At 44.5% G+C, this 57,671-nt stretch carries 45 protein-coding genes (2 of these 45 running past the window's edge); 19 read left to right on the top strand and 26 right to left on the bottom strand.

The window, feature by feature from the left end; all coding sequences use genetic code 11:
* The 6 genes from FR741_RS09370 to fabV form a co-directional block, all read left to right on the top strand.
* Positions 1–519, top strand: the end of a protein-coding gene (locus tag FR741_RS09370; RefSeq protein WP_167426692.1) for an ABC transporter permease. It extends 1,935 nt beyond the left edge of the window; 519 of the gene's 2,454 nt are visible here — the last part of the coding sequence; its start codon lies beyond the left edge, outside the window; its stop codon occupies positions 517–519.
* A complete protein-coding gene (locus FR741_RS09365) occupies positions 519–1,643 on the top strand; it encodes a lipocalin-like domain-containing protein (RefSeq protein ID WP_167426691.1) in 1,125 nt (374 codons plus the stop codon). Before FR741_RS09370 ends, FR741_RS09365 begins: the two co-directional genes overlap by 1 nt.
* A gap of 329 nt (positions 1,644–1,972) precedes the next feature.
* Positions 1,973–3,124: a Na+/H+ antiporter NhaA gene (gene nhaA / locus FR741_RS09360; RefSeq protein ID WP_006742626.1), complete on the top strand. Its 1,152-nt coding sequence runs from the start codon at positions 1,973–1,975 to the stop codon at positions 3,122–3,124.
* 723 nt (positions 3,125–3,847) lie between these two features.
* Complete coding sequence (locus tag FR741_RS09355; RefSeq protein WP_005393225.1) at positions 3,848–4,492, top strand: TetR/AcrR family transcriptional regulator; 645 nt, start codon at positions 3,848–3,850, stop codon at positions 4,490–4,492.
* 62 nt (positions 4,493–4,554) lie between these two features.
* The gene (locus tag FR741_RS09350) at positions 4,555–6,837 is read left to right on the top strand and encodes an acyl-CoA dehydrogenase (protein WP_167426690.1); all 2,283 of its coding nucleotides are present in this window, start codon (positions 4,555–4,557) and stop codon (positions 6,835–6,837) included.
* A gap of 174 nt (positions 6,838–7,011) precedes the next feature.
* Positions 7,012–8,214, top strand: a complete 1,203-nt coding sequence (fabV, locus tag FR741_RS09345; RefSeq protein ID WP_006742624.1) for an enoyl-ACP reductase FabV — start codon at positions 7,012–7,014, stop codon at positions 8,212–8,214.
* 76 nt (positions 8,215–8,290) lie between these two features.
* On the opposite strand, the gene FR741_RS09340 is transcribed toward fabV, so the two are convergent.
* Together FR741_RS09340 and FR741_RS09335 are read right to left on the bottom strand one after the other, a co-directional pair.
* Positions 8,291–9,973, bottom strand: a complete 1,683-nt coding sequence (locus tag FR741_RS09340) for an aspartate:alanine antiporter (RefSeq protein WP_006742623.1) — start codon at positions 9,971–9,973, stop codon at positions 8,291–8,293.
* 174 nt (positions 9,974–10,147) lie between these two features.
* Positions 10,148–10,414 (bottom strand): GrxA family glutaredoxin, encoded by a 267-nt coding sequence (locus FR741_RS09335; protein WP_005378026.1) that lies wholly within the window; start codon positions 10,412–10,414, stop codon positions 10,148–10,150.
* 377 nt (positions 10,415–10,791) lie between these two features.
* Here FR741_RS09335 and FR741_RS09330 point away from each other — a divergent pair, with 377 nt between their 5' ends.
* The gene (locus FR741_RS09330) at positions 10,792–12,036 is read left to right on the top strand and encodes an iron-containing alcohol dehydrogenase (RefSeq protein ID WP_005393219.1); all 1,245 of its coding nucleotides are present in this window, start codon (positions 10,792–10,794) and stop codon (positions 12,034–12,036) included.
* A gap of 77 nt (positions 12,037–12,113) precedes the next feature.
* Here FR741_RS09330 and FR741_RS09325 read toward each other — a convergent pair whose 3' ends face one another.
* From FR741_RS09325 to FR741_RS09305, 5 genes are all read right to left on the bottom strand, one after another.
* Complete coding sequence (locus FR741_RS09325; RefSeq protein WP_005378021.1) at positions 12,114–12,968, bottom strand: MurR/RpiR family transcriptional regulator; 855 nt, start codon at positions 12,966–12,968, stop codon at positions 12,114–12,116.
* Between the two features lie 311 nt (positions 12,969–13,279).
* Entirely contained in the window at positions 13,280–14,926 is a 1,647-nt protein-coding gene (panP, locus tag FR741_RS09320; RefSeq protein ID WP_006742621.1) for a pyridoxal-dependent aspartate 1-decarboxylase PanP, read from the bottom strand.
* 199 nt (positions 14,927–15,125) lie between these two features.
* The gene (locus FR741_RS09315; RefSeq protein ID WP_012841922.1) at positions 15,126–15,638 is read right to left on the bottom strand and encodes a hypothetical protein; all 513 of its coding nucleotides are present in this window, start codon (positions 15,636–15,638) and stop codon (positions 15,126–15,128) included.
* 206 nt (positions 15,639–15,844) lie between these two features.
* The gene (locus FR741_RS09310; protein WP_006742620.1) at positions 15,845–16,750 is read right to left on the bottom strand and encodes a lysine exporter LysO family protein; all 906 of its coding nucleotides are present in this window, start codon (positions 16,748–16,750) and stop codon (positions 15,845–15,847) included.
* Between the two features lie 152 nt (positions 16,751–16,902).
* On the bottom strand, positions 16,903–17,823 hold the full coding sequence (locus FR741_RS09305) for an HDOD domain-containing protein (protein ID WP_005393212.1): 921 nt from the start codon (positions 17,821–17,823) through the stop codon (positions 16,903–16,905).
* 369 nt (positions 17,824–18,192) lie between these two features.
* On the opposite strand from FR741_RS09305, the gene FR741_RS09300 reads away from it, so the two are divergent.
* Positions 18,193–18,780 carry a TfoX/Sxy family DNA transformation protein gene (locus FR741_RS09300; protein WP_005393210.1) on the top strand — a complete coding sequence of 196 codons (588 nt, stop codon included), beginning with the start codon at positions 18,193–18,195 and terminating at the stop codon, positions 18,778–18,780.
* Between the two features lie 190 nt (positions 18,781–18,970).
* Here FR741_RS09300 and FR741_RS09295 read toward each other — a convergent pair whose 3' ends face one another.
* The 3 genes from FR741_RS09295 to FR741_RS09285 form a co-directional block, all read right to left on the bottom strand.
* The gene (locus tag FR741_RS09295; RefSeq protein WP_005393208.1) at positions 18,971–19,519 is read right to left on the bottom strand and encodes a hypothetical protein; all 549 of its coding nucleotides are present in this window, start codon (positions 19,517–19,519) and stop codon (positions 18,971–18,973) included.
* Positions 19,520–19,808: 289 nt separating this feature from the next.
* Complete coding sequence (locus FR741_RS09290) at positions 19,809–20,306, bottom strand: response regulator (RefSeq protein ID WP_012841921.1); 498 nt, start codon at positions 20,304–20,306, stop codon at positions 19,809–19,811.
* Positions 20,303–22,243 (bottom strand): ATP-binding protein, encoded by a 1,941-nt coding sequence (locus FR741_RS09285; protein WP_167426689.1) that lies wholly within the window; start codon positions 22,241–22,243, stop codon positions 20,303–20,305. The genes FR741_RS09290 and FR741_RS09285 overlap by 4 nt, the downstream gene beginning before the upstream one ends.
* 186 nt (positions 22,244–22,429) lie before the next feature.
* Between FR741_RS09285 and FR741_RS09280 the strand changes: the two genes are divergently transcribed.
* The 3 genes from FR741_RS09280 to FR741_RS09270 all read left to right on the top strand — a co-directional run bounded on the left by FR741_RS09280 (position 22,430) and on the right by FR741_RS09270 (position 26,346).
* The gene (locus FR741_RS09280; protein ID WP_167426688.1) at positions 22,430–23,698 is read left to right on the top strand and encodes a DUF945 family protein; all 1,269 of its coding nucleotides are present in this window, start codon (positions 22,430–22,432) and stop codon (positions 23,696–23,698) included.
* A gap of 138 nt (positions 23,699–23,836) precedes the next feature.
* The gene (gene serC / locus FR741_RS09275; RefSeq protein ID WP_167426687.1) at positions 23,837–24,931 is read left to right on the top strand and encodes a 3-phosphoserine/phosphohydroxythreonine transaminase; all 1,095 of its coding nucleotides are present in this window, start codon (positions 23,837–23,839) and stop codon (positions 24,929–24,931) included.
* An 83-nt stretch (positions 24,932–25,014) separates the two neighbouring features.
* Positions 25,015–26,346 carry a D-serine ammonia-lyase gene (locus tag FR741_RS09270; RefSeq protein ID WP_167426686.1) on the top strand — a complete coding sequence of 444 codons (1,332 nt, stop codon included), beginning with the start codon at positions 25,015–25,017 and terminating at the stop codon, positions 26,344–26,346.
* A gap of 97 nt (positions 26,347–26,443) precedes the next feature.
* On the opposite strand, the gene cydC is transcribed toward FR741_RS09270, so the two are convergent.
* The 3 genes from cydC to trxB all read right to left on the bottom strand — a co-directional run bounded on the left by cydC (position 26,444) and on the right by trxB (position 31,008).
* Positions 26,444–28,165 (bottom strand): heme ABC transporter ATP-binding protein/permease CydC, encoded by a 1,722-nt coding sequence (gene cydC / locus FR741_RS09265; protein ID WP_167426685.1) that lies wholly within the window; start codon positions 28,163–28,165, stop codon positions 26,444–26,446.
* Entirely contained in the window at positions 28,158–29,945 is a 1,788-nt protein-coding gene (gene cydD, locus FR741_RS09260) for a heme ABC transporter permease/ATP-binding protein CydD (RefSeq protein ID WP_167426684.1), read from the bottom strand. Before cydD ends, cydC begins: the two co-directional genes overlap by 8 nt.
* Before the next feature lie 103 nt (positions 29,946–30,048).
* Positions 30,049–31,008, bottom strand: a complete 960-nt coding sequence (gene trxB / locus FR741_RS09255; RefSeq protein ID WP_005393195.1) for a thioredoxin-disulfide reductase — start codon at positions 31,006–31,008, stop codon at positions 30,049–30,051.
* Positions 31,009–31,367: 359 nt separating this feature from the next.
* Between trxB and FR741_RS09250 the strand changes: the two genes are divergently transcribed.
* Together FR741_RS09250 and FR741_RS09245 are read left to right on the top strand one after the other, a co-directional pair.
* Entirely contained in the window at positions 31,368–32,024 is a 657-nt protein-coding gene (locus tag FR741_RS09250) for a 2OG-Fe dioxygenase family protein (RefSeq protein ID WP_005393193.1), read from the top strand.
* Complete coding sequence (locus FR741_RS09245; RefSeq protein ID WP_167426683.1) at positions 32,008–33,243, top strand: cysteine desulfurase-like protein; 1,236 nt, start codon at positions 32,008–32,010, stop codon at positions 33,241–33,243. The genes FR741_RS09250 and FR741_RS09245 overlap by 17 nt, the downstream gene beginning before the upstream one ends.
* Before the next feature lie 95 nt (positions 33,244–33,338).
* On the opposite strand, the gene FR741_RS09240 is transcribed toward FR741_RS09245, so the two are convergent.
* Positions 33,339–34,163, bottom strand: a complete 825-nt coding sequence (locus FR741_RS09240; protein ID WP_005393189.1) for a DUF2797 domain-containing protein — start codon at positions 34,161–34,163, stop codon at positions 33,339–33,341.
* A gap of 336 nt (positions 34,164–34,499) precedes the next feature.
* Between FR741_RS09240 and FR741_RS09235 the strand changes: the two genes are divergently transcribed.
* Complete coding sequence (locus tag FR741_RS09235) at positions 34,500–35,837, top strand: GGDEF domain-containing protein (protein ID WP_167426682.1); 1,338 nt, start codon at positions 34,500–34,502, stop codon at positions 35,835–35,837.
* Between the two features lie 142 nt (positions 35,838–35,979).
* Here FR741_RS09235 and FR741_RS09230 read toward each other — a convergent pair whose 3' ends face one another.
* From FR741_RS09230 to FR741_RS09220, 3 genes are all read right to left on the bottom strand, one after another.
* Positions 35,980–37,350, bottom strand: coding sequence for an SLC13 family permease (locus tag FR741_RS09230; RefSeq protein ID WP_005395853.1), 1,371 nt, complete (start codon positions 37,348–37,350; stop codon positions 35,980–35,982).
* 219 nt (positions 37,351–37,569) lie between these two features.
* On the bottom strand, positions 37,570–38,304 hold the full coding sequence (locus tag FR741_RS09225) for a SanA/YdcF family protein (protein ID WP_167426681.1): 735 nt from the start codon (positions 38,302–38,304) through the stop codon (positions 37,570–37,572).
* Positions 38,305–38,458: 154 nt separating this feature from the next.
* Positions 38,459–40,147, bottom strand: coding sequence for an NAD-dependent malic enzyme (locus tag FR741_RS09220; RefSeq protein WP_005395857.1), 1,689 nt, complete (start codon positions 40,145–40,147; stop codon positions 38,459–38,461).
* Between the two features lie 213 nt (positions 40,148–40,360).
* Here FR741_RS09220 and FR741_RS09215 point away from each other — a divergent pair, with 213 nt between their 5' ends.
* From FR741_RS09215 to FR741_RS09205, 3 genes are all read left to right on the top strand, one after another.
* Complete coding sequence (locus tag FR741_RS09215) at positions 40,361–42,715, top strand: helicase-related protein (protein WP_109168639.1); 2,355 nt, start codon at positions 40,361–40,363, stop codon at positions 42,713–42,715.
* A gap of 288 nt (positions 42,716–43,003) precedes the next feature.
* Positions 43,004–43,381: a hypothetical protein gene (locus FR741_RS09210; protein WP_005377965.1), complete on the top strand. Its 378-nt coding sequence runs from the start codon at positions 43,004–43,006 to the stop codon at positions 43,379–43,381.
* Positions 43,382–43,710: 329 nt separating this feature from the next.
* Entirely contained in the window at positions 43,711–45,384 is a 1,674-nt protein-coding gene (locus tag FR741_RS09205; protein WP_109168454.1) for an alkaline phosphatase D family protein, read from the top strand.
* A 78-nt stretch (positions 45,385–45,462) separates the two neighbouring features.
* On the opposite strand, the gene FR741_RS09200 is transcribed toward FR741_RS09205, so the two are convergent.
* The 7 genes from FR741_RS09200 to FR741_RS09170 form a co-directional block, all read right to left on the bottom strand.
* Positions 45,463–46,566, bottom strand: a complete 1,104-nt coding sequence (locus tag FR741_RS09200; RefSeq protein ID WP_085569567.1) for a phosphoribosylaminoimidazolesuccinocarboxamide synthase — start codon at positions 46,564–46,566, stop codon at positions 45,463–45,465.
* 204 nt (positions 46,567–46,770) lie between these two features.
* A complete protein-coding gene (locus FR741_RS09195) occupies positions 46,771–47,163 on the bottom strand; it encodes a SulA-like leucine-rich domain-containing protein (RefSeq protein WP_048626264.1) in 393 nt (130 codons plus the stop codon).
* 413 nt (positions 47,164–47,576) lie between these two features.
* A complete protein-coding gene (locus tag FR741_RS09190) occupies positions 47,577–47,759 on the bottom strand; it encodes a hypothetical protein (RefSeq protein WP_005377960.1) in 183 nt (60 codons plus the stop codon).
* A gap of 177 nt (positions 47,760–47,936) precedes the next feature.
* A complete protein-coding gene (locus FR741_RS09185; protein WP_167426680.1) occupies positions 47,937–48,914 on the bottom strand; it encodes a J domain-containing protein in 978 nt (325 codons plus the stop codon).
* A gap of 76 nt (positions 48,915–48,990) precedes the next feature.
* Positions 48,991–49,650: an OmpA family protein gene (locus FR741_RS09180; RefSeq protein ID WP_005377956.1), complete on the bottom strand. Its 660-nt coding sequence runs from the start codon at positions 49,648–49,650 to the stop codon at positions 48,991–48,993.
* 217 nt (positions 49,651–49,867) lie between these two features.
* A complete protein-coding gene (locus tag FR741_RS09175; protein ID WP_005395879.1) occupies positions 49,868–50,563 on the bottom strand; it encodes a DUF2786 domain-containing protein in 696 nt (231 codons plus the stop codon).
* Positions 50,564–50,772: 209 nt separating this feature from the next.
* A complete protein-coding gene (locus FR741_RS09170) occupies positions 50,773–51,453 on the bottom strand; it encodes a DUF3334 family protein (protein WP_006742601.1) in 681 nt (226 codons plus the stop codon).
* A 264-nt stretch (positions 51,454–51,717) separates the two neighbouring features.
* Here FR741_RS09170 and ydiJ point away from each other — a divergent pair, with 264 nt between their 5' ends.
* Positions 51,718–54,753: a D-2-hydroxyglutarate dehydrogenase YdiJ gene (gene ydiJ / locus FR741_RS09165; protein ID WP_167426679.1), complete on the top strand. Its 3,036-nt coding sequence runs from the start codon at positions 51,718–51,720 to the stop codon at positions 54,751–54,753.
* A gap of 73 nt (positions 54,754–54,826) precedes the next feature.
* On the top strand, positions 54,827–55,288 hold the full coding sequence (locus FR741_RS09160) for a methyltransferase family protein (RefSeq protein ID WP_005395882.1): 462 nt from the start codon (positions 54,827–54,829) through the stop codon (positions 55,286–55,288).
* A 109-nt stretch (positions 55,289–55,397) separates the two neighbouring features.
* Here the strand turns inward: FR741_RS09160 and FR741_RS09155 are convergent, their stop codons facing one another.
* Together FR741_RS09155 and hutH are read right to left on the bottom strand one after the other, a co-directional pair.
* Positions 55,398–56,123 (bottom strand): DUF3581 domain-containing protein, encoded by a 726-nt coding sequence (locus FR741_RS09155; protein WP_114322444.1) that lies wholly within the window; start codon positions 56,121–56,123, stop codon positions 55,398–55,400.
* Between the two features lie 337 nt (positions 56,124–56,460).
* Positions 56,461–57,671, bottom strand: partial view of a histidine ammonia-lyase gene (gene hutH, locus FR741_RS09150; protein ID WP_005395884.1) — the 3' portion only. It continues 325 nt past the right edge of the window; only the last 1,211 of its 1,536 coding nucleotides appear in the window; its start codon lies beyond the right edge, outside the window — the gene reads right to left on this strand; its stop codon occupies positions 56,461–56,463.

Below are 57,671 nucleotides of genomic sequence, written 5' to 3'. Positions count from 1 at the left end.
GTTAATGGGGAGGGGCTGAAAAATCGCTTAGAAAATGTATTCCGCCTCCCGCAAGACCGTGTGTTTGATAATGGTAATATCTATAGTCAGGCAATGAGGGTATTTGATCATACCTTCGCTATTGCAGGAACCTTGGGCAACATCACGCTGATTATTGCTGTGTTTGGTTTATTCTTCGCGACATTGGCGGGCGAACTGTCGCGGCAGCGGCACTTCTCTTTGCTGAGATGTATGGGTGTATCCGGAAAGGAACTTGTCGCATTGGGTGGTTTGCAGTTGTTTGTCTTCGGGGCCATTTCCGCGATTATTGCGGTGCCACTTGGTCTGGCACTTGCACACTTGATCGTTGATATTATCATTAAGCAATCATTCGGTTGGTCTCTGGAGCTTCAAACGATCCCTTGGGAATACGCTCAAACTATTGCTTGGGCGATGCTTGCCATCATGATTGCCGGCGCATTGCCAGTTATTAGAATGATTAAGAGTACGCCAATGAAGTCATTAAGGGACGCGTTGTAATGAAAAAAGTGGGCTCTAAAAAACGCTTGTTAGTTTCAACGATCATTGTTATTACGTTTGCCTTTTTGACTGGGGCTGCTTTTTACTCAACTTTTTGGTTGGAAGCGACAGCAACACAAGAAAGCGAGCTTAATTCTATTCTAACGCGTGAAAATCAAACGATTTTCGAACCTGTATTACCTGACGAACATGTCTCTTTACCGTCAGACTTTCGCTTTCATCCCGAGTACCAACATGAATGGTGGCACTACTTTGCGAAACTGAAAGATGAACAAGGGAAAATATACAACGTTCAATGGAGCTACTTCAGGGTCGCGACGGATGAGCGAGAAACCAGCGGATGGCAAAACCCTCAACTGTATATTTCACATGTTGTCGTTAGCCATGGTTCGCACGTCTGGAAAGAGCAACGTGTAGCGAGAGGCGGGATAGGCCAAGCTGGCATGACTAATCGTCCTTTCAGGTTATGGATTGATAATTGGACGTGGCGTTCACTTGGTGCAACGCCTTTCCCTGGTAACTTGAATGTGACTACCGATACGTTTGGACTTGAGCTCAATACCATGACAAACGGCCCCTTTGTCGTGAATGGAGACAAAGGTTTTCAGGTTAAACATGCGTTGCAATCTGTTGCCTCTTTCAGTTTTAGTGCGCCATTTTTAAAGGTGAAAGGGAGTTTGAACATTAATGGCAAACGCTTCTCTGTTGCTGGCTCTGCTTGGGCTCAGAAAGAGTGGGGCAGTGGCTTAATTGGTGAAGGGCAACAGGGTTGGGATTGGTTTGTACTCAATTTAGATGATGGTCGAGCACTGACTGTCAGCCGCTATCGCCACCATGGACAAACACCGCACGTGTTTGGCACCTTGTCCACACGCTCAGGTAAAGTCATCAATCTCTCAGATGATGATATCAGTATTAAACCAATGCAAGTGACCAGTTTATCAAATGGAAGAAGGCTGCCTTTGCAGTGGATTATTAATATTCCAAAGCATCAAATTAACTTGACCACTCGTATTATCAAATCAGATATGTGGCTTCCTTTTGTTATACCGTATTGGGAAGGTCCTACCTTAGCTTCTGGCTCCAACGAGGCTTGGGGCTTTATGCAGCTCACCGGTTATTAAATTCTGATAAAAACCACCCCAATGGGTGGTTTTTTAGTGGATGAAACTTCCTGAATTTTTCTCAAAAGTATGGGGTTATCATGACAGTACATGCCATGTTATGCTGATTTTCTCATAATCTTGATAAACATTTAGCGCGATAACAACAAGTACGCGCTGTGATCAAAATTGAGTGTTATGTTGGAAAATACGATGTATAGTAAACTTAATATCGGAAAAATCGAAGTTTATACTCTGAAGAAGCGATTATTCTAAAGTTTTCGACCGCTATACACTCTTATCATTCTTTGTTAATCGTTTATTAAGATAATAAATATAAGGACGAAACCATGAACGATGTCATTCGTGACTTTTTCAAAATGGAATCAGCTGGTGGTATTCTTCTCGTGATTGCCGCGGCAATTGCGATGACCATTGCTAACTCACCGCTGGGCGAAACTTATCAATCTGTACTGCATACTTATGTATTTGGTATGTCAGTTTCTCACTGGATTAATGACGGCCTAATGGCTGTTTTCTTCTTACTCATTGGCCTTGAAGTTAAGCGAGAGCTACTTGAAGGTGCGTTAAAATCAAAAGAAACCGCAATTTTCCCTGCGATTGCAGCGGTTGGCGGTATGTTAGCTCCTGCTCTTATTTACGTAGCCTTTAATGCCAACGATCCTGAGGCGATTTCTGGTTGGGCAATTCCAGCGGCGACAGATATCGCTTTTGCTTTAGGTATCATGGCGTTATTAGGTAAGCGTGTACCAGTAAGCCTAAAAGTGTTCTTGCTGGCGCTTGCTATCATCGATGATTTAGGAGTGGTTGTTATTATCGCGCTATTTTACACCGGTGACCTGTCGACCATGGCGTTGCTTGTTGGCTTCATCATGACTGGTGTCCTATTCATGTTGAATGCGAAGGAAGTAACAAAACTTACGCCATACATGATCGTCGGTGCGATCTTATGGTTCGCGGTGCTTAAATCCGGTGTTCACGCAACATTGGCAGGTGTAGTGATTGGCTTTGCTATCCCACTAAAGGGAAAGCAGGGCGAACATTCTCCACTTAAACATATGGAGCACGCGCTTCACCCATACGTGGCATTTGGTATTCTGCCTCTATTCGCATTTGCCAATGCGGGGATTTCGTTAGAAGGTGTATCGATGTCAGGTCTGACTTCAATGCTGCCACTCGGTATTGCTTTGGGTCTACTGGTTGGTAAGCCTCTAGGTATCTTTACCTTTAGCTGGGCAGCGGTAAAAATGGGCGTTGCTAAGTTACCTGAAGGCGTTAACTTCAAGCATATCTTTGCGGTATCTGTGTTGTGTGGTATTGGCTTTACAATGTCTATCTTCATTTCCTCTTTAGCGTTCGGAAATGTAAGTCCTGAATTTGATACGTATGCTCGACTCGGTATCTTAATGGGTTCGACGACAGCAGCATTACTTGGCTATGCCTTACTGCACTTTTCTTTGCCTAAGAAAGCACAAGCGTAAGATAAAAATGCGCTATTTTGTAAAGCCTCCCAATCGGGAGGCTTTTTTATACCCATAGTTCAGTACATCAGCGACTTAATAGCGACACTTTCGTATTGAGCGGATGTCTAGACCATGGAGATGAACGGAATCATCGAAACGTTAGGTGGTAGATCTGCGGGCGAAAAAAAGCCCAGCCGAAAATTTGACTGGGCGGATACAAACATAGGAGTTAATAAGAAAAAAGCAGCAACGTAACAATTAGATGGAAACAAGTTTGACGGCCAGTGAAACTTAAAATGCCCTAGTTGTTACATTTATTCAGACCGAGCCTTTTCCAAACAGTTCCATTTTTTTTCAAAAAAAATTCGATTTAATTCTTTCTGCCCGCTTGTATCGTAAAGAAGTAAGAGAAGAGGCGAACAGCGTAACCAACTTAATGGCGGTTTGAAACTCGATAGCCCTCTTTTCTATAGTAGCTATAAACTTAAATTGCATTTCAAACCCGCACCTCCTGCTCCGACCGCCTAACGACATTGCTAGCGTTTCAAATACGATGGTTTGCGAAACTTGGTCATTTTCTTCAGGCGAGCATCATTTGCTTATTAGACTTAAATTCAAAAGATTAGATCACACCTTATAAGTTCTGGTCAGACCAATTGGTGAAAGTGTGATGTTAATCGTTTGTTAATCTAAAGTTTCGGGAGTATATTTTCAAACAGTTGTTTAATACGAGTGATTAAAATGGCCCCGAGAACATCAACAAAAGAAAAAATACTCGATGTCGCAGAAGGACTCTTTGCTGAACATGGTTTTAATGATACTTCGCTAAGAACGATAACAGGTAAAGCGAACGTCAACTTAGCATCGGTAAATTATCACTTTGGCGATAAAAAAACGCTAGTTAGAGCGGTTTTAGATAGATACCTAGAAGCGCTCATGCCGAGCATTAAAACCTCACTAATCGAGTTAAACACGCGTGATAGCTACGACATGGACGACGTCTTTGAGTCATTGCGTTTACCTTTGCGTACATTAAATGATGTGCGCCCCAATGGTACAGCATTATTCATGTTGTTAATTGGCCGTGGTTACACAGACGTACAAGGTCATCTGCGTTGGTTCATCACCACTCGATATGAAGAGGTACTTAACCTCTTCACCTTCTCGATAATGAAGGCAAACCCGGAACTATGTGAGGAGCAGCTGTTTTGGCGACTGCACTTCACGCTAGGTACCTGCGTATTTACGATGGCTTCAAGCCAGGCTCTTTCGGAGCTTGCTGAAAGTAAATTTGAAAAGGAAGTCGATGTGAAATCTGTCGTCGATTTGCTGATTCCTTATTTGTCAGCAGGAATGTCAGCGAAGCAGTTGGCACAAGACAAATAAGAAAGTTAAACCAATAATAAAATTATGCCCAGAGCGGTTACGTGAACAAAAGGATCTGAACTATGAGCTCTCTACGAAGAAAATGGATTAGTGACCCAGCTTTTAAAGTGTTCAAAAAAGTATTGCCACCTCTCTCTAGCACCGAGAAAGAGGCGATGGAAGCGGGTAGTGTGTGGTGGGATGCCGAACTATTTTCAGGCAAGCCTAACTTCACTACATTGCACCATTATCCAACGCCGACACTGACAGCAGAAGAGCAGTCATTTATGGATAATGAGCTTGAAACCCTGCTAGAAATGCTTGATGACCAGAAGATTGTCAAAGAAGACAGGGATTTACCGCCTGAAGTATGGGAGTACTTACGTAAAGAGCGATTTTTCTCACTGATCATTTCAAAAGCGTATGGTGGTCGTGAATTTTCCGCTTTAGCGAACTCAACCATTGTTTCTCGTATTGCGACTCGTAGCATCAGCACCGCTGTATCGGTAATGGTACCGAACTCTCTTGGTCCAGGTGAGCTTTTATCGCACTATGGCACGCAAGAGCAAAAAGATTACTGGTTGCCTCGTTTAGCTGATGGTACCGACATTCCTTGTTTTGCATTAACAGGGCCCGAAGCGGGATCTGACGCCGGTGGTATACCAGATCAAGGCGTAGTTTGTTATGGCACTCACGAAGGCAAAGAAGTGCTTGGCGTGCGAGTTAGCTGGAATAAACGCTACATCACACTTGCGCCAGTGGCGACAGTGCTCGGATTAGCATTTAAGCTACAGGATCCAGAAGGGCTACTTGGTGATAAGAAAGAGGTTGGAATCACATGTGCGCTGATCCCCGCTGACCATGAAGGTGTCGAGATAGGCGAGCGCCATGATCCTCTGGGTTCTGCATTCATGAATGGTCCGACTCGTGGTGAAGATGTCTTCATTCCTATGGACTGGTTGATCGGTGGCGCTGATTACGCAGGTAAAGGTTGGCGTATGCTGGTTGAGTGTCTTTCTGCTGGTCGTGGTATCTCTCTCCCAGCGCTTGGCACAGCGATTGGCCACCTTACTACACGTACAACCGGTGCTTATGCTTACGTACGTAAACAGTTTGGTATGTCGATCGGTAAGTTTGAGGGTGTTGCAGAAGCAATGGGGCGCATTGGTGGCCTTACTTATCTACTAGAAGCAACACGTACGCTGACGACGACTTCTCTCGATATGAAAGAAAAACCTGGGATTGTAACCGCGATTGCCAAGTACCACATGACGGAAATCGCGCGTACTATTCTAAATGATTCGTTTGATATCCATGCGGGTCGTGCGATTCAAGATGGCCCAATGAACTATCTTGCTAAACATTATCTCGGTATTCCAGTTGCTATCACTGTTGAAGGCGCGAATATTCTGACTCGTAACCTGATGATTTTTGGTCAAGGTGCGACTCGTTGTCACCCATATGTACTAAAAGAAATGGAAGCTGCTGCGAATCCAGATTCTGAACAAGGGGCGAAAGAATTTGACAACTTGCTCTTTAAACACATCAAACATGCGGTAGGCAATACATTTGGTGCATTTGGCGCGGCGCTAACTGGTTCTCGGTTTGTAAAAGCGCACATGAGTGGCCCAACACAGCAGTACTATAAAGAAATCACAAGATTAAGCCGAGCGCTTGCCGTTAGTGCTGACTTCGCGATGTTAACACTAGGCGGTGATTTGAAGCGTAAAGAAATGATTTCCGCACGTCTGGGTGATGGCTTAAGCTATCTATATATGGCGTCTGCCGCACTGAAAAAGTATGAAGATGAAGGACGTCAACAAGGCGATCTAGATTTTGTCCACTACGCCGTTCAACATTGTTTGTATAACGCATCTAAGTCATTAAATGAGGCTTATACCAACTTCCCTGTGAAATACGTTGGCGGTGTGCTGAAAGGGTTATTGTTCCCACTTGGCAATCATTTCAATAAGCCAAGCGATGAACTGTGTGTGAATCTGGCGGAAGCGATGATGACGCCAGGAGCTCAACGTGATCGACTCACGCATCTTTGCTACATCGGAAAATCCGACGACGACAGCGTAGGCTTAATGGAGAAAGCCTTCCTCGCAATGTACGAAATCAAACCTTTAGAGCGTAAGCTTATGAAGGCGGCGAAGGATGGGAAAGTGGCTCGTAAAGGTCTGCTACACGACCGTCTGCAGCAAGCATTTGAAGCAGGCGTGTTAACTGAGCAAGAAATTGACCAAATCATGGCGGCAGACAAATTGCGTTACAAGGCGATTCAAGTTGACCACTTTAGTCATGACTTTTCTGAAGTACGAACCGATTGCCCAAAAAAGTCGCATTTGAACCCGGCGGCATAGTAAACCGTTAATACTACGAAAAGCACCTCAATGAGGTGCTTTTTTGTGTTCTTGCTGAGTGGATGTTGGGATAGTGCTCCAACCACTTGCCTTTTCAGAGCATTTTTACAGAAATTAGATGCGAAATCCCGACGAAACTTTTATCCTAACAAGGTTTTTTAAAGGAAGTTGAATATGATCATCAAACCTAGAATTCGTGGATTTATCTGTACTACAACGCACCCTGTTGGTTGTGAAGCTAACGTAAAAGAACAAATTGCGTACACTAAAGCGCAAGGCCCAATCAAAAACGCACCTAAGCGCGTTCTTGTTGTCGGTGCATCAAGTGGCTACGGTCTATCTTCTCGTATCGCTGCGGCATTTGGTGGCGGTGCATCAACTATCGGTGTTTTCTTCGAAAAAGAAGGCACTGAGAAGAAACCAGGTACGGCAGGCTTCTACAATGCGGCTGCTTTTGAAAAGCTAGCGCGTGAAGAAGGCCTGTACGCAAAAAGCCTAAACGGCGACGCTTTCTCAAATGAAGCGAAACAGAAAACTATCGAACTGATCAAAGAAGATTTAGGTCAGATCGATATGGTGGTTTACTCACTGGCTTCCCCAGTACGTAAAATGCCAGAAACTGGCGAGCTAGTTCGTTCAGCGCTTAAGCCTATCGGTGAAACTTATACATCAACTGCTGTTGATACCAACAAAGATGTGATCATCGAAGCAAGTGTTGAGCCTGCAACAGAAGAAGAAATCAAAGACACAGTAACCGTTATGGGCGGTGAAGACTGGGAACTTTGGATCAATGCACTGTCTGATGCTGGTGTTCTTGCTGAAGGCTGTAAGACAGTCGCGTACAGCTACATTGGTACTGAGCTAACTTGGCCAATCTACTGGGATGGCGCACTAGGTAAAGCGAAAATGGACCTAGATCGTGCGGCGAAAGCGCTAAACGACAAGTTAGCAGCGACAGGCGGCAGTGCAAATGTTGCTGTACTTAAATCTGTTGTAACTCAGGCAAGTTCCGCAATTCCTGTTATGCCACTGTACATTGCAATGGTATTCAAGAAAATGCGCGAAGAAGGCGTACACGAAGGCTGTATGGAACAAATCTACCGTATGTTCAGCCAACGTCTGTACAAAGAAGATGGTAGCGCAGCAGAAGTGGATGAGATGAACCGTCTACGTCTGGATGATTGGGAACTTCGTGACGACATTCAGCAGCACTGTCGTGAACTATGGCCTCAAATTACGACTGAGAACCTAAAAGAACTGACTGACTACGTAGAGTACAAAGAAGAGTTCTTGAAACTATTTGGTTTCGGTGTTGAAGGCGTAGATTACGAAGCGGATGTAAATCCAGCGGTTGAAGCTGATTTTATCCAAATCTAATCGAATGACTGATTAGACAACCGATATACAAAAGGCGCTCATTGAGCGCCTTTTTTGCTTTCATCAGTCAAAGTTATTAACTTAATATTATCAGGATCGTACCTGCCAACGTCATCAGAATATTGGCAATCGCATAGGTACCCGCATAGCCAAGAGCTGGGATGGTGGATTTAGCGTAGTCGTTGACGACATCCATAGCTGGGGCACAAGTTCGGGCACCAATAATGGCACCGAAGAGCAGGGCACGGTTCATCTTGAGTATGTGTGCGCCCACTAAATAGGCCAGTACTACAGGCACAACACTAACAATGAATGCTAAACCAATCACCTTTGGACCAACTTGGGTCAAGTGCTCGAACATCTTTCCGCCTGCACTTAGACCTATTCCCACCATAAAGAACATCAAACCCAAATCTTTGACCATGTTCAGCGCCCCCTGCGGGACATAGCCGAAAGTAGGGTGATTTGCTCGTAAGAAACCAAGTGTAATACCAGATAACAAAAGACCTACCGCGTTACCCAAGCTGAACGAAACCTGGCCGAATGTCATCGTGATGAGGCCAAACAGAATACCCAAAATAAAGAAGCTGCAAAAAGCGAGTAAATCGGCCATTTGACTGTGGATCGAGATGAAACCGATTTTTTCCGCGAGTCCATGTACTCGGCTTTTCTCGCCGCTTACCTGAAGGACGTCACCTTTAGCGAGAACAATGTCTAAATCCATCGGCATTTCTATTTGCGCACGTACCACGCGGTTTAAGAAACAGCCAAACTCAGATAAGTTTAAATCAGATAAACGCTTGCCTGCGATAGCGTCACTTTTTACGACAATTTCTTCTTCAACGATGCGCAAATCAAGCAAGTTACGATCAAATACTTCTTTACCGTTGCGGAAGCTAGGATCCAAGCGAGCATGGCTATCAGGGAAGCCAACCAGTGCAATTTCATCACCTTCTTGCAAAATAGCATCACCATCTGGATGGGCGAGAATACCGTTACGGCGGATTCGCTCAATGTAACAGCCAGTTTGACGATAAATTCCTAGTTCACGCAAGTTCTTGCCGTCAGTCCAGTCAATCAATTCTGGACCGACTCGGTAAGCACGAATAATCGGTAAGTACACTTTTCTTTGGCTTGAATTTCCAAGGCCACGTTCTTGAGCAATTTGCTGCGCAGAATCAGACAGGTTCTGCTTCTGTAGTTTTGGCAATAGCTTCGCGAACATGATCATGCTAATTAAGCCGACCAGATAAGCCATCGCGTAACCCACGGATAGATTTTCTAATACCAAAGAAAAATCCATATTGCGCGGTATAGTCGCAAGGCCAGAGTTAAGAGCGTCTTGTGCACCAACCAGTACAGGTGTTGCTGTCAACGCGCCAGCCATCATACCGGCTGACAAGCCAAAGTCGAGGCCGAAATAGTGGCTCAAGCCATACGTTAAGCTGACTGCGGACACGAGAACGGTCATACTTAAGATAAAGTAATGCTTACCATCTCTGAAGAATATGCCAAAAAAGTTTGGTCCAGCTTCAATGCCAACGCAATAAATAAACAGCATAAAGCCAATGGTTAATGCTTCTGCATTGAATGAGAAGCCAAGGTGACCCATTACCAACGAGGTAATTAGAACGCCTATGGAGTTGCCTAGTTGTAATTTGCCAAATCGGATTTTTCCGATGGCAAGGCCAATGGCTAATACGACGAAGATTAGAAGGATAGGGTTTTGCTCAAGAAGGTATACGACGTCTATGTTCACTGTGTGGCTCGGTAAAGTGTGTGCCAAAAAGATTAAGAATTGCGAATTGTAACTAAATATAGCAAAAAGATAAGTGAATTTTTTTAGGTTTTACCATTAGTTGACGTAAGGTAATAACCAACTGAAAAATAATAAAAAAGCCGCATGAAGCGGCTTTCTTAAAAACTGTCTTGATTACTCGTCAAATAGACCTAGGTGCTCTTTCGCGTATGCTTCGAACTCGTCGCAGCCACCGATGTGCTCTTGGTCGATAAAGATTTGAGGAACAGTTTCAACTGGTTTACCAACTGTTTTCTCAAGATCTGCTTTAGAAATACCTTCAGCATGGATATCAACGTAACGGTAGTTGAAGTCGTCACGCTTCGCTTTTAGCGTTTCTGCGTGTTCTTTTGCACGAACACAGAAAGGACATGCAGGGCGACCAAAGATAACAACGAACATAATCTTATTTCTCCTAAATCTATTCTTTTTTGAAAGCGTACAAAACATAGCGGCTGAGTGCGCTCTCTTTTGTTGCAGTAACTATGCCCGATCCAGATACGGAAATAAAGCGGCAATTACCTCTTGGTTCTATAGGTGAAATCTATCGAATAAAAACTAAACGCGCTTCCTTATTCTATGGCTCTAAAGTATGTGAAGTGACGCATAAAAAACATACATTTTAAGGGGTTAATGATGGCAAGGTGGAATTGGTCAATTTTTTTTATTCAAAAACATAGCAATCTAATCTGGCTATACGCAAATGACTTCAACTCTTACATAAGTGTTAAATCAGAGGGCAAGAGGTTATTTGGGTATATTATTTTGGGAGGACGTGTATGTTTCAGTTTATGACTGCAACAAGGATTATATTTGGTGAAGGTGCACTTCAGTCTTCATTATCCGTTATCAACCAATTTGGCTACAGTGTTTTGCTGGTAACCGGGAAGGATACCCAACGAGCCACGCCCATCATTAACTACCTTAAAGCTCAAAATATGCGTTACCAACACGTAGCAATCAATGGCGAACCTTATATCACAATGGTAGAAGAGACCGCGGTACTCGGTAGAAAATTCCAGCCTGATATGGTGATTGCTATTGGCGGTGGCAGTGTCATCGATATGGGTAAAGCTCTAGCCGCTATTATTCCTAATCAAGGCAATGTTTACGACTACGTCGAGGTGGTAGGAAGAAACGTACCATTAAAGGCAAAACCTCTTCATTTTATTGCAATTCCTACGACAGCAAGCACGGGTTCAGAGGTGACTCGAAATGCGGTGTTGAAGTCTGGACAAGATAAAGTGAAAGTGAGTCTTCGAAGCCCAGATATGCTGGCAGACGTTGCCATTGTGGATCCGACGCTTACTTATGGAACCGATCAATACACATCCGGGCGTGGCGCGATGGATGCGTTCACTCATTTGATGGAAGCGTATGTGTGTGGTGAGCCAAACCCTCTTACAGATATGGTGTGCGAAGAGGGACTTCGTCGTTTAAGCCGTTCAGTGATTGCTGCTTGTAAGCAAGATAATCATAAGGCTCGGTCGGATTTATCGTTCGCTGCGTTGCTCGGTGGCATGGCCATTACTAATGCCAAATTAGGTGCTGCGCATGGGCTTGCGTCGGCGTTAGGAGGTAAGTTAGATGCGCCCCACAGCGTGATCACGGCGCGTCTTGCACCGCACGTGATGCAGGAAAATATTAACGCCGCGAAGCTCGCTGGCAGGAATGATGTGATAAGTCGTTATCGTAAACTTGCCCAACTGGTTACCGATCGTGCGAACGCGAATGAGCATGATGGGGTTCTTTGGGTAAATATGGTTTTAGATAAGTTAGCGTTGCCGTTACTTGGCCAATTCGGAGTATGCCAAACTTCTTTTGAACAAGTGGCGAACGATGCGCTTAAGTCGATGGCGATCAAAGGCAACCCGCTACCCCTTAATCAGGAACGTTTGATATACATATTGCAGCAAGTCTGTGATTGCAGTGGAGAGTGTGTGGCAGAGAGCACACAACACGTGAGCTCTGTAGAAGTGCTTGAATCAAGAACGGACTTATCGAGTGTGAACGACTTGGGTTGATGTATTGATCTAAAGCACATTGAAAAAAGGGGAGCGTTGAGCTCCCCTTTATTAAATCTTTCACTAAACAGCAGGACTTAGTACTGACTTAGTTTGTCATAGCGACTGTCTTTCAACGCATCTTTTACGCGTTTTAGGTTCTCACGGAAACCTGTACCACGGCGGAGTGTGAAGCCAGTTGCCAGTACATCAATCACCGTCATCTGTACAACTCGACTCGCCATTGGCATATAAACGTCGGTATCTTCAGGAATATCAAGCGTAATAGCGAGTGAACTTGCCTTTTCTAGCGGTGAGTCCTTTGCTGTAATCGCAATGACCGTCGCGCCGTTTTCACGAGCAAGGTTTGCTATTTCGACCTGACTCTTCGTTCGACCTGTGTGAGAAATAAGAACCACAACATCATTATCACTGCAGTTAATACAACTCATGCGCTGCATGACAATGTCTTCAAAACAAGTAATTGGAATGTTAAAGCGAATAAACTTGTTTTGTGCGTCTCGGGCTACAGAAGATGATGCACCAAGGCCAAAGAATGAAATGCGCTTCGCTTGCGTTAGCAAATCGACCGCACGGTTCACTTGCATTGGATCTAGGCTGTTTTTCGCGACATCTAAACACGCCATGGTCGATTCGAAAATCTTATGGGTGTACGCGTCTGGGCCATCGTCTTCTTCCACGTTACGGTTAACGTAAGGGGTACCGTTGGCTAGGCTCTGTGCCAAGTGAAGCTTAAAATCTGGAAAGCCCTTGGTGTCCAGACGACGACAGAAGCGGTTTACAGTGGGCTCACTAACATCAGCCATTTTAGCCAACGTTGCAATGCTTGAATGAATTGCAGTTTGTGGAGACGCCATAATTACTTCCGCAACTTTGCGCTCTGACTTACTGAAATTCTCCAGGTTTTTTTGAATTTTTTCTAATGTATTCATAGTGTTCACGAGGGTATAGAGAACAACTCGCTGGCTCTGTTAACGAAAGGAAACACGAAGATTCCAGAGTAGAGTGGGGCGTTAACGAAAACAACCAGCGCCATAGAATCAGTATAAACCTGATCTTCAATCAGTCTAAACCAATAACGGATACTATTTAGTGAGAATTTGACAGGCCTCAAACAAAATGTTGTAAAAACTACAGAATTGGATGTGTAATCGATGTTTTGTTGCGCCAGTCGCACGAGAATGATGTTTGAGTTACATCAAAACGAAAAAAAATTTCAAATTGATGTAACTCTTTCGGGCCATTAAGACGATTGGATATCAGTGACCACCTGCTGAATTCTTTCCATCAAATTTGGTGCTTGCTTGGCGATTTCACGCTGTTCATCAAGCACCGAACTCAAAATCTCTTTGGTCGTCAGCGGATTTGCCAAAACCACTCGGAACACAATCGTGTTCATGCGCTGCCATTGGTCTGGGTTCAGTCTTGTACGTGAAACAAACGATTTGCCCGTTTCACGCTGACGCTTTTGAATAAACTGTGTTAATTCATTAATCAGTTCATTCAGTTGTTCTTTTTGTGAACCTTCCGCTTTTGCTAATGCCTCACGGATGAATGGCGGCAAGTAGCGGTATGTGAGGAGACAAAGCTCTGGTTCAGAAACCAATTCGAAATCATCTTGCTGCTTGATTAAATCTGCAAAGTAGCGAGCTTTTTCAATGCTTTGGTCTATCAGCAGCTCATAGCCAGGGCGGCTGATGATGTGCATTGCGGCATAGACTAACATTGCCATGCCCGAACGAGAGCCTTCTAATGTATGGCTGCCTAGGTCTTTTGAGCCTTTACGCAAGATATATTGAGCGTGATGCTCTATGGATTTCATTGCGTCAGGATCTTTGAACAGAACCATACCAGCGCCCATCGGGATGTAGAGTTGCTTGTGCGCATCAATGGTTACTGAGTCTGCCATTTCCACACCGTTAAGAAGGTGACGGTGGTGATTAGACATAAGTGTTGCGCCACCCCATGCGGCATCCACATGGAAATGACAACCGTGAGCTTGGCAGACTTCTGCGATTTCAGGTAGCGGGTCGACATTACCTGTCTCTGTTGTACCAGCTACACCAATAACAGCAATAGGCTTGATGTTTTGTTTCTCTAGTTCAACAATTTTCGCTTTAAGGTCGTCGACAATAATACGGTTGTTGGCATCCGTTTTAACCGCAACCAAGCCTTCTTGACCTAAACCTAGTACATCGGCTGCTTTCTTAAGGGAGTAGTGACCACGTTCAGACACCAATACCGCTAAGCCATCGTAGCCATAATGCTTCATGGCTTTAAATAGTCCTTCTTTCTCAACGCCTTTAAATGAACCATTGGCTCTTAACGCCTTGTTACGTGCTACCCAAAGTGCAGTGATATTGGCAATGGTACCGCCGGAGCAAAATGCGCCCAATGAGTGGTTTGCGCTATGCATCCACTGATCGTAAAACGTATCGCTCTGACCATAGATCAAGCGATGTAGCATGCCCAAAACTTGACGTTCAAGCGGGGTAAAGGCTTTAGAAGTCTCTATCTTTACCAGGTTTTGGTTTAAGGCGATCATGATCTTTGACAGTGGCATCAAGAAATAAGGCAGTGCTGATGTCATATGACCAATGAAGCTTGGTGAAGAAGTGTGAACGGAGTGCGACACCAAAGTGTCGAGTAAGTGTTCTGTATGATCTGACACGAACTCTGGCTGCTCAGGAATCTGAGCAGAAGAAAAGTCTTTTTCGATTTCGCGTAAAGGCTTTTCTTCTGCCACGATGTGTTCACGAAGAAATTGATTTAGATTTCGCGAGAGGCTCTCGTCAATTTTGGTTAACGTTGAGTCAGGACCTTCTGGGACAGTGAAGATCTTTAGCAAGCTCTCAAAGCTAACGTCAGCGGTTTTTTGTTCCTTAACCATAGCAAAGAATCTTTGTAGTTATTTTGGTAATGCGAGCGGCACAATCTAAACTAAAACGGGCGCAAAGTCCCGTTTTAATTGTTGAAACCCATGTTGCTGAAATGAAAATTTTAGGTGAGGGTTACAATCTTCACATTAAAAAATCGTTGATTTTAATGTGTTAAAACACTCGGTGTTTTCGAGCATCCCCAACGATTAATTAATCACACTTCTGCTTTTCAATCTTCTCTATTGACTGATTGTACTTATTAAGCGCGGTATCAATTTGTTGTGGATGGCTAAGCAGGTCGGCGAATGCTGAACGAAGCTCGTAGTTTTTGGGGTGGTTAGTCGATTGACGGTCACTAAACGTTTGTTTTGCGACTTCACCTAACTTATCACTTCGGCTTGCTAGCTGCTTAACGTCGTGTTGTTCTAATTTTAGCCATGCTTCGATTGGCTGTTCTGTTGCAACACGGCTAGGATCGTTCTCTAGAAAATAGTGAACTGCTTCACGGTTTAATTCAAAGTGATGTTTACGGCCGTCCAAGAACCACTGGCTAACTTCTTTTAGATCTGGATACTGGGTAACCGTCAAATCGACAAGATCTTGATACCACTGTAGTGAGGCATCAACATAGCCGTCGTATTTGCTTGCAAGACATTGTTGATCTGCGGCAAACGTAAAAGTTGAGCTTGTAGCGAGGAGCGCTGCAACGACAAAGCGTTTCATTCTTCTTCCTTCTGGTTGTTATCCCTTTATTAACGCAAGGCACATAAGTTGATGTTTCACCCTTCTTTCTCTCTAGTCGTGATAAATCATTGGGCTAATTGACAAAAGGAAAGCGGATTATTGCCAAAATCTTGATCACTTTGACGTTAACTGGGTATTTGAATTTTTGCCGTATTGTAATGGATGTTAAAGCGAAAACCTGAGATCTAGCTAGCAAGTGATACAAAGAAAAGCATCATAACTGGTACCAGTAAACTCAAAATAAACCCACTAACGATGGCGACTGGGACACAACGCACACCACCTGTAGTCTGAATAACAGGTAGGGTAAAGTCCATTGCTGTTGCACCTGCATAACCAATTGCTGTACACGGATAGCTGCGAATAAAGAGAGGAATGGCTACCAGCGCGACCAGCTCTCTCATCAATTCGATCAGGAAAGATGCTCCCCCAAACACGGGGCCAAAAGCGTCTCCCATCAAAATTCCTGCGAGTGAATACCAGCCAAAGCCTGAAGCCATCGCGAGGGCTTGATAGAGAGGAAGGTCCAAAAGTATCGCTGCAATAACGCCACCAAGCATACATGTTGCGATCACAACTGCCGCAATGGCCATACCCTGTTTATTTAATAGAATTTGGCGAAGAGTAAGACCACTATTGCGAAGCTGAATACCAATAAAAAATAGGAGCAGGAAGAGTATCCATTCGCTCGCTGTATCCACCCAACTTAAATCGATGGGTAACAGCAGACCAACTACTAGCCCGCCACCAACGACAACAATCAGCTTTACTGATTCTAAAGCCATCGAGGATAGTGGCAGCTTCTTTTGATTCTGATTGGTCTGGAGAGGAATAATCCTATCGATAATAGGCAGCGCCAACAGATTACAGGTACTTAAACATAAAAAGAAAGTACTCGCATAGAGGAGAATACTCTGTAAGTTGCTACTTAAGTTATCGAGCGCTGCTAGGCTTAGTCCCATCAACGACAAAATGACGTAAATAAGGTAGGACGTTGATTGATTGATCTTCTCCAGTAACGAGGCTCGAGATATAGGAATTAGATACCCCACAACAAGTGGAGCGAAAATAAATAGCATCCCTGAGAACATAAAGCTCTATGATTCCTTTTTTGAGATAATACCAACACACATAAATCAAATTATTTATCGGTTGAAATTAGAGAGATATTTCACCAAATACCAAACGCTGCTCAGCCTTGAGCGAATCGTTTATCGCGAATTAGGTGTGAGAAAACGATAAATTACAAGCCGCTAGCACTTAGCACTGCACGTATTTGGTCATTGAAGTCAGTATCACTCATATTGCTGAGTTCATACAAGACCTCTGCACCTGTTAAGTTGAATTCAACTTCGTGTTCATCAATGCGTTCATCATGATTGCGGAACATCAATAGGTGATGCGCGATTCTTGCAATGTCTAAATAACTCACTTCCGGTCGCGTTTGCTCGTACTTCTCGTTTGAGGAGACCTCTCTAAAGTCATTGTCAAATCCCCAGCGCTCGAGCACCAGTTTGCTTGTTGCTGAACAACGAGTTTGGAAGATTTGCAACGCAATTTCAGGATCTAGGTAATTGCCTCTATCTAAGTACAGGTGGTACTCGTTAATTAGACAAAACAAACCGATATCGGCTAGCAGACCAACCAGCAATGCTTTTTCTTGCTCCAAGTGCCCGTAAGTACCTGGCTCGTGTTTACGAAACGCTTGAACCAATATCACCATGACGGCACCGAGTTCTCGGGATACCGCTGCACTTTTCACCAAGATAGCATTACATTCTTTGGTTAAATTTACTGAATGTTTAAGTTGTTCAATCGCTTGTGCGGTAACAATATCACGCACGCGCAGTATACCAAGGCGAGATACCGCGGTGGTTAAGTCGTTGCAGGTAATGTTTCTACGATTGAAAATTACAGAGTTTGCTACTCGTAGAACGACCGCCGCCAAGCCGGGATCTTCTAACAAACAGTTAGCAACATCTGAAATAGTGGTGTGTTCTTCGACACATAACTGCTGAATTTTAAGCACGACATCAGGAATAGGGGGTAATGAAATCTTACCCGTTGAGATGGACTGTTCTACCAGCTGAGCAAACTCGGATTCCAGTGCGTTTATAAGCTTATCTTTATTATTTGGCAGCCAAAAAAATGATAAATGTTCCATTGTGACGCTGTACTTGAGATCTTTCGTACAGTGTACCCTTACAGCGTATTCTTTATCAATTAAATGCGTATCACGTGCTCGTAATTGCCAGCGAGATCATAATGATGGCGTGTTTTGGGCATGCCGTGCGTCAAAAAAATATCACCACATGAATAATAAGTGTGAAACTAATCACGTATGCTGAATATATACTTTTTTATATGTGACCTATGTCCTAACTTATTTTTCAACGTTAAGTATGATTAAGCAAGTTGGTGAGCACAACTCACAAAAATATCGCCAACAAATCGACATTTATAATTCGCTATAAGCTGCTGTTTATCTGGTGACATCGCTAATCGGGGTAATTTATTCAGATTAAAGAGGTCAATGGACATGACAGACCAAGCTTTTTTTAAATATGTACGCAACTTTAGTGAGTATCAAAAACGTTCTATGTTCGGTGGTATCGGTTTATTCACCGATGACGCTATGTTTGCGCTTGTCAGCAATGATTGCTGCTACTTACGTGGTGGTAATGGATTGGACGAAGTGTTTACTCAACTGAATTGCGAAAAATATAAGCACGTCAAAAAACAGACGACGGCAACCGTAAATTATTATGACGTAACAGATTTGTTTGAATCCGGATATGCAGGACTCGATGAACTGGTACAAAAATCAATTGAATACTCAATTAAGGAACGAAAATATCAAAAGTCTTCTGCCAGTAGACGTTTGAGAGATCTGCCAAATATGCAGTTAACTCTTGAGCGAATGGTCAAGAAAGCAGGTGTTGATGACGTAGAAACCTTTTTAGAACTTGGACCTGTAAAAGTCTTCAACAAAGTTAAAGTGGCTTATGGCAATGACGTTGATGTTAAGTTGCTTTGGAAATTCGCTGGTGCCACTGACGGTGTTCATTGGAAACTGATTCAAGAGCCGCGTAAAAAGCAGTTACTGGCGCTGTGTGAGTAAGCAAGCTGAACGCACGATGATTGACTCGTTTTGATGGAGTTAGCGGGTCGTAAAGGCAAGTGTTGAAAGCGGAAAAAGGACATTGAAGTTTTTGACCACTTCATTGAGTTAGTCATTAGATTAGACAAAAAACCGAGGCATGGGCCTCGGTTTTTGTTTTTTAATTTGCTCTTTTCTTAAAGCACAAATATTAAAACTTAAAACGGGTAGTGAACATTACCTGATCACCATAAAAGTCGTTGATACGCGCTTCAGCGCCTAGAGAGAAAAGCTCAGTTGAGTGGAAACGAGCGTATGCTGCACCGGTCCAGTCGTCATCGTTATCAATAGAAACGTAGCCGACTTTGCCGCCTACTTCTAATTGAGGACCTAACCATTGACGAACACCTAAGTTCAGTTCCATACCTACGTCAGTGCTGCTATCGCTTGAAGGTTGTACAACGCGCATTAGCATTTCACCTGTAAGGTCAGCCCAGTTGTTTAGTGGCGAATGAAAGCCAAAACCAGCGGCTGAGTCAAAATCACTTTCAAACTCAGAGTCGATACGAGCAATAACATGTGCGTTAGGGTGAATTGATTTGCTGAATCCAGCACCAAATGTCACAGGACTTGCGCCAATACGTGCTTCGAAATAGTCGTAGCTAAAGTTGCTCATAGTTGCTGGCGCATTGCGGTCGTTTGCGGCTAGGGCATGGCTTGATGCCACTAGTAAGGCAGCGGCTAATAGTGTTTTACGCATAACTAACGATAAACCTTGTTCATTATTTCCATGGATTCAAGCAACCACTTGAACCGTAATCTGATTTGTCCGACATCATAATAAAAAGGAAGGTCCACGACCAACAAAAATGTGTCGATGTTTTGTCAATTAACTTAATAGTTAGTGGGTTTAAGCAAAAACTACGCCATATACACAACGTCTAAGAGCATCAATCGGATAAATAGTGATGCTTTTCCATACTCGCGCTATTGCGCGAAATAACGTGGATCAGCTGGCTTTGGTGACATTCAAGCTAGAGCCACGCATATTACTCGCCGAAGCTTGCTCTGCGTTCAGCCATGGCATTGAGGATCGCCTCAGAATCAAGGACTTGAGTCCAAGATAGTAAGTTATCATCATTTGCAATCATAAAAGCAGTAAGCTGAGACACGATTGCTTTTCTCAACTCTTCACCTCTCCATGGTTTGGCTATGTAATAGTCCAGACTTGCGTTATTGACGGCCTCAACGGTGTCTTCTAAGCCGGCTTGTCCTGTAAGTAAGACTTTGCGGGCCGCTTTTGTGTCACCATTTTGACTGAGTTCGATTAAGAAGCTAATCCCAGTTTGCTCCGGCATAATGTGGTCGCATAAAATGAGCGCAAGCTGAACTTCCTCTTCCGCCATCTCCTCGATCACTTGCCTTGCTTCAGTGACTGATTCCGCTCCCTCGACAATAAAATGTTCCTCAAAGGGAGCGAGATCCTGGAGCACGCTATCCAAGACTTCTCGTTCGTCATCGACACATAAAATTAAATACTTGGTCATATTTCATCTCCTTTTTCGATGACTGGTAACCAGACTGTCATTCGTGTGAACTTGTCGAGCTCTGATTCGACGTCAATCCATCCTTTATGTGCTGTCACGATTTGCTGGCAGATGGACAGTCCAATGCCTAAACCAAAGTTGCCTTCTTTTTTCGTCGTGAAGTTGAGCTCGAAAATGGCTTCTCTTTGCGATTCAGGAATGCCACACCCATTATCTTCAAACGAGATAACGGCGTAATGTGTATGATCTTTTTCTGCAAGACGTGTTTGTATTTTTAAAACGCCTTTTTCCGGAAATGCATCAATGGCGTTAGAGACCAAATTCGTCCATACCTGTTGGAGTGCGATTGGTTGACAAAGGATAGGAGGTAAATCCGCATAATCAGTGGAAACCTGATGCATTTTTAGTTTGTTTTCGAAGATCACCAAGGTGTCTTCAATACCTTCATGAATATCAGCATAGTGCTGGGCTTCATCATCTGAGCGTGCGTAACCTTTAAGGCTTTTCACCATATCTGCAATTCGCGCAGCACAGACGTTAATCGAGCGAAGAGTGGAACCTGCTTTGTGGTATTGCTCAAGAGTATCGAGAACATGAGAAGACACTTGCTGTTTTTTCGTTAGTTGAGTGAGTAACTCGTGATCTGACTCTAGCCCAAGGTTCACCACTTTCTTAGCCAGTGTTCGGTCTGGAAGGGCATGATTAAGTGCTTTAACGCGTGATCTGAGCTCTGCGGTTGAAGCGGGTTTTGCGGTTTGAGCTTTGCTCAGTAACTCAATGCCTTTGATTTGTATATCGGAACTGGGTACTTCGTTAAGTAATCGTGCAAGCGTATGCGTTAAATTCTCTACGCCCCTCAATATCGCTGCTATCGGATTATTTAGTTCATGCGCCACGCCCGCAACCAACTGGCCGAGCATCGCCATTTTTTCTCTTTCAATGAGTTGCTGGTGGGCAGACTCCAGCGATTCGAGCGTTTTTTGAAGTTGCAGCTTGGTGTTGATGCTTCTTTGTAATCGGCGGTTGAAGTGGCGTAAAAGCAAGTTTGTAAAAAGAGGCAGCAAGTTTGAGTCGCTTTGCATCACTTTATTGAATACGTTGCGATCGAGTTTGATGACCTCTGTCTTTGTCAGCGTTAGGGCTGTCGAGAAAGAACATTCCCCAGTAACAAACGACATGCCTCCGACAATATTACCTTTGTTATGGCGTACAACCTCTTGCTGCATGCCTTGTTCATCGCGCTTGTACAGAGCCACTTCACCATCGGTAATAAACCACAAAAAGCTATTTGGCTCGCCTTCCACGGTTAATAAGTGTTCAGGTGAGTATGTACGGCACGCTCTTGTTTCGTCGTTATCTTTGAAAAACTGCTGGAGAGCGGAGATCACTTGCTCGGCTAACTCGGCATCAGACATCGAGTGGTAGTCGTGTAAAAAGCCCGCTTGATAATGGCTCATCTGATTATTGATGTGCGCTCGCAACAAGCTGTGATGATCCAATATCTGACTGTAACTTAGCAGGTCTTCTTTACCGTTTCGCAAGATAAATTGGGTCAGCTCTTTTTGCACTGTGTTAAATAAGACGTGATCTGGCAAAGGTTTAGTGAGGCAGTGGTCGAGCCTGCCTTCATTAACAGCAGTGAGAATTGCCTCTATATCAGACGAGCAGCTAATAAGAATTTTTCTTGCTTGCTCGGTATGCGGCATCCGGTCTAAACCAATAAGAAAATCCACGCCATTAAAATGAGCGTGATGGCTCGCTATGACTAAAGCAACAGTCTGCTCTCTTTCTTCTAGATACTCTAAAGCGCTTTGAGCCTCTTCTATCGATTCGACAGAAAAAATATCAAACTTACTTGAGAAGGCAGACAGCTCCAATCGAAACTGTTCAGCACTGATTGGGTTGTTGTCGAGACACAACACAGCATAACGATTCACAGATGTTTTAGCTCCGGTTAAAACTTCGCCACGCAAACTTTAACAATAAAAGGACATGATGAGTGGGAGCCAAGTATGATTCCTGATTAATGGACTAGAATAAGCATCAATAGTCTGATTTGTCTCAATGTTTTCTCCGCAGGTGGTTTGGGGTAGACTGACCGAAAATACCTAGTAAGTGACGTTATGCAAAATCTTAAAAAAATCGGCGCCATTGGTGGTGCTATCTCATTAGCGCTGTGTTGGCCATTGGCTGTCGGACAAATTGGTCAGTCCATCATTGAAGATGGTATTACCAATATGAATGATGAAATGATTAAAGGCGAAGTGGTCGAGTATCAGCGTGGCTATTTGTCTTCAGTCGTGCTGACTCGTTATTCAGTTGTTGATCCTGAGCTTAAAACGCAGCTAGAGCGTGATGGTATGCCAACGACGTTTGACGTAACCAGTGATGTTAGCCACGGTCTAACAAGCCTAACAGCAGATTCAAAATTGGTGGACAATGACTTTTTGCCTCTCACGATGCATAGTCAGACTCAACTAAATGGCAATACGGCATTCACCCTTGACCTAGACAGTTGGTATTATCGTAACGAAGCGCAAGGTGTTTCTGTTTCTACAAGCCCTGCAAAAGTGACAGGGGATGTGACGGTATTGGGTGATCTCAATTACCAAGTTTCTGTTCCTTCTGTTCAAGTGGATTTTGAAAACGGTGAAGAGCTTCATCTGAATGCATTGACAGGTCAGGGTAAAGGTAAGCAAGCAAAAGGCTATTGGCTGGGTGAGCAATCTTTTTCTCTAGAGAAGCTGGATGTGGTTGATTCGAACTTAACGCCTGTCTTTTTGATTGAGAATGCGAGTTACCGCGGCAACACTACGATGAATGAGTCTGGTGATAAGCTGAACAGTCAGCTGAACCTAGATGCTAAGAAACTGCGTTTAACTGATGGTACGGATGTCGATAACTTTAAGTTGGATTTCTCAATTGCAGATGTGGATAGCCAGTCATTTGACCAAATTATGTCTATCTATCAAAGCTCTCCAATGTTAGACGAGCAGGAAATTGCGAGCTTATTGCCGCATGTTGACACGCTGTTTAGCAAAGGTTTTGATTTATCCGTGAATGAGCTTTCACTTGCGTTTGGTGACGGTAAGTTCCATAACGAGTGGCAATTATCCATTCCTGAAGGTACTGACCACATTACTCAAGACCCAATGAAGTTGATGACGGCGACTACTGGTGAGCTCAGTACTTACTTCTCTGACGAATTAGTGACGCACTACCCATTTATTCAAGAAGGAATCGATGAGCTGCTCATCATGGAGTTGATCGAGAAAGTCGAGGGCGGTTATCAACTCAAAGCAGAAATCGGTGACGGTAAATTGAGGTTCGAAAATGGACATGAGTTCCCATTAGTGGCGCTACTTATGCCCGCCTTGATGCAACAACAGTAGCCAAGTATTGTTGCGGAATTAATCCAATTTAACGCTTAGTCTTTAAAAAGAGGTCGTAAGACCTCTTTTCTTGTTTTTATCGCTGCGAAAACGTGATATTAATTTCGTAATATTTACATAGCAGGAGCAATGAGCATCATGGAACAAAATACGGACAACGTATTTAACTTCAGTGCAGGGCCAGCAGGTCTGCCTAAAGCAGTTATGCAGCAAGCACAACAGGAACTAATCGATTGGCAAGGCCTTGGTACTTCGGTCATGGAAATCAGCCATCGAAGCAAAGAGTTCATCAAAGTTGCAGAAGAAGCCGAGCAGGATTTACGTGATCTTCTGAATATTCCGGACAACTATAAAGTGCTGTTCTGCCAAGGTGGTGCTCGTGCTCAGTTTGCTGCTGTTCCTCTAAACTTACTTGGTGATGCCGAGACGGCAACTTACATCGACGGCGGTTATTGGGCTGAAAGTGCGGTAGCTGAAGCGAAGAAATACTGCGAGCCAGACGTATTTGATGCAAAAACAGAAATCGACGGAAAAGTAGCCGTTCTACCTGCAAACGAATGGAAAATTGCTCCAGAAGCGGCTTACGTGCATTTCTGTCCAAATGAAACCATTGACGGTATCGAGATTAACGATCTTCCAGTCACCGACAAACCAATCGTTGCTGACATGTCTTCGACGATTCTTTCTCGTGAGATTGATGTATCGAAATACGGTGTGATTTATGCGGGCGCTCAGAAAAACATTGGTCCTTCAGGCATTGCTATCGCTATCGTGCGCGACGACTTGTTAGGTATGGCGAAGCAGGTACTGCCAAGTATCTTGGATTATACTGTTCTGGCTGAGAAAGAATCAATGTTCAACACGCCACCAACCTTTGCATGGTACCTGTCTGGTCTTGTTTTCAAATGGTTGAAGGCGCAGGGTGGGGTAAAAGCGATCGAGCAAGTGAACCGCGCTAAAGCCGCACTACTGTATGATTACATCGATCAGTCTGGTTTCTACCGTAATGGCGTGCACTCAGCAAACCGTTCTTTGATGAATGTGCCATTCCAACTTGCGAAACCTGAACTGGATGCGACGTTCCTTGAACTAGCCGATGCCAAAGGGCTGAAATCACTAAAAGGACACCGAGCCGTTGGTGGTATGCGAGCTTCCATTTATAACGCCATGCCGCTAGAAGGTGTACAAGCGTTAGTCGATTTTATGCAAGAGTTTGAGAAAAACTACGCATAAAATCAAATTCACTGTTATTCATTAAAGCGTCGCAATTGCGGCGCTTTTGTTTATCTCAACTCACATCACTCCAGGAAGGTAAAATGACCAAGGCGAATATTGAAGCGCTGATCAAGCAGTTCCCACTCTTGGCGCCACTTATCGATCTTAAGGAGGTTTGCTGGTTTAACCCAAACATAACCTCTTTAGCAGAAGGTTTGCCCTATGTGAGGCTAGATGAGAAAGATATTCAAGCTGCGAGTGAACGGCTAGCACGATTTGCGCCTTATTTGATGAAAGCGTTTCCCGAAACGGAAGCTTCGTATGGCATCATTGAGTCTTCTGTGGTGGATGTTCCCAAGATGAAAGTGCGTTTGGAGCAGCAATACGACACGCCAATATTGGGTCGTTTAATGCTTAAAAAGGACAGCCATCTGCCAATTTCTGGTTCTATCAAAGCGAGAGGTGGCATTTATGAAGTGCTCACCCATGCAGAAAAGTTGGCGTTTGAAGCTGGCTTACTCTGCGAAACCGATGATTACAGCAAATTGTTCAGCAATGAGTTTCGGCAGTTTTTTAAGCAGTACAGTATTGCGGTTGGGTCAACGGGTAACCTCGGTATGTCCATTGGCATCATGAGTGCAAAGCTTGGTTTTTCAGTCTCGGTTCACATGTCTTCTGATGCGCGGGAGTGGAAGAAAAATAAGCTCCGATCACATGGCGTCAAAGTGGTGGAGTACCAGCAAGACTATGGTGTTGCCGTTGAGCAAGGTCGTAAAGAAGCAGAGCAAGATCCTAACTGCTTCTTTATTGATGATGAAAACTCGCAGACGTTGTTTCTAGGTTACTCTGTTGCGGGTGAGCGTCTTAAGCAGCAGTTTGATGACTTGGGAATCGTGGTTGATGAGCATCATCCGCTGTTTGTTTATCTACCCTGTGGTGTTGGCGGTGGGCCTGGTGGCGTGGCGTTTGGTTTGAAAGTCGCATTTGGTGATCATGTTCATTGTATTTTCGCAGAGCCAACGCACTCTCCGTGCATGTTGTTGGGCGTACATACCGGCTTGCATGACGAGATTGCGGTACAATATTTGGGTATCGACAACATGACCGCTGCTGATGGATTGGCAGTAGGGCGTGCGTCGGGCTTTGTCGGTAGAGCGATGGAAAGGCTAATTGATGGCTTTTACACCATTGATGATGCTCGTATGTATCACCACTTGGGTGAGTTAAGTGAACTAGAAGGCATTAATCTAGAGCCTTCTGCATTAGCCGGTATGGTTGGGGTAGTGCACGTCTCGAATAATCATGCTTATCAGTCTCGAATGCAATTTGACGAAGAAAAACTCAGAAACGCAACGCATCTTGTTTGGGCAACAGGTGGAGGGATGGTTCCGGAAGATGAAATGGCGGCTTATCTCAAAAAATCAGGTCGGTAAATCAGCCCTGTATACGTACTTAACTAGGCAATTGACAATACAGGAATAGCAAAAGGGCCCATCGTTTGATGAGCCCTTCTCGTCACAGAATATCGAATTATAGAGACTGTAATAGCTGGTAGTAACGACCTTTCTGAGCGAGTAGCGTTGGATGATCGCCTTGCTCGATGATCTTACCTTGTTCCATCAAACAGATACTATCCATGTTTTCTAATTCTATAAGTCGGTGTGTAATGAATACCACTGTCTTATTAGCAAAGTGCTCATTGAAAAGCGCCATCACTTTTTGTTCCGTACGCTTATCGAGGCCTTCAGTCGGTTCATCTAAGAGTAGGATTGGGGCATCACGTAGCAATGCGCGAGCGATACCGATTCGGCGTTTCTCACCACCAGATAACTGACGACCACCGTCGCCTAACCAAGCATCTAACCCTGGAGCCTCAAGAAGGCCACCAAGTTCGACTTTTTGAAGAATCTCAGACAGTCGCTCATCACTTGCTTCTGGAGCGGCCATAAGTAAGTTGTCACGCAGTGTTCCATTCAGTACATCAACGCGTTGACTTACCACTGTCATTGCTTCTCGCAGGTCAGACTCGCTCCAATCTTGCAGCTTTGTACCACCGATTCGAACTTCACCTTGGTTTACATCCCAGTAGCGACAAAGAAGCTGAATCAGTGTTGATTTACCTGAACCTGTTTGACCTACAATCGCTGTTTTAGTGCCCAACGGTAGTGAGAGTGACAAGTCTTTCAGCACCTTTTGCTGACCGTCAGGGTAAGTGAAGTCAATGTTGTCGAATTCAATGTCTAACGTTGTGCCTTTATGTTTCGATTGCTCAGGGAAGACAACGTCCGGTTCAGCCAAAATTACTTCATTTAAACGACGAGCAGAAGTCAACGTTTGACCCAGGTACTGGAACGCGCCCGCAATAGGCATCAAAATTTCAAAACTTGCCATCGTTGCAAATGCAAACAACGCAATCCAAGGATCAGGAGTACGACCTCCTACGCCGTCTGCAGCAAACCAAAGCATCACAACCAGTGTAAGACCGTTCACAAGCATAAGCAGGCCTGAAGCCATGCCCGTTAAATTCGCGTTCACAAACTGATTAGACAACAGCTGCTTTTGCTTCTCTAGAATGAGATTGCGATAACGCTCTTCTGCTCCAAAGATACTCAGTTCGCTGTAGCCTTGAAGCCAGTCCAGTGTCGCCACTCGTAATTGCGCTTTATGATGAGTGAGATTCTCGCCATTGTTTTTACCCAGTTTATAGAACAGTACCGGCCATACAAACAACATGACGGTAAGAATCGAGCCAAGCAGTAGGGCGAGATGCCAATCAAAGAACGCCAGGACAGCCGTTAAACTCAATATGCCAAAAATACCAATCACGACAGGGCTGATAAGTCGAAGGTAAACGTGATCCATCGCATCTACGTCCGCCACTAGGCGGTTGAGCAGATCGGCATCACGCATCGTAGAAACACGACCCGGAATCAGTGGTGCAAGTTTCTTAAAGAAGAAGATACGTAAATCGGTAAGCAGCTTGAACGTTGCATTGTGGCTAACGACACGTTCTCCCCATCGACCTGCGGTTCGAGCCATTGCAGCGCCGCGTACCCCGGCACCTGGTAACATGTAGTTGAAGGTCTCACGAGCAACCGTCAAGCCTGCCACCGCTGCGGCTGAAATAAACCAACCCGATAGCGTTAATAAGCCCATAGATGCAGCTAAGGTCAGAAATGCCAATAGCATACCTAGAGAAAGACCAAACCAATGTTTTTTATAGAGTTTTAGATAAGGGAGTAAATCACGCATCTAAGTTCCCCTTGTCTGTTTCACGTTGTGCGAGGTTCGCTTCCAACATGTCTTTAAATAAGCCATCTTCTGTCGACAGTGTGTCGTAATCACCACATTGAACAATCTGGCCGTCCTGCATAACAAGAATTTGCGATACGCTTTGTAAAGGTGCCAACTGGTGAGTAATCATCAAATTCGTTGTGGCATGTGCGTACTTGTTAATGCCTTCCATGACGAGTTTTTCACTACGAGCATCTAAGCTTGCGGTCGGTTCATCTAATAACCAAAAACGACCATTTTGTAGCATAGCGCGAGCCAACGCTAAACGCTGGGCTTGGCCGACAGATAAACCACCAGAGCGGTCAGATATCGGGTAATCCAACCCATGCATTTCAACAAATTCAGCAGCATGAGAGTCATTCAAAACAGAATGAACGTCTGCATCTTGAATGTTGTGTTTGCCTAACGTGACGTTATCTCGAATGCTGCCATGTAATAGCATTGGGTTTTGACCAATCCAGCTTACGGCCTCTCGCCATGTGGTGAGATCCAGTTGTGACAATTCACAACCATTAATCTTCAAGCTACCTTGATAAGGCATGAAACCGAGGATGGTGTTTACCAAGCTTGTTTTACCTGCGCCACTTGGTCCAACTAAAGCCGTACTTTTGTTGGCTTCAAGAGAGAAGGATAGGGGACCCGCGAGCTGCTTACCTTCCGGACTAAAAATGGTTAACTCGTCCGCTTCAATATGGATGGGACTACTCTTATCTAACGCTTGGGTGCCATCTTTGACTTGATCGACTTCCAAATCCAGAAACTCGACAATGCTTTCTGCTGCGCCAACCGCTTGCTGTTTCGCATGATAGAACGTGCCCAAATCACGTAATGGCTGATAAAACTCTGGCGCAAGAATCAGAATGAACAAACCAGCAAACAGCGTAACACCTGTGCCGTAGTAGCCGAAATCGAGCTCTCCGATATAACTAAAGCCAAAGTAGACGGCGGTAATTGCGATATAAATGGAAGTGAAAAACTCTAAAACCGCAGAAGATAGAAACGCGATTTTCAGAACGTCCATGGTGCGAGTACGAAAGACTTCCGAAGCACCCTTAAGAGTTTCAGTTTCAGATTTTGTTCTATCGAATAAGCGAATGGTCGTCATTGCTTGCAAGCGGTCATAAAAGTGACCGGACAAACGCTGCATCGCTTTAAAGTTTTTACGGTTTGCTTCTGCGGCTTTCATCCCAACCAGTGCCATGAAAATAGGCACCAGTGGTGCAGTGACTAGGAAGATCAAGCCTGCCGCCCAGTTTACTGGGAATACGACAACCAAAATAATGAAAGGCACTAGTACCGATAATGACATCTGAGGCAAGTAGCGAGAGAAGAAATCTTGCATATCTTCTACCTGCTCTAAGATGAGCGTCGCCCAGCTGCCGGCAGGTTTGCCTTTGATGTAAGCTGGCCCAAGTTTATGAACTTTATCTAAAATGAGTTGGCGAATATAAACTCGAATTTGCTCACCGCAACGGTAACCGGCAAGCTCTCGACCCCAGGTACAAGCAGCTCGACCGATAACCGTGCCACCAAGCCCAACAAAATGCCAAATGAGGTCGGCTTTGTCGACTTGGTCAATGATTAACTGGTGCAGAATGGAGGCGAGCAGGGCTGCTTGAGCCAATAAAAACACGCTTGAAAGTACGCCTAGGCCTATCGCAATCATAAGCCAGCGCTTGGCTAACTTACTTTGTTGCTTAAGCCACTTATTCAAGCTGCTTTGCTTTTTCTTATCCATCGTGAAGGCTTAATGATAATTGTTTTAATGAGGCGGTAGTATACAAAAGAAAACCCAGCGGGAATACCGCTGGGCTTTAAGGATATGACACAAATGTGAAAAGTTATTTGTCACCAAGTGAGTCTAAGAAACGCTCAGCATCTAATGCCGCCATACAACCTGTACCTGCTGATGTGATAGCTTGACGGTAGTTATGGTCCATAACGTCGCCTGCTGCAAATACACCTTCAATGCTAGTTTGTGTAGCGTTGCCTTCTAGGCCAGACTTAACGATGATGTAGCCATCTTTCATGTCTACTTGGCCTTCAAAGATTTGTGTGTTTGGCTGGTGGCCGATCGCAATAAACGCGCCCATCACTTCAAGGTCTTCAGTCGCACCTGTGTTGACGTCTTTAATACGAACGCCAGTTACGCCCATGTCGTCGCCAAGTACTTCATCGAGAGTTCGATCGGTATGAAGAACGATATTACCGCTTTCAACTTTATCCATCAGACGTTTCACAAGGATCTTCTCTGCACGGAATGAATCGCGGCGGTGGATCAGGTGAACTTCTGACGCAATGTTAGATAGGTAAAGTGCTTCCTCAACAGCAGTGTTACCACCGCCCACAACTGCAACTTTCTGATTACGGTAGAAGAAACCGTCACAGGTTGCACAAGCAGAAACGCCGCGACCTTTAAATGCTTCTTCAGACTCAAGGCCAAGGTATTTTGCTGATGCACCCGTAGAAATAATCAATGCGTCACATGTGTACTCGCCAGAATCGCCTTTTAAACGAAATGGGCGTTGTGATAGTTCTACTTCGTTGATGTGATCAAACACGATCTCAGTTTCGAAACGCTCGGCGTGCTCTTTCATGCGATCCATCAATGCAGGACCTGTCAGACCTTCAGCGTCGCCGGGCCAGTTTTCAACTTCAGTAGTGGTGGTTAGCTGACCACCTTGTTGCATTCCCGTCACAAGCACAGGGTTTAGGTTGGCACGCGCTGCGTAGACGGCAGCTGTGTATCCTGCTGGACCAGAACCAAGAATTAATAGTTTACAATGTTTTACGTCGCTCATTATGGCTCCAAAAAGGGCTGAACATTTCCCTCGATTGTATGGAAATTCTTAGTGCTTTAAAAGCATAAACAACGATTGTGATCGAATAATTGGTTATAGATTAGAACCCACTAAAGATTGATAAAGAACGTTGACTTCTAGCATAAAATTCTATTCGTAGTAGAGAAGTCTAGTTTCAAATATCGCCAAAGCGCAAAACTGAAACATGGTTCTGTATTTTTGCTTTGGATTGGTTTGTTGTGTTGTTTTTGTTGTTTTGTTGAAGCTATCAACGTTAAAAGCTGGCAATTACAGAATATTTGCGTAACCTAGCGTGTAAATTAAATGTTAATTAATGTGCCTCATTAAAGGAGACAATGATGTTACATTCACGTGAGAATACTCTGCATTTAACACAGCTCAGCATGGCAGCAATTGAGCAGCTTTCCCCATCGTTTGAAGAACTGCCTCGTACCGAGCATGCAGATGGTCAGTATCGACTAAGACGTTATTCTGTGGTTGGTTTTGATAACGGCAAAGTCATTGACTTAAACAAAAACAGCTTTGTTCAATCGTCTGATATCAACCGATTCCAAGGTGATGTTGTAAGACAATTTGAGCCGATTGAGAAGGATATTCTCACCAGTGATGGTTTCCGAGAAATGTGCGAATTGTTTGTCAATGCGAATCATTTGCCTAACGGCCAGGAAATAGAAATTCACCAAATCCGAATCACAGCGCTAGAAGAAGAAACTCAAGTGGCACCTGAAGGTGTGCACCAAGACGGTTTTGATCACATTGCAATGGTTGGCGTAGGACGTCATAACATCATTGGTGGTGACATCATGCTGTACAGCAGTCATAACCAAGCCCCATTTTTCCGTAAGGTGTTAGAAACGGGTGAGGTTGCAATATTGGCAGACAGTAAACTGTGGCACAATGCGTGCCCAATCCGTTCTGTCATTGATGATGAAGCGGGTCATATGGATGTGTTTGTACTCACGGCTACGGATAAGCGCAATGAACTTCAATCTTAATCTGATCAGGGAGCAGTTTCCGGCGCTCGCTCAATACCATAACGACAAACCTGTGACGTTTTTTGATGGTCCAGGCGGGTCACAGGTACCTCAATCAGTGCTAGACAGCATGGTGGGATATTTAGGTCGTTTCAACGCCAACTTAGGCGGGCATTATTTTTCTAGCCAAAAGACGGTTGACGTGATGCAAAATGCACGCGAGTCAGCGCAAGCTCTGCTAAACGCGCCGTCGTCTGGCAATATCGTCTTCGGCGCGAACATGACATCGTTAACCTTTCAGCTCAGCCGTGCGATTAGCCGAGATTGGCAAGAGGGAGATGAGATCATTGTTTCTGCTTTGGACCACTATTCGAATGTGTCTAGCTGGCAGCAAGCGGCAGAAGATAAAGGCGTTACGGTTCATCAGGTTCGTATCAACGAAGATGATTGTACGTTGGACTTGGAGCATTTAAGCAGTCTTCTTTCTGATAAAACGCGCCTTGTAGCGGTGACCTATGCATCGAATACGACTGGTTCTATCGTGGATGTGCAGCGAGTAGTAAGCATGGCGCACAACGTTGGGGCACAAGTTTATGTGGATGCCGTTCATTATGCGCCGCATCATTTGGTTGATGTTCAAGCGTTAGGCTGTGACTTTTTAGCTTGCTCAGCTTACAAGTTTTTCGGCCCGCACGTTGGTATTGCTTACATAGCCGATCAGTGGCTGCACAGTATTCGTCCGTACAAAGTCGAGCCTGCTACCAATATTGGCCCAGGCCGATTTGAAACGGGGACGCAAAGTTTTGAAGGTCTTGCTGGTGTCGTTGCTGCGGTTGAGTATCTGGCTCAATTTGGTGAAGCCAGTTTACCCCTTCGTCAACGATTGGAGCAAAGTTACCAATTGTATGAACAACATGAGCAACGCTTGAGTGAGCGATTCTTACAGCGTCTGAGTGCAGTAGATGGTGTCAATCTATTTGGCATTGCGAAAGAAGATAGCCAGCTCCGCACACCAACTTTTGCGCTAACATTCGACCGATATTCTCCAGAGTTTATCGCGAAAACGCTGGGTGAACACAACATCTGTGTTTGGAACGGCCACTTTTATGCGCTGGGCTTAGTTCGTCAACTTGGTCTAGAAGAGTCGGGTGGTGTGGTACGAATTGGTTGCATGCATTACAACACAATAGAAGAAGTCGACATGTTGTTCGATGTACTAGAAAACATCCTTGATGCGTAACTGATTATATCTTCCTGATAGAAAAAAAAGCTCGAGTCAAACTCGAGCTTTTTCGTTTTTATTTCAACAAACCAGCTATATATATGTATATGCAGCTAGGCGCTTACTTCCACTTCATAGGAAGTGAATTTTCTTACGTTGATCACGCCAGTGTCAAAAATGAGGTATTGACCTTTGATGCCTTGCAAAGTGCCAGTAACAACCGGGTTTTTATCGAAATTATGCGAGGTGATCTTAGTTGGGTGCTGTTGCACCGGGTAGCTAAGGTCGGTAATGCTTTCGCTTAATATTTCAATTGCATCTTCACCGAATTGCTGTTTTATCTCAGCAATCTTATCTTCGACTAAAGGTAATAGCTCAGCAAAACGATCTTGCAGTGCCATTGGTTCACCGTCGCCTTTCAGCAGTGTGCGCCAATTGGTTTTATCTGCGATATGTTTCGCCAGTTCAACTTCAATTAAACCGGAGATATGGCGAGTTTTTACCTTAAAAATTGGCAAACCCTGAGTCGCACCTTGATCAATCCAACGAGTTGGGATTTGCGTATGACGAGTGATACCAACTTTTAAGCTGGATGTATTGGATAGGTAGACAAAGTGATCCACCATGCAGTTCTCTTCGCCCCATTGTGGTTCGCGACAAGTCCCTTGGTCGTAGTGACAAGTCTCTGGCTTCATGATGCACATATCGCAGCTTGCTAGCTTTTTCATACAGACAAAACAATGGCCTTGCGAATAACTCTTTTTCGTTTTCTTACCACATGAGCAACAAAAAATATTGCCCGTGTGAGTCAGTGTGAGCGTTTTACCCAGAAACGGCGATAGATCAATCTCTTCCTCACCAACAGGTAGACGGTAACTGACAGCACCGTCCAGAGATGCACGCATTTTATTTAGCGTACCAGTTGCAATTAATGACATGACATTACTCATTATTGTGTTTTTGCACAGTATATCCGAAGTGGTGATGAGATGCAGGGTTGACAGACACATTAAAGCGAAATGTATAGCTCTGAAATGTTATGCACTGGCCTTCATGGGTTAGGAAATACGGCTGTGAAATGCTTCGCAAATAACAAGTGAACCGCATTTTTGAGAGATTTAAAAACGTGATAACGGTTCAAAACACGTTACCATGTATCGAAAGTAAGAACGAAGGCTAAAAGTAATTTTGTTTCTTGATAAATGACTTTGTTTGAAGTTCGAAAAATCATTGAGTACATTGTGTTGTATATAAGCTGAGCAGGTCACTCGCCCATGAAGTGGATCCATAAATTTATCTTTGCCCTCTCTATTTGCACTATTAGTTTGGTTGCGCTTTATAGTGTTCTTGGCGATACACGAAAGCTGACCATTACACCAGAACATTTCAATATCTATGCGACTAAAGACGCCAGCGAAGGTGGCTTGAGTGAGGCTGATATTATTTACGATAAGCAAAGCCTAGTTCTCAGCTGTGACTTAAAGCAAAGCTCGTATGCTTGGCCTTATTGCGGAATCTCTGTTTATACCGATTCCACAACGCCAACACAGGGGATTGACCTTTCCAATTACCATACGATTCGATTGAAAGTGAGATATGAAGAGGCGGGGGTGGGGCCCAATCCGAGCCATGATTTGCGTTTATATCTGCGCAACTATAACCCTGAGTATTCCAAACCAGACGACGAGTACACGATTAAATACAATGGCATGCAGTTTTCTCCGTCCGGTTCAAACGACATCATCGAAATTCCGATTAAAAATTTACAGGTGATGACGTGGTGGTTAGTAGACAACAAAGTCGCGATTGAACACTCTGCACCTGAATTTTCAAACATCACACGTATTGATATCGCGACCGGATCTGGTGCGGCACTTGGCGAGCACAAAATTGTGATTGATAAAATTGAGTTTGAAGGCGCTTACCTTGCACAAGAAACGTTACTGTATGCGCTCTTACTCTCTTGGATGGCGCTTGGACTGGCATTTTCGCTGCACGAATTACGAAAAAATCGAGTCGCTTATGAAAAAGCGAAAAAACGTCATCGTCATTTAGAGAAGGTGAATGGTACGTTGCGAGCTCAAAACTATGAGTTTGCAGAGTTGGCGCATCGCGATGCGTTGACGGGAGCGATGAACCGTCACGCAGTTCAGCACTGGCTTGAGCAGCAATCACGGCAAGTTCGCTGGGGGCATAGTACATTCAGTATCCTTTATATGGATTTGGATAAATTTAAGAAGGTGAATGACAAATTTGGGCACCAAATGGGGGATGACATATTGCGCGAATTTGTCATGGTGGTGGCAAGTTCCATCTACCCAGATGACCGACTTGTTCGTTGGGGGGGAGAAGAATTTGTTGTATTTTGCCCTGACACCAATATTGATCAAGCTGTGAAGAAGTCGGAAATGATTCGCAAAAATGTGGAGAGTCATTTGTGGGTACACGGTGAATCATTAACATGCAGCATTGGCGTCGCCCAAATGCAAAATGAACGCGTCTCAGAAACCATGGCGAGAGCAGACGAAGTGCTTTACCAAGCGAAGCGCAATGGTCGCAACCGAGTGGAAGCTCATTATGGTTTACTTGCTTGCGAAAAGAAACAAGCCTGATAGCCGTTCACTGAAAGGAAAGAAAAAAGGTGGCCAACTGGCCACCAAGAGGGAAACTGCTGAACACCACTTAGGGGGAAGTTTGGGTCATCGATGTGATTACCGTGAGCAGCAGTGTAGTGCTAATCGAGCTTGTTGTTTTTTACCAGAATAACCAAGCGAAAAGCGTTAGTGCAGCAATACAGGCAATGTTTAATACGAAACCAATTCGCATCATTTCTTTTTGCTTGATATGACCCGTACCGAACACAATCGCATTTGGAGGCGTCGCAACTGGTAACATAAATGCACAAGAAGCGGCGACGGCAATCAATGCAGAGAGAATGACCGGAGACATGCCTAAGGCCTCTGCGATGGTTGCAAATACAGGGACCAGTAGTGCAGCACTAGCGGTGTTACTTGCAAACTCAGTCAAGAAGACAACAAAAGCAACTACAGCAAGAATCGTCAGAAGGATACCAGCTTGCTCAAGGAAGCCCGACAAGCTATGAGCCAAAAATACGCTTGTACCGGTTGCTTTTAGGACGTTACTCAAACAGATGCCACCACCAAATAGGATTAACACACCCCAGTCGGTTGTTTTCTCAATATCTTTCCACTCGACGGCGCGAGAAGCCCCAAGCAGAAGGATCGCACCTATTGCGACAAGGGTATCGAACTTAGCGAAGCCACCTAGCATAGCGTTAATAGGCTTACTGAAAATCCACAACGTGACCGTCAGTAAGAAAATCGCCAGCGTAATCATTTTGCCGTTTGTCCACTCGACTGGTTGATGGTCAAGGTCAAACTTGTGGCTAAGGTCAGGCTTAGTCATGGTGTACAAAACGAGAATAGCGATTGGCATTAGTACTAATGAGATAGGCACACCGAGCTTCATCCACTCAGTAAAACTTAGGCCGACTTCAGCTGCTGCAATGGCGTTTGGTGGGCTACCAACCAGCGTTGCAATACCACCAATCGAAGCACTGTAAGCGATGCCGAGCAGAACAAACAAAAAGGTATTGTGATTTTTCTTCGCGTCTAGTTTTGTCATCACACCCAGAACAAGGGGCAACATCATAGCGGCAGTGGCGGTGTTTGAAATCCACATTGACAGGCCAGCACTCACACCAAATAGCATGAATACAGCGACAGACATTTTGCCTCGTGCGAGTAACAGCACTTTATCAGCAATAGCTTGGTCTAACTTCTGTTTATGCAAAGCTGCAGCAAGTGCAAAACCACCTAAGAATAGAAAGATGATGGAGTTGGAGAAGTTGTTCAGTGCGGTCTGAGTGTTAAACACGCCTAAAAATACCGCAAGTAATGGTATGAGTAGCGCGGTTATGCTGACGTGAATCGCTTCGGTTAGCCAAAGAATAGCAACAAAAACTAAGATGCTCAGGCCGGTTACTACTTGTGGCTCAAAGGGTAGGGTATTAAACAAGATAATGAACAATACGATATTCGCGTTCAAAATCATGCTGTTGCGAGTGAAGAACCAGTTCTTCAATGTCACAGCGAGTGCGGTCATGGGTAGTGCTCCTTTTGCATTGCCTTTTGTCGGTTTTTTTATGGCAAAGTAACTGACTTGTAGTTATTTATTGATTAAATGTTACTTGGAATGCAAAAAAGAGTTTTGCCTGAATCGTAGAGCAAATTAGAAAATGTGATGTTGAGAATTGGAAATGGGTAGAAAACTACCCATTTGTTTTATAGAAATGTTATTAGCCTTGTGAGCTGCGTGATTCCTCTATTCGACGGGAACTTGCAGAGGCTCATTAGAGATTTTTTCAGGCTCTTTTACTGCAACGATAGGCTCTTGAGGACCAAGAAACTTGGGCTGCGTATTAATAATGTAGAGGTCTAAAAAGGCTTTCACACGGGCGAGCAACTCTCGAATACGCATTGATGTTTTTTGTTTGTTTGTCGTAGGTCCTGCTACCGCAAGACACTGCGCATCAATGTTGTAAGCATCGGCAATAAACAGCGCTCGCTCACAATGAAAGCGCTGAGTCACAATCAGAAAGCGCTCCGAAGCAAAAATCTTTTTCGCCCTCACAATCGAATCTAGAGTACGAAAGCCAGCATAATCAAGGTGAATCACTTCCTCAGGCACGCCGGCTTTAAGTAAGTCGCGTTTCATCGTCCACGGTTCGTTGTAGGAGCGATGGGCGTTATCGCCACTCAATAAAAACTGTTTTACTGTGCCTTGGTTGTAAAGCTCAATCGCCGCATTAATACGATGAGTGTAGTAAGTGTTGAGGATCTTACCGATGTATTTACTGGTACCGAGAACTACAGCAACCTCATGTTGAGGTATTTGTTCGTATTCAGTGAAAATGCTTTCTTTGGCTTGTAAAACCACCCACCGGTCGATGGCAATAACAGAAACAAGCAGACTAAGTACAGAGATCGACAAAATCAAAGCAAGTCGCTTCCAGAAAAATTTCAGCTTCCACTTTGATCTTATGCGAGAAAACAACAAAACGTTTTATATCCTTAACTAAAAATGTAGTTCTCATCATATCTGATAGAAACAAAAAGAGAGAAGCCCATTTATGCCAAAATCTGGTTAGGATGATAAAAAAATAAAAGCCCCTACATGGTAGGGGCTAATTATTAAACGAAATGTCTCAAGCTTAAAACGCAGTGCGTTTGTAGCGACGGTAAACCGGTTGCCAGAACGATTGTTCAATCGCCACGTTTAATGCTTCATCAGTGATTTCTAATGCGACACCTTGTTCGATTGCCTTCTTACCAACAGCAAACGCGATCTTTTTCGATACCGAGTGAATCTCTTCCAACGGTGGAAGTAGTGCACCACGACCGTTGATTGCTAGAGGAGAGCATGTTGCGAGCGCACGGCTCGATTCCATTAGCATTTCGTCGGTGACACGTTTTGCGTTTACAGCAAGTACACCAAGGCCAATGCCAGGGAAGATGTAGCTGTTGTTACATTGTGCAATAGGGTAAGTGCGACCTTCATGAACCACAGGCTCAAATGGGCTACCTGTTGCAACCAGTGCTTCACCATTTGTCCAACGAATGATGTCGTTCGGTGTTGCTTCTACGCGGCTTGTTGGGTTCGACAGTGGGAAGACAATCGGACGCTTACAGTGTTTATGCATTTCTTCGATGACTTCTTGGCTAAATAGGCCAGGAGCACCAGAAACACCAATTAGTACCGTTGGCTTGGCGTTACGCATAACATCGAGTAGTGAGAAGCCATTTCCTTCATTTTCCCACTCTTTCGTATTGGTATGTTTCTGCACCAGGCGTTGTTGGAAATCAAGAAGGTTAGGCATGCCTTCTTGTAACAGACCCCAACGGTCAACCATGTAAACTTGTGAGCGAGCTTGCTCGTCAGAAATCCCTTCCGATACCATTTGTGCGATGATCGCTTCTGCGATACCGCAACCAGCAGAGCCAGCGCCCAAGAAGGTGATACGCTGTTTAGACAGCTGAGTGCCTGCTGCTTTACAGGCGGCAAGTAGAGAGCCAACAGTAACGGCCGCCGTGCCTTGAATATCATCATTGAAGCAGCACACGCGATCTTTGTAACGCTCAAGAAGAGGCATCGCATTTTTCTGAGCAAAGTCTTCGAACTGGATCAAGGCATCAGGCCAACGGCGCTGTACTGCTTGGATAAACTCTTCTACAAATGCATCGTATTCTGCACCCGTAATACGAGGATGACGCCAACCCATGTACATCGGATCAGCTAAGCGTTGCGGGTTATTGGTACCCACATCAAGCACGATTGGTAGCGTGTAAGCAGGGCTGATACCACCACACGCGGTGTAAAGTGACAGTTTACCGATTGGAATACCCATGCCGCCGATACCTTGGTCACCCAAGCCAAGGATACGTTCACCATCTGTCACAACAATCACTTTAACGTTGTGGTTTGCTGCATTATTCAGCAAGTCGTCAATACGGTCACGGTTCGGATATGAAATGAATAGACCACGACCACGGCGGTAAATGTTAGAGAAGTTTTCACATGCTGCGCCGACAGTTGGCGTGTAGATGATAGGCATCATCTCTGAAATGTGGTTTTGCACTAGGCGGTAATACAGTGTTTCGTTGGTGTCTTGGATATTACGTAGATAAATGTGTTTATCCATATCGCTTTCGAAACTCTTGTATTGCTGGTAGGCACGTTCCACCTGCTCTTGGATTGTTTCGGTAGACTCTGGAAGCAAGCCTTCTAAGTTGAATGAACTACGTTCTTCAGCAGAGAATGCACTGCCTTTGTTCAAAAGAGGGGTTGCTAAAAGAGCCGGACCCGCATATGGAATATATAGTGGGCGTTTATCGTTGTTCATTGGGTGCCTTATGTAGGGTTGAAGGATGCGCACCAAATTTTAACGGGTTCACCATTTAGTTGTAAACATGCGTTGATGCACATCAATGTAATGTCGCAAAAAAACTCAGATACCGCCGAAAATATCGGCAATATTGGTTGTTTAGAGATACCTAAAGCAGGATTTTTTTACTTGGGTATAATGTTCTGCATCATCAAATCAAATCCAATTTCTATGTTTCAACTACCTATCGACAGCCTGCAAGCTGAGTTTGACCAACATGTGAACCAAAACCATCTCGTGGTGGAAGCCGAAACCGGGTCAGGTAAATCTACCCGTTTGCCTATGTGGGCGGCAAAACACGGACGCGTGCTGGTTATTGAACCACGTCGAATTGCTTGTACCTCGCTGGCTGAATATCTTGCGGAGCAATCTGGTGAGCCAATAGGTCGCAAAGTCGGTTACGCGATCAAGCTTCATGCCTACTTTGATGAAAAAACCGAAGTTGTATTTGTGACTCCGGGAGTCGCACTGCGTTGGTTTGCGGAAAACAAGCTAGCAGGCTTCGATATCGTGATAGTGGACGAATTTCACGAGCGACGCTGGGATATTGATCTATTAACCGCAATTTTGAAGCAAGAAAATCAACATCGGTTGATCGTCACTTCCGCTACGCTGGAGGGCGAAAAGCTAGCGCGTTACCTGAATGCGAAGCGTCTGCGATCTGAAGGGCGTTGCTTTCCAGTCACGGTGACACATCGTTCTTTAGACAGCCGTTATTTACCGAATAAGAAGGGATGTGAACAAGAGGTTTTCAGAGCGGTAAAAGAAGCATTGGAAGATGAAGATGGCGATATTCTTGTTTTCCTGCCTGGACGCAAAGAGATCACCCAATGTGCTCAGATGCTACAAAGTTGCGGCGAAGTCATGGTGGTCAAACTTCATGCCTCGGTTAGTGATGAAGAACGGCACCGCGCGTTAACTACGCAAAAACAACGAAAAGTCGTATTGGCAACCAATGTTGCGGAAACCTCCTTAACGATACCTAACATCCGAGTTGTCATTGATAGCGGCTTAGAGCGCAGAACTGTACAACGAAATGGACGTACAGCACTGACGCTAACCAACATTTCTAAGGCCAGTGCCGCGCAGCGAATGGGGCGAGCAGGTCGCGTTGCCGAAGGGGCTTGTATTCGTCTATATGGTGAGCACGCGCCTTTAGAGTTGGTGACACCTCCAGAATTACACAGAGAAGAGCTCGTCGAGCCCATGCTGGCAGCAGCTTGTTGTGGGTATCGTCTCTCAACACTCGATTTTCTCGACTCAATTCCCCCAAAGTCGCTAGAGGCATCTCATTCGACGTTGTTATCTATGGAAGCGATTGATGAGGATGGCAATGTCACGCAGCACGGGAGAAAAGTATATCCACTACCCATTGATGCACTGTTTGCCGATCTTGTTACCAGAATTCAAGCGAAGCCAGAGAAGGAAGCAATGATTGATTTGGCTGCCGCCTTATCTGTGCCTGCGCAGCTCTATCAGCGACAAAGTGGTGAAGTTGCTGAGCTTCTATCTCAAGAGGAACCATACGGATGTGATGCCTCTTTGCTTATCCGTTTGGTTCGGGGGGAACGACTTCCGGGCATTGTCATTGATGCCAGCGCACTCGAAGAGGCACAAGGTTTAGCGAAACAAATGCGAGAAGTATTTGAATTACCGGAACTTGACGTTGCCTCTCGATATAAACGTGAAGCGCTCTTTTTCTCCATCGCCTCATTACACCCTGAGCTTGTGTTTGTCCGACGAGCTCGTCGAAGAGATGCTCTAGGAAATGGCGTAGTCGAGATGCTGGTTGGGCGTAACAGCCGCTTTCCTGATAAAGAAGACGCGGCCATTGTGCTAGATAGCCATAGCGTGCCAGGACGAGGCGTTAAGCAAACACTAAACCTCGCATCGGTCATGATGCCTATCCCGCTGACGTTGTTACGCGAACTTGAACTAGGGGAGTGGCAACAAGGCGAGACGAATTATGAAGAGGAGACCCCAAGAGCAACGATGCATTTGGTCTACGCCGGGCGAACAATCTGTTCTGAACATCAAGCGTTACAAGGTGATGTTGCTGTTCAGTCTATTGTCGAAATGATAGAAGACGAGACACTGTTACCAGGTTTTGCTTCTCAAAGAAAACAACAAATCCAGCACTGGAAACTCTACAACGCATTGGGCCTTAATGTCGAAGGAGAAGAGGTTAACGACTTGGCCTCCTTGACATTTTCTAGCTGGTTAAAGGATCAGTTGGAAACATTAGGCGTTGAAAATGTCGATGATATGGCGTTGTTTGAACCGGAAGACTTTACATTTAACGGTGTTCCAGAATGGGAATACGACGATTTCACGGAGCAGTACCCTTTAGAACTTTCGCTGCCAGAACTCCAACTGGATGTTGAGTATTACGCGTCTCGCAAGCTGGTACAGGTCATTTATCGAGAGGGAAACCGTAAGGGAGACCCGAAGCGCTGGGAGCTGCCACGCTGGGCTGGTTGGAAGATACAGTATAAAAAGGCCAGTCGAGTGATTGATGTGAAGTAGGTAGGCGGATGACGTTGTGACAAGAATTGATATTTTCTTGGTGAATCTATAATGATTTCATATTGATAGCGTTACTTACGTGTTGTTTTTAGTTTCTTAATTGAAATATTAATCAATTGAATGCTTATATATGGCGAAGCTGTACATCAGTTGTTACAAAGCTGGTTTTAATATTTCCTTTTGCATGTAAATTAGTGCATAAAAGACGAATGTTTTATATCCCATTGCTATATCAAAACAGTTGAACGATATTTGGTATATCTCATTTTCGAGTGTTGGGGGCATAGAATGGATCAACAAGGAAAGACGTGCATTGAATTCGACTACACTAGCTTTTTAGGGGCGACAGGTAGTAAAAAATGGACCTTCTTAGAGGCATTTGCCACCATCGCGCCTATTTTCGGTTTGATGTGGAAACAGAACATTGCGGAATTGAGCAAGCCTGAAGATCGGTTGTGGGATGCCGCATTAAAATCGATGTCTTCTCGTAAAAGTGATGAATCCAATTTGGTCCGCTTAACCCAGTTAGCTAAACATGAAGGGATCAATGAATTGCGAGTCGTTATGCCATATTCGCTCGATGTTCAGCAAATCGAGTACATAGAATCTCGCAGTCAGTTGAAGGTGGACACGTCAGAACAAGATGTCCTTAACATCAAGTTTTAGGCTGAGCATTTCCACTTCATCAATGTACCACTTAACAATAGTGCAATGAAAAGCGACCTCAAAGTAGGTCGCTTTTTTATTTTGAGGTTTTTGTCACAGGTCTTGGAATTGTGATGAATATAGAGTATTTGCACTTAAATTAACAAAAATGTAACGTTTGGAAATGCAATTGTCATAACTAGCTTCTAACTTTGTGTTTTTAGGACAAATTACCGACTAAGTGGTTGGTACTGTAAGTTCGAATTAACGTCCCTTATTGGCACACAAGGATGATTGAGTCACCACGTCATTTGGGCATAAAAACAAACACAATAAGAAAGGAAGTCAATATGTCTTTGTCTCGTCGAGACTTTATGAAAGCTGCCTCTTCAACGGCGATTGTTACCGGGTTGGTGGGCTGTGGTAGCGATGCTAGTGAATCTGTTGCGGTTACCTTTGAGCACGGGGTGGCGAGTGGAGATCCTACTCAAACACAAGTAATCATTTGGACTCGTGTTACGACCTCAGCAAGCTACGCAGATGTAAGCTGGCAAGTTTCATCTAACGAAAATTTTACTGATATCGTGCAAAGTGGCACTTTTGCCACAGACACGAGCCGAGATTTCACGGTAAAAGTTGATGTTCAAAACCTCAACGCAAATTCTCACTATTACTATCGATTCATGGTTGGAGATGTCACTAGCGAAGTCGGGCAAACTCAAACATTACCAGAGGGTGGTGTAGAAAAGGCATCCATGGCCGTTGTTTCTTGCGCAAACTATCCTGCTGGTTATTTCCATGTGTATCGAGAGATCTTAAATCAACATGAGCAAGAACCGTTTGATGTGGTACTTCATCTCGGTGATTACATTTATGAGTATGGGGCTGGTGGCTACGCTAGTGAAGATGCTGAGGCACTAGGGCGAGAGCCAAGCAAAGGCACTGAATGCATTACCTTAGATGATTACCGAAAACGGTATGCGCAATATCGCCAAGATGCTGATCTGCAAGCGTTACATGCGAGCCTACCAATGATTGCAGTCTGGGATGACCATGAGCTTGCAAATGATAGTTGGAAAAATGGTGCGGAAAACCATCAAGAAGAGGAAGGCAGCTTTAATGATCGTCGTGCAGCTGCGGCTGCCGCGTGGACAGAATGGTTGCCCGTTCGTGAAAACACTTTCTCAAACATGCTGATTTACCGTCAGTTTTCGTTTGGAAGTTTAGTCAATTTGATGATGCTCGACACGCGACTTGTGGGGCGTGATAAACCGTTGGATTACTTCTCGCTCAGCTCTCCAACGATGGAAGCTATTGGCGGTTTAGTTGCTCAGTCGCGCAGTGAAGACCGAGAGCTGTTAGGCGCTGACCAACTCGCTTGGCTGATGGATGCGTTCAGTACGCACGACGCAACTTGGAATGTGCTAGGGCAACAAGTGTTAATGTCTCGTATGGAGCTGCCAAGTTCGGTGATGACCGCTATGTTTCAATTGTTTACTGCCACTGAAGACCAAAAAACAGAGGCGTTATTAGCGGTAAACTCTGCGATTACGGGTTATCTCTCTGACCCAAGTTTAGATACCATTGCTTTGCCATATAACCTAGATGCATGGGATGGTTACTACGTTGAGCGAGAGAAAGTTTATCAACTGGCCAAAGCCAGCAGTGGTAACTTTGTCTGCTTGGCAGGAGATACGCACAACGCATGGGCAAGTGAGCTTAAAGACGTATCTAAGCATCCTATCGGGATAGAGTTTGCAACTAGCTCGGTGAGTTCCCCTGGGCTAGAGGCCTACCTAGCGTTAGATCCTGTTGCGATCGCTCAAATGGAATACACGTTGCCGCACTTAGTGTCAGAATTACAGTGGGCAGACATCAAACAGCGTGGCTTTATGCGCGTTACTTTTACGCCCGACAAGGCAGAGTCGACCTGGTATTTCGTATCAACGATTAAAGACAAAACATATCAGGTGACGACTAAGTCAGCCTCTACAACAGATGGCACTACGTTAAATATCGGCTAAACTGAGCCTAATACGAAAAAAGTCCGCAAGCTAGTGCGGACTTTTTATTGGAAAGCGTTTAGCAATCTAGCGACAGTGCTAGTCAATCAATCCGTATTCTTTGCTCAGAACTTCGATGATTTCCGCTTTCGGATTCTCACTCAAATGAATCGGCTTGCCTGTAATCTTCTCGGCAATACCAATGTAGGTGCTCGAAATCGCCATCAAAGATTCGACGGGTAAAGCATTATCACGAGCGAGTGCTTCGCGCTCTGGCATACGTTCTTTGTTTAGCAAGATATCTGGGTCAGGGAAGTGGTTAAGTAGGAACTGGCGGAAACCTTCTTTTGAGTTCTCTACGATGTGACCTGCTTGGTACTCTTTAGCATCCCATATACGAGACGAGTCTGGTGTACCCACTTCATCCATGTAAATCAGCTTTTCATTGCCAGCGGCATCATGAACATAACCAAATTCGAATTTGGTATCGACAAAGATTTGGTCGATTTCTTCTAACGCTTGGCTGATAACGTTAAAGCCTTCTTTCAGCAGTTTTTCGTAGAGTGCGATATCGTCGGCACTTGAGAAGTTAAATGCTTCGTAGTTGTCTACGATGTTTTGACGAGTAATATTCACGTCGTCCGCTTCTGGCACACCGGGAATGCCTTTTAGAATGCCTTTTGTGGATGGGGTCATGAGCAACTCTGGCAGTGCTTTGTCTTTTCCTAACCCTTCAGGAAGTTGGATTCCACAAAACTCGCGCTCGCCATTTGCGTAAGCGCGCCACATCGAACCCGTGATGTATTTGCGGCAGATGGCTTCTATTTTTACCGGTTTGGCTTTTTGTACAATCCAAACAAAAGGGTGAGGAATGTCTAGAATATGGCTATCTGCTAAGCCATTTTCTTTGAACAGTTTGAACCAGTGATTAGAAATCGCATTAAGCGCAGCCCCTTTACCAGGGACACCATTAAGACCACCTTCAGCATGCCAAATACAATCGAATGCAGAGATTCGGTCGCTAATCACCATGATAGCCAAAGGCGCATCTGGAGCGACATCGTATCCTTTTTCTTTGATCAGTCGGGCGCTGTCTTCTTCAGTTAACCAGTAAACTGAACGAACTTTTCCGCTATGAACGGGTTTATGGGTGCGAATTGGCAGGTCGTCATTGACGGCAAGTACTTGATTAGCAAGGCTCATTGCGACATTCCTATCATCTTAATCAAACGTCAGAAAGAGAAGATATTCAGCAAAGTTTGGGCGCTGAATAAATCGAATGTGGGCATCATACCAGAACTATTTTAACTCGCCAGAGAAAAAGCAAACGTTTGCTTGTTTTCTTTAATACAAAAAAATGCCCCCTTAAAAAGGAGGCGAGATGCAGGATGGATAACGTCGAACTTATTAGTGGTACTTATTAACTCTGCCTTCGACGAAAAAGACTTCACACTGATAGCGCTGCGCCATGTCGCGCAACATAGATTGATTCATAAGTGCAATTTTATTTGATGCAACAACAGCACTGGCATTGCCTGATCGGATGGCTTTGATCACGATCTCGACTTCTGAAAGCTGTTGAGAAGGCTTCATTTGAATCACGTTTCTACAGCAAATATTAGAAGCAGTGAGTTGTTCAAAGTCAGGGCGAGGGCAGTCTGCTGTAAACAAAATCCATTGTTTCTGCTGCGATAAAACAGCCAGCTTAGATAGAAGCTGATCCGAAACGGCCATGGGCTGAGTTGCTTGTGCCAATACGTTGTAACGAGAGTATGTATGAGATTGACTTTGTAACTGCATCTTACTGTTCCTTTATACATGCTGTATGTGTATACAGTAGTTTGTTTTGGCGACCTGATCAACCCGTTTCTCAAAAGCTATTTGCGGTTTTTTGAGAAGAAAATAAAAAGATTATATTTTAAGTGTTTGAATTTATTTGATTATTTTTCATTTCTGATATGTCTAACATCAATTTAAAAATGTGAGATGAGTAGCAAATTGGACGAGATACATACAGGGGGTCACTACTGTATATACAGGTGTTTTTTCACGGGCAGTGGTTTGTATACAGTAGGAGAGGGGCTGATAACCGATGCGACATGCTATGTAGGATAGGAGGGAATACGAGATAGAGATTGGAAATAGGGCTTGGCCGATCAAAAAAGCGCCTTAAAAGGCGCTTTTGAAAATCAGTTCCGTTGATTCCGTCTTGCTTAGCTCGCTCGTTGCAAGCGTTCGCGCATTTGCAATTCGCCTTGGTTAAATAGGCGCACGTCGATTTTTGCCATGTCGTAACAAGCTTTACATGAGTAATGGTGCTTGCCATCTAAATAATCGTGACGAGTTACAAGACTAGGTTTTTTACACCAATCACAGGTGCCTTCTTCAGTGAACATTGATTTTCTCCCCACCTAGATTAATTTGAGTCGTTAGGTGTTATTTTGCGCTGAGCATTATGGCATAAAAGCGAGACTTAAGTTAAATGTCTGTTAATTTGTTTGAGAGGGAGATCGATTGCGGCGCTTGATTATATGGGTCTAAAAGCATGCTAGCCATAGTGTCTCGACCTGTTTTTACTGTTTTGTAACATTTTGTGAGACAAGCTTAAAGGCATGATTGAGTCGCTTCATTTCTTCTTCACTGCCTCTTGTGTCCGGATGATAAAGCTTTGATAGCTGTCTATAGCGTAGCTTTATTGCTTGTAAATCAGGGATGTGTTGTGGTATGTAGCCAAACATGGCGCATGCGACGCTTAGCTTATGGTTCTCTGCCTGGGTTTTGGATTTCTTAAATTCTTTGAATACTTTCTCTAGCTGACGTTTCAGTTGCTTGTTCGTAAACTCTAGCTCTTTAACTTTTGCCGCCATTCGCTGATTTTGGTTTTCCTCTTTGGCTTCAAGCGCTTTTCTATTCTGCTTATGTTTCTTGATTACGAGGAAGCTTAAGCCGCTGATGATGAGTATCGCCGCTAGCCAGATCAGCCATAAAAATTGCGAGTATTCTACGTTGGGTTTTGCAATTGTTGTGCTTTTCTCTTCTTGTGTTTGCTCCGCCTTTTTATCGAGCGACTTTATTTGTGAGACTTGTTTAGCTCGCAGTTGATTGAAGCGCTGCTCTAACAGTTGATTATAAGCCTGTTCTGCTGCTGGATTATGCTGAGAAGCCATTTGATACAAAGCTTCAGTCAATTGAGAAGCTGTGACCTTATCTTGATTGCGCTGAATAAAGTTAGCGAGAAGAAAGCCCCGATCGGTTGGATCATTGAGTGCGATAGAGGTTAGCCAATATAACGCTTGTGTTTCATTTTTTTCGCCATATATCCCCTCAGCAAAGTCGTTCGCGAGCTGTTTTTGCGCAGGGAGGTAACCTTGGTTGGCGGATTGCTCTAGCCAGTAACGCGTTTCTGGTGAGGCTTCAGCTTTGTTTGATGCCAATAATTGTTGTGCGTACTCGTATTGTTCTATGGGGTCAATTGGAGCTTGAGAGGCAAGCGAGTAACCAGAAAAGCTGAGGCTAAATAAGCAGAGTAGGGCAGACGTTTTGACAGACATTGATATGTCAGGCCTAACGATTATGGTTAGGCCTGCTCCGGTAATTTTTTATTATTACCGCTATGGTGCAACCAAATTACTTCAGTGGCAAGATCTGGATTTCAACACGACGGTTGCACGCACGACCTTCAGAAGTTTGGTTTGAGCAAATTGGGTTACGTTCGCCGTAGCCACGTGCAATTGCACGACCAGGTGCAACGTTTTGAGATACTAGGAATTGACGTACGGACTCTGCACGACGCTCAGACAACGTTTGGTTGTATGACTCACTGCCTGTGCTATCAGTGTAACCGTCGATAACAAGGCTGGTATCTGGGTATTCAACCAAGATGCGAGCAACACCGCGTAGAGTATTATGAATGCTAGCATCAAGCTGGTAAGAGCTTGAAGAGAAGCCGATACCATTTTCCATACGCAGTAAAAGCTGGTTCTCACCAACACGCTGAACCTGTACACCAGAGTTTAGCAAAGCGCGACGCAATTCTGCTTCTTGTTGGTCAAAGTAGTAACCAACGCCAGCGCCAGTCGCACCGCCTGCGGCCGCACCAATGAGTGCATGCTGACGACGTTCTTTAGCGTCGTCGCCCGTTGCTAGACCGATTGCTGCACCAGCGATAGCACCAATAAGCGCGCCTTGCGTGGTTGAGTTAGTTTCGTATTCACCCGTTGTTGCATTTTGGCGTTGAGTGGCTTGACAGCCAGTAAGAGCTAGCACTAGAGCTAGTGCAATAGGCATCTTTTTCAAGGGAAAATCTCCGTATAAAACTGAGGCGAAACCATGCCTCATAATGGGATGCGAATTATGAATAAGTAAGCATTGATATTTGTTATGAGAAAGTAAGATTGATAAGAGTTTCTGTAAGAAAATTCTTATCGTTACTATCACAACTTCAAAAAGTAGGTCCCAATAACATTAGAATATTGGAACCTACGTCAATCAATTGCTGCTCTGGTTATTTCGATGGATTGCCCAACATTTTACGCGCTTGCTCGCCGCCAACACCACGGTTAACGGAGACTCGTCTACCTTTCTTCAAGCCCACTTCGTAGTCTTCGGTTAGGTTTTTCATCGCTTCTTTCAGTTGCTTCTTGAAGGTTTCGCGGTCAATGTTTTGGAATTCTTTGTCAATATAATCATTGATTTTGTTGGCCGACTCTTCGTCTGGGGAAATGACTGGAAGTTTCTCTATCGCGCCCTCTACCCAGCCAGATACAAATGAGTTCACGCGGCGAGTCACCTCTTGAGAAGAGGTGCCCGTACCTGCGAAACTATTTCGGAATTGTCCGGTACTTTCGTTCATCTCGCGATAAATAATATCGAAAGCAAATGCAGCAAAAATCGCGCGATCTGCTTCACCGATAAACTCGACACGTTTGAGCCCTTTGTGATTCAACAACACCGCTTCAACACCGAATTTAGTGTTAATGCCGCGAATCACTCGCAATATGGTAGAACTGATATTCGCTGGTAGTAGGTGGGAAGACTGTGTTTTCCCCATTCTGATAAACTCAATATCGTCTTTATCCAGACCATATTTGAGCATGAGGCGATGTGCCATTTTGATAGCATTGGCAGCCTCATTAACATTAGCGGAATTGCCCAGTTCTAAGCACTTGGCGATTTTTTTCAGAGCTTTTTGTTTATCCATCGACAACCAGTAACGAAAGCAGAAAATTTATGAAGTCAGACATATTACCTTTTTTGACATAAAAACGAAATACAAGGTGGGAGTGAAGGTGGTTTATGGACATAAAAAGAAGCCCCGCGGAAGGCGAGGCTAGGCGTTTTAGTTCGTCATAATCAGTATGAAGTCGTACTTGTGTCTAAGAAGCCATTCTTCATTAAGATTAGTTGGAATTACAACCCGAGCTGGTTGAGTAAATCATCGGCGTCATCGTTTGAACTCGACGATTTAGATTCTTTCTCAGCCATATTTTTACGTGTTGCTTCTAAAATATCGTCTGGATTTTCGTCTTCTGCGATTTCAAACTCTTCTAGTTGGATGAACTCAGTTTTGTCCATTGCCAACTCTAGGTAGAAAATGTTGTTATTTTCGGTGGAGAACGTCACTCGGCGAGCTTGAGGGCGGTCAAGGTTGGTATCCACTTGTAAGATGACTTGCTTATTCAGCGCCATCATTTTTGGCTGGTTTTGTGTGATGTTCGTTTGCAGCTCTTTACGAATTTTATTGGTGAAATCTCCAACCAGTTGGTTCATTAGCTCACCCAGAACATCTCCCACCTCGTCAGAAGTATGAGATATTGCCAGTTCTTCTTCTGGCATACCCATATTACGCATGTAGTTGGTGTAGATCTCTAATGCGGCTTTTGCCGTAAAATTAATTACGACCAGCCCGGTAAACCCGCCATCAAACAGAACAAAACAGCCAAAATCTGGCTTGAGGCTAGTCTTGTGGATTTTTTGCACCATTGCAGAGTAATTTACTTGAGAAGATGTCGCCGAAGTAAGGACGCCAGAAACAGACTGGCAAAGTTTGAGAAGGATATCTTCAGTGGTCACAATTTTATTTTTTTTCATTCTGAAAACTCATCTAGAAACGCGATTCGTTCCCCAATGTAAGGCATCAAGCGTGAAAAAATAAAGCATAAGTTTAATTATTGTATCGAGATTCTGATTTGCTCGTCTTTTTAAATGTTGTAAAGTGACGAAATTCAAAGAATATTACTTCACTAACTCTTTTGTGGTGTTTTGTTTCGCTGAACGCCAACTTGTATGAGAAGTGAGCAAATAATTACATAACCCGCAGCTGATCGGATTCAGCGTCGTAGGGGCAGGAAGCAAATGTTACCAAGATTACACTCGCAAACTGATGTCGATCCTCTTGTTCTTAGTTTTCTGAAAGAGCTTGAGCACGCCGGATTCACTGGTGATATCGAAAGCCAATATTCAAGCCGACTAGCGGTTGCCACTGACAACAGTGTTTACCAGCAACTTCCTCAGGCAGTCGTCCATCCTAAAACGACAGAAGATGTTTCTCTCCTCGGGAAACTGAGCAATAAAGAAAAGTACGAACGAATTACCTTTTCACCTCGTGGTGGCGGCACAGGGACCAATGGTCAGTCGCTAACCAAAGGTATTGTGGTGGATATGTCTCGCCACATGAACAAAGTGCTTGAGATTAATGAGAAAGAAGGCTGGGTTCGTGTACAAACTGGTGTAGTGAAAGACCAGTTAAATGATGCGGTTCGCCCTTACGGTTACTTCTTCTCTCCAGACTTATCTACCAGTAACCGTGCAACGATTGGCGGTATGGTCAACACTGATGCTTCTGGTCAAGGTTCTCTGAAATACGGAAAAACATCCGATCATGTATTGTCGCTACAAGCGGTGTTTGCTGATGGCTCAGTTTTAGAATCAGATCTGTCCAACGGCTACCCCAAAGAAGGCGAGTTTGCTGCCAAGGCGCTACGCGTAACGGAATCCGTATGTCGTGAAAAACGCCAGCAGATCGTGGATAAATTTCCTCCGCTCAACCGCTTTTTAACGGGGTACGATTTAAAAAATGCCTTGAATGAAGACGATGACCGTTTCGACATCACACGAGTGCTGTGTGGCGCGGAAGGTTCATTGGCATTTATTACTGAAGCTAAGCTAAACCTGACGCCAATTCCGAAAGCACGTACTTTGGTTAACGTTAAATATAACAGTTTTGACTCTGCGCTGCGTAATGCACCGTTTATGGTCGAAGCGAAAGCGCTATCTGTAGAAACCGTTGACTCGAAAGTACTTAATCTCGCGAAGCAAGATATCGTCTGGCACACCGTGAGTGATTTGCTTACCGATGTTCCAAATAAAGAGATGCTTGGCATCAATATGGTGGAATATGCAGGTCAGGACGAAGAAGAAGTTGCAGCGCAGGTTGCAGCGCTGACCGCCAAGCTCGATACCATGCTGGAAACAGAAGAAGCGGGCATCATCGGTTACCAAGTCTGTAACGATGTAGCGAGTATCGGGCGTATTTACAACATGCGTAAAAAAGCGGTGGGTTTGTTAGGCGCAGCAAAAGGCCGCGCTAAACCGGTCGCATTCGCTGAAGATACCTGTGTACCACCAGAAAACTTGGCTGATTTCATTGTTGAGTTTCGCGAACTATTAGATAGTAAATCGCTGAATTACGGCATGTTTGGTCATGTGGATGCAGGGGTGCTGCATGTGCGTCCTGCGTTGGATCTGTGTGACCCGCACCAAGAAGCATTGATGCACGAAGTTTCTGATGAAGTGGTTAAGCTGGTGGCGAAATACGGCGGTTTGATGTGGGGTGAACACGGCAAAGGTTTCCGTTCAGAATATGGCCCTGAGTTTTTCGGCGATGAGTTGTTTACTGAGCTGAGACGTGTGAAGGCGGCATTCGATCCACACAACAAAATGAACCCGGGCAAAATCTGTACGCCGCTTGATAGCGATGCAGAGTTAGTAAAAGTTACCGATACCAAACGTGGTTACTATGACCGTCAGATTGACGTTCAAGTACGTGACAGCTTTAAGCAAGCGATGGAGTGTAACGGTAACGGTTTGTGTTTTAACTACGATACCAGCTCGCCAATGTGTCCATCGATGAAAGTAACAGCCGATCGTCGTCATTCACCGAAAGGTCGTGCGGGTTTGGTTCGCGAGTGGTTGCGTCAGCTCACTGAACAAGGCATTGATATTCTTGACTTAGAAAAGCAAACGCTAGAAAACAGAACATCAATCAAAACCATGATTGACCGCGTACGTCATTCTATCAATCGTCGTCACGAATACGATTTCTCCCACGAAGTGTATGAAGCGATGAATGGTTGTTTAGCGTGTAAAGCGTGTGCGAGCCAGTGTCCGATTAAAGTCGACGTTCCGAGTTTCCGCTCACGCTTTTTAAACATTTATCACTCTCGTTACCAACGTCCAGCAAAAGATTATCTGGTTGCGAACATAGAGACTATGCTGCCGATGATGGCGAAAGCGCCAGGTGTCGTAAACGGTGTTTTGAAGCAGTCGTGGGTCAAGAGCTTAACGGCTTCAACAGTTGGGTATGTCGATGCGCCGTTGTTATCAGTACCTACGTTGAAACAACGAGTAGAGTCGCTGACAACGCCTTATGACCTGCAAGCGCTCAGCGGTTTGTCTTCGTCTGAAAAGAGCAAGCATGTTTTAATTGTTCAAGACCCATTCACTAGCTACTACGACGCCGATGTTGTAGAAGACTTCGTTAAATTATTGAAAAAGCTGGGCATGCATCCGGTGCTTCTGCCATTTAAGCCGAACGGTAAAGCACAACACATTAAAGGCTTTCTACGTCAGTTTAAGGATACAGCAGCCGATACAGCGAAGTTTTTGGCGATGGTAGCGGATCTGGATATTCCATTAGTTGGTGTCGACCCTGCATTGGTGCTGTGTTATCGAGATGAATACGCTGAAGTACTTGGCAGTAAGCGAGGTGATTTCGATGTACTAACGGCCCACGAATGGCTTTACCCAAGACTAGAAGAGTTTGAAAGCGGAGAGCATAAGGCGCAGGAACCTTGGTATCTGTTTGCGCACTGTACTGAAAAAACCAAAATGCCGAATGCGGAAAAAGAGTGGGGCGCTATTTTTGCTCACTTTGGTGCGGTTTTAAATACGGTACCGGTTGGTTGTTGTGGTATGGCGGGTACGTTTGGTCACGAGGTCGATAAGTTGTCGATGTCGAAAGACATTTACAATTTAAGCTGGAAGCCAAGCTTAGATAAGTTAGATAACGAGAGATGTTTGATTACTGGCTACTCTTGCCGCAGCCAAGTGAAACGCTTTGAAGGAACAAAGCCCAAACATCCCGTTCAGGCGCTGTTAACTTTGATATAATCACATCAAATTAAGCCCAGTTTTACTGGGCTTTTTTAGAAGTCACATACAACAATTTCAAAGGATATGAATCTTGAGAAAACTTGAACTCAAAGTCCCACCTGTTGCGGTGTTTTTGTTGGTCATACTACTCATGTATGGACTGACAGTTCTGGTGCCGAGCCTGAATATTAGCGTGCCCTTTGTCGAGGTTGTGGTTGGCGGGTTAACTTTGCTCTCTGGTTATATGGGCATTGCTGGTGTGTATGAATTCCATAAAGTAAAAACGACGGTTAACCCTGTAAAGCCTGACACGGCCTCTTCCGTGGTGAGAACTGGTGTATTTGCTTTTTCGCGCAACCCGATGTATATGGCGCTACTGCTTCTAATCATTGCAATTGGTTTGTGGTGGCAGCATTTGAGTGTGGTGCTTTGTGGCGTCGTATTTGTCAGTTATATGAATCGATTTCAAATCAAGCCAGAGGAACGTGTTCTAGAGCGATTGTTTGGTGAAGAGTATGTGGATTATAAAAACCACGTCCGCCGCTGGATTTGAGCGTCGAGTTCGGTTTCATTTGGATAAGAAGTAAAAAGAAAGCCCAACATCAGTTTTGGGCTTTCTTTATTTAAATACGTTTTTGCGCTTCTTGAGTTGAGGCAGTCGATTAGGCTGCCTTAACGAACTTTGCTAGGAATGCATCCTTACGTTCATTGAAACGGCGTACAAGGTCATCAACCGCTTCTTGGTCATATGGCTTCAAGCCGCTTGCAACCATGCGCTTGATGCCTTTGCCAACGACTTCATCGTCTTCTTTGAACGCAAAGTTTAAGGTGACTACCCCACGTTTGCCTTCCACGTCGAACGTTGCGCCAGTGAAATCCACTTCAGGATGTGTAAGGTCTAAGCGTGAAAATTCAACTTCCATGCTTTCATAAATAACTAATGGACGTTGGCAGTTGATCATCATTTGCTTCTCTTCCATAAGAGGAACCATGATGTGAGGGAAGTTCATGCCAGAGAATTGCACGTAATTTGTTACGACATGCTCAATAAATGCGGGATCGTGGTTAGTCTCACCTTCACGGGACATGTGTAAGTATTCTTTACCTGCCTCGTCAACAACGGCGCTTTCTTTTTCACACTTATTTTCAATATGAAGTGCTACACCATCGTTTACCATGCCAGAGAAGTTAAAACGCATCTTTTGGCTGACGCCTTCTTTACTAAGAAGCACTGCGAAAAGTAAGTCCCCAGGGACACAAAAGCGTTTGTTGTCTTCATCGTGGATTGGGTTGTAGTCACCTGCGACACGTTTTGCAAAGTGGCTTGCTTGTTCGCGAGTGAACTGAAACTGGTGATTAGTGTTTGAAAAATAAGGTGTTAGAAACATAATTTTTACGTAGTAACCAAAACTGTGTGGGATTATATGCGAATATCTGCGTAGCAATGGTCCATCCAGTGAAAACTTCACCGTATCCTAACAATAAGACACTATTTCGGCGGATAAATCGTTAAAAACGCATACTTTAGCAACGCTTTTATTTGTGAAAGCAATAAACAGCGACTTTATTACGTCGGCTATTTTTAAAAGTATAGCAATAACAATATGCAAGTGTTCATAAAGATCGCTGGGAATACGTTTAATGAGGAGATAAAAAAGCTCCACGCGAAACGTGGAGCCTTCAAATTATCATCCGGTTTTTAGATTAAGTGCTGGTAATGCTGGATTACTGAACACTTGGTAACAGACTCTCTGGCATAAGCGTGTTGTGGATAGCCAGCTTAAGCAGAGTATTGGCCTGTTCAATGTCCGGCGCAAAGTAGCGATCCTTATCGTAGAACGATACTTTTTCACGCAACATTTGTTTGGCAGTCTCGATACGCTCAGAAGACTTGTTTGGTGCTCTAAAGTCTAGGCCTTGTGCTGCTGAGAGGTATTCGACCGCCAGAATGCCGCGAGTGTTTTCGCCCATTTCTTTCAATCTGCGAGCCGCGAAGGTTGCCATTGAAACGTGATCTTCTTGGTTTGCTGATGTTGGCAAGCTGTCTACTGACGCTGGGTGAGCGAGCGTTTTGTTTTCGCTTGCTAGCGCAGCAGAGGTGACCTGTGCAATCATGAAACCAGAGTTCACACCACCATTATCAACTAAGAACGGTGGTAGTTTTGATAATGCGCTATCGATAAGCAATGCCATACGACGTTCAGACAGGCTGCCGATCTCAGCAATCGCCAGTGCTAGGTTGTCAGCTGCCATTGCAACAGGCTCAGCGTGGAAGTTACCGCCAGAGATGATGTCGTCATCTTCAGCAAACACCAACGGGTTATCTGATACGGAGTTTGCTTCTACTTGCAATACTTCTGCAGCGTTGCGGATTTGCTGCAAACACGCCCCCATTACTTGAGGCTGACAGCGCAAAGAATACGGGTCTTGCACTTTTTCACAGTTAGTATGCGAATCACCAATGTCACTTGATGTATCCAATAGATGACGATAGGCCAGTGCAGCGTCCATTTGGCTGCGATGACCACGTACACGATGAATGCGCGGATCGAATGGACGTCGGCTGCCGAGAGCGGCTTCGACAGACATTGCGCCACATACTGTAGCCGAAGCGAAAAGATCTTCCGCGATAAACAGACCTTCTAATGCGAACGCTGTTGATGCCTGGGTACCATTTAGCAGCGCTAAGCCTTCTTTCGGTGCCAGAGTTATGGGTTCTAGACCTGCGATTTTTAATGCTTCTTGCCCAGAAATGATATTACCGTTGTGACGAGCTTGTCCTTCACCTAGTAATACTGTGCTCATGTGGGCCAGAGGAGCTAAGTCACCTGATGCGCCAACAGAGCCCTTTTTAGGTACACAAGGGTAAACTTGTGCGTTAACTAGGTCGGTCAGCATATTAATGACTTTTAGGCGAATACCAGAAAAACCACGAG

Origin of the sequence: Vibrio diabolicus (assembly GCF_011801455.1) — a bacterium.
Classification (GTDB): domain Bacteria; phylum Pseudomonadota; class Gammaproteobacteria; order Enterobacterales; family Vibrionaceae; genus Vibrio; species Vibrio diabolicus.
The sequence above is the reverse complement of the archived record's forward strand: the minus strand, read 5'-3'. Positions and strand labels throughout refer to the sequence as shown.

What these genes read in the sequence shown, in the direction of transcription:
- FR741_RS09365 (WP_167426691.1), top strand. Translation starts at nt 519, where the DNA reads ATGAAAAAAGTGGGCTCTAAAAAACGCTTGTTAGTTTCAACGATCATT.
- nhaA (WP_006742626.1), top strand. Translation starts at nt 1,973, where the DNA reads ATGAACGATGTCATTCGTGACTTTTTCAAAATGGAATCAGCTGGTGGT.
- FR741_RS09355 (WP_005393225.1), top strand. Translation starts at nt 3,848, where the DNA reads ATGGCCCCGAGAACATCAACAAAAGAAAAAATACTCGATGTCGCAGAA.
- FR741_RS09350 (WP_167426690.1), top strand. Translation starts at nt 4,555, where the DNA reads ATGAGCTCTCTACGAAGAAAATGGATTAGTGACCCAGCTTTTAAAGTG.
- fabV (WP_006742624.1), top strand. Translation starts at nt 7,012, where the DNA reads ATGATCATCAAACCTAGAATTCGTGGATTTATCTGTACTACAACGCAC.
- FR741_RS09335 (WP_005378026.1), bottom strand. Translation starts at nt 10,414, where the DNA reads ATGTTCGTTGTTATCTTTGGTCGCCCTGCATGTCCTTTCTGTGTTCGT.
- FR741_RS09330 (WP_005393219.1), top strand. Translation starts at nt 10,792, where the DNA reads ATGTTTCAGTTTATGACTGCAACAAGGATTATATTTGGTGAAGGTGCA.
- FR741_RS09325 (WP_005378021.1), bottom strand. Translation starts at nt 12,968, where the DNA reads ATGAATACATTAGAAAAAATTCAAAAAAACCTGGAGAATTTCAGTAAG.
- panP (WP_006742621.1), bottom strand. Translation starts at nt 14,926, where the DNA reads ATGGTTAAGGAACAAAAAACCGCTGACGTTAGCTTTGAGAGCTTGCTA.
- FR741_RS09315 (WP_012841922.1), bottom strand. Translation starts at nt 15,638, where the DNA reads ATGAAACGCTTTGTCGTTGCAGCGCTCCTCGCTACAAGCTCAACTTTT.
- FR741_RS09310 (WP_006742620.1), bottom strand. Translation starts at nt 16,750, where the DNA reads ATGTTCTCAGGGATGCTATTTATTTTCGCTCCACTTGTTGTGGGGTAT.
- FR741_RS09305 (WP_005393212.1), bottom strand. Translation starts at nt 17,823, where the DNA reads ATGGAACATTTATCATTTTTTTGGCTGCCAAATAATAAAGATAAGCTT.
- FR741_RS09300 (WP_005393210.1), top strand. Translation starts at nt 18,193, where the DNA reads ATGGACATGACAGACCAAGCTTTTTTTAAATATGTACGCAACTTTAGT.
- FR741_RS09295 (WP_005393208.1), bottom strand. Translation starts at nt 19,519, where the DNA reads ATGCGTAAAACACTATTAGCCGCTGCCTTACTAGTGGCATCAAGCCAT.
- FR741_RS09290 (WP_012841921.1), bottom strand. Translation starts at nt 20,306, where the DNA reads ATGACCAAGTATTTAATTTTATGTGTCGATGACGAACGAGAAGTCTTG.
- FR741_RS09280 (WP_167426688.1), top strand. Translation starts at nt 22,430, where the DNA reads ATGCAAAATCTTAAAAAAATCGGCGCCATTGGTGGTGCTATCTCATTA.
- serC (WP_167426687.1), top strand. Translation starts at nt 23,837, where the DNA reads ATGGAACAAAATACGGACAACGTATTTAACTTCAGTGCAGGGCCAGCA.
- FR741_RS09270 (WP_167426686.1), top strand. Translation starts at nt 25,015, where the DNA reads ATGACCAAGGCGAATATTGAAGCGCTGATCAAGCAGTTCCCACTCTTG.
- cydC (WP_167426685.1), bottom strand. Translation starts at nt 28,165, where the DNA reads ATGCGTGATTTACTCCCTTATCTAAAACTCTATAAAAAACATTGGTTT.
- cydD (WP_167426684.1), bottom strand. Translation starts at nt 29,945, where the DNA reads ATGGATAAGAAAAAGCAAAGCAGCTTGAATAAGTGGCTTAAGCAACAA.
- trxB (WP_005393195.1), bottom strand. Translation starts at nt 31,008, where the DNA reads ATGAGCGACGTAAAACATTGTAAACTATTAATTCTTGGTTCTGGTCCA.
- FR741_RS09250 (WP_005393193.1), top strand. Translation starts at nt 31,368, where the DNA reads ATGTTACATTCACGTGAGAATACTCTGCATTTAACACAGCTCAGCATG.
- FR741_RS09245 (WP_167426683.1), top strand. Translation starts at nt 32,008, where the DNA reads ATGAACTTCAATCTTAATCTGATCAGGGAGCAGTTTCCGGCGCTCGCT.
- FR741_RS09240 (WP_005393189.1), bottom strand. Translation starts at nt 34,163, where the DNA reads ATGTCATTAATTGCAACTGGTACGCTAAATAAAATGCGTGCATCTCTG.
- FR741_RS09235 (WP_167426682.1), top strand. Translation starts at nt 34,500, where the DNA reads ATGAAGTGGATCCATAAATTTATCTTTGCCCTCTCTATTTGCACTATT.
- FR741_RS09230 (WP_005395853.1), bottom strand. Translation starts at nt 37,350, where the DNA reads ATGACCGCACTCGCTGTGACATTGAAGAACTGGTTCTTCACTCGCAAC.
- FR741_RS09220 (WP_005395857.1), bottom strand. Translation starts at nt 40,147, where the DNA reads ATGAACAACGATAAACGCCCACTATATATTCCATATGCGGGTCCGGCT.
- FR741_RS09215 (WP_109168639.1), top strand. Translation starts at nt 40,361, where the DNA reads ATGTTTCAACTACCTATCGACAGCCTGCAAGCTGAGTTTGACCAACAT.
- FR741_RS09210 (WP_005377965.1), top strand. Translation starts at nt 43,004, where the DNA reads ATGGATCAACAAGGAAAGACGTGCATTGAATTCGACTACACTAGCTTT.
- FR741_RS09205 (WP_109168454.1), top strand. Translation starts at nt 43,711, where the DNA reads ATGTCTTTGTCTCGTCGAGACTTTATGAAAGCTGCCTCTTCAACGGCG.
- FR741_RS09200 (WP_085569567.1), bottom strand. Translation starts at nt 46,566, where the DNA reads ATGAGCCTTGCTAATCAAGTACTTGCCGTCAATGACGACCTGCCAATT.
- FR741_RS09195 (WP_048626264.1), bottom strand. Translation starts at nt 47,163, where the DNA reads ATGCAGTTACAAAGTCAATCTCATACATACTCTCGTTACAACGTATTG.
- FR741_RS09190 (WP_005377960.1), bottom strand. Translation starts at nt 47,759, where the DNA reads ATGTTCACTGAAGAAGGCACCTGTGATTGGTGTAAAAAACCTAGTCTT.
- FR741_RS09185 (WP_167426680.1), bottom strand. Translation starts at nt 48,914, where the DNA reads ATGTCTGTCAAAACGTCTGCCCTACTCTGCTTATTTAGCCTCAGCTTT.
- FR741_RS09180 (WP_005377956.1), bottom strand. Translation starts at nt 49,650, where the DNA reads ATGCCTATTGCACTAGCTCTAGTGCTAGCTCTTACTGGCTGTCAAGCC.
- FR741_RS09175 (WP_005395879.1), bottom strand. Translation starts at nt 50,563, where the DNA reads ATGGATAAACAAAAAGCTCTGAAAAAAATCGCCAAGTGCTTAGAACTG.
- FR741_RS09170 (WP_006742601.1), bottom strand. Translation starts at nt 51,453, where the DNA reads ATGAAAAAAAATAAAATTGTGACCACTGAAGATATCCTTCTCAAACTT.
- ydiJ (WP_167426679.1), top strand. Translation starts at nt 51,718, where the DNA reads ATGTTACCAAGATTACACTCGCAAACTGATGTCGATCCTCTTGTTCTT.
- FR741_RS09155 (WP_114322444.1), bottom strand. Translation starts at nt 56,123, where the DNA reads ATGTTTCTAACACCTTATTTTTCAAACACTAATCACCAGTTTCAGTTC.